At 47.7% G+C, this 57,671-nt stretch carries 49 protein-coding genes, 9 tRNA genes, 2 rRNA genes and 1 other RNA gene (2 of these 61 only partly in view); 6 read left to right on the forward strand and 55 right to left on the reverse strand.

The window, feature by feature from the left end; genetic code table 11:
* The 5 genes from gpmI to ABXS70_RS25260 form a co-directional block, all read right to left on the reverse strand.
* On the reverse strand, window positions 1-563 hold the start of the coding sequence (gene gpmI, locus ABXS70_RS25240; RefSeq protein WP_311281926.1) for a 2,3-bisphosphoglycerate-independent phosphoglycerate mutase. 982 nt of this gene lie to the left of the window's left edge; 563 of the gene's 1,545 nt are visible here — the first part of the coding sequence; the start codon lies at window positions 561-563; its stop codon lies beyond the left edge, outside the window.
* Between the two features lies 1 nt (window position 564).
* Window positions 565-1,317 (reverse strand): triose-phosphate isomerase, encoded by a 753-nt coding sequence (gene tpiA, locus ABXS70_RS25245; RefSeq protein ID WP_342553705.1) that lies wholly within the window; start codon window positions 1,315-1,317, stop codon window positions 565-567.
* A 33-nt stretch (window positions 1,318-1,350) separates the two neighbouring features.
* Window positions 1,351-2,532, reverse strand: coding sequence for a phosphoglycerate kinase (locus ABXS70_RS25250; protein ID WP_366291841.1), 1,182 nt, complete (start codon window positions 2,530-2,532; stop codon window positions 1,351-1,353).
* Between the two features lie 149 nt (window positions 2,533-2,681).
* On the reverse strand, window positions 2,682-3,689 hold the full coding sequence (gene gap, locus ABXS70_RS25255; protein WP_154959906.1) for a type I glyceraldehyde-3-phosphate dehydrogenase: 1,008 nt from the start codon (window positions 3,687-3,689) through the stop codon (window positions 2,682-2,684).
* Window positions 3,690-3,811: 122 nt separating this feature from the next.
* On the reverse strand, window positions 3,812-4,837 hold the full coding sequence (locus ABXS70_RS25260; RefSeq protein WP_366291844.1) for a sugar-binding domain-containing protein: 1,026 nt from the start codon (window positions 4,835-4,837) through the stop codon (window positions 3,812-3,814).
* A gap of 494 nt (window positions 4,838-5,331) precedes the next feature.
* Here ABXS70_RS25260 and ABXS70_RS25265 point away from each other — a divergent pair.
* Window positions 5,332-5,406, forward strand: a tRNA-Arg gene (locus ABXS70_RS25265).
* A gap of 180 nt (window positions 5,407-5,586) precedes the next feature.
* Window positions 5,587-6,183 (forward strand): ATP-dependent Clp endopeptidase proteolytic subunit ClpP, encoded by a 597-nt coding sequence (gene clpP / locus ABXS70_RS25270; RefSeq protein WP_090924795.1) that lies wholly within the window; start codon window positions 5,587-5,589, stop codon window positions 6,181-6,183.
* Window positions 6,184-6,432: 249 nt separating this feature from the next.
* Here clpP and ABXS70_RS25275 read toward each other — a convergent pair whose 3' ends face one another.
* The 7 genes from ABXS70_RS25275 to ABXS70_RS25305 all read right to left on the reverse strand — a co-directional run bounded on the left by ABXS70_RS25275 (window position 6,433) and on the right by ABXS70_RS25305 (window position 13,098).
* Entirely contained in the window at window positions 6,433-7,530 is a 1,098-nt protein-coding gene (locus ABXS70_RS25275) for a stalk domain-containing protein (RefSeq protein WP_366291847.1), read from the reverse strand.
* 371 nt (window positions 7,531-7,901) lie between these two features.
* Window positions 7,902-8,657, reverse strand: coding sequence for an SIMPL domain-containing protein (locus ABXS70_RS25280; RefSeq protein WP_342553701.1), 756 nt, complete (start codon window positions 8,655-8,657; stop codon window positions 7,902-7,904).
* Between the two features lie 173 nt (window positions 8,658-8,830).
* The gene (locus ABXS70_RS25285; protein ID WP_342553700.1) at window positions 8,831-9,100 is read right to left on the reverse strand and encodes an HPr family phosphocarrier protein; all 270 of its coding nucleotides are present in this window, start codon (window positions 9,098-9,100) and stop codon (window positions 8,831-8,833) included.
* 151 nt (window positions 9,101-9,251) lie between these two features.
* Window positions 9,252-10,190, reverse strand: a complete 939-nt coding sequence (gene whiA, locus ABXS70_RS25290) for a DNA-binding protein WhiA (protein WP_342553699.1) — start codon at window positions 10,188-10,190, stop codon at window positions 9,252-9,254.
* A 6-nt stretch (window positions 10,191-10,196) separates the two neighbouring features.
* Entirely contained in the window at window positions 10,197-11,183 is a 987-nt protein-coding gene (locus tag ABXS70_RS25295) for a YvcK family protein (RefSeq protein WP_342553698.1), read from the reverse strand.
* 13 nt (window positions 11,184-11,196) lie between these two features.
* Window positions 11,197-12,096, reverse strand: coding sequence for an RNase adapter RapZ (gene rapZ / locus ABXS70_RS25300; RefSeq protein ID WP_342553697.1), 900 nt, complete (start codon window positions 12,094-12,096; stop codon window positions 11,197-11,199).
* Window positions 12,097-12,147: 51 nt separating this feature from the next.
* Window positions 12,148-13,098: an ROK family glucokinase gene (locus ABXS70_RS25305; RefSeq protein ID WP_123066169.1), complete on the reverse strand. Its 951-nt coding sequence runs from the start codon at window positions 13,096-13,098 to the stop codon at window positions 12,148-12,150.
* Between the two features lie 365 nt (window positions 13,099-13,463).
* Between ABXS70_RS25305 and ABXS70_RS25310 the strand changes: the two genes are divergently transcribed.
* Genes ABXS70_RS25310 through ABXS70_RS25325 form a run of 4 tightly spaced genes read left to right on the forward strand, consistent with a single transcriptional unit; the run spans window position 13,464 to window position 16,866 of the window.
* A complete protein-coding gene (locus ABXS70_RS25310; RefSeq protein ID WP_366291854.1) occupies window positions 13,464-14,378 on the forward strand; it encodes an ABC transporter ATP-binding protein in 915 nt (304 codons plus the stop codon).
* A gap of 1 nt (window position 14,379) precedes the next feature.
* Window positions 14,380-15,117, forward strand: coding sequence for an ABC transporter permease (locus ABXS70_RS25315; RefSeq protein WP_342553695.1), 738 nt, complete (start codon window positions 14,380-14,382; stop codon window positions 15,115-15,117).
* A 10-nt stretch (window positions 15,118-15,127) separates the two neighbouring features.
* Window positions 15,128-16,267, forward strand: a complete 1,140-nt coding sequence (locus tag ABXS70_RS25320) for a sensor histidine kinase (RefSeq protein WP_366291859.1) — start codon at window positions 15,128-15,130, stop codon at window positions 16,265-16,267.
* Entirely contained in the window at window positions 16,264-16,866 is a 603-nt protein-coding gene (locus tag ABXS70_RS25325) for a response regulator transcription factor (RefSeq protein ID WP_366291862.1), read from the forward strand. The genes ABXS70_RS25320 and ABXS70_RS25325 overlap by 4 nt, the downstream gene beginning before the upstream one ends.
* A 112-nt stretch (window positions 16,867-16,978) precedes the next feature.
* Here the strand turns inward: ABXS70_RS25325 and ABXS70_RS25330 are convergent, their stop codons facing one another.
* The 43 genes from ABXS70_RS25330 to ABXS70_RS25540 all read right to left on the reverse strand — a co-directional run.
* Window positions 16,979-18,010, reverse strand: coding sequence for an AI-2E family transporter (locus tag ABXS70_RS25330; RefSeq protein ID WP_342553692.1), 1,032 nt, complete (start codon window positions 18,008-18,010; stop codon window positions 16,979-16,981).
* A gap of 165 nt (window positions 18,011-18,175) precedes the next feature.
* Window positions 18,176-19,135 (reverse strand): thioredoxin-disulfide reductase, encoded by a 960-nt coding sequence (trxB, locus tag ABXS70_RS25335; protein ID WP_342553691.1) that lies wholly within the window; start codon window positions 19,133-19,135, stop codon window positions 18,176-18,178.
* Window positions 19,136-19,326: 191 nt separating this feature from the next.
* Window positions 19,327-21,069: a tetratricopeptide repeat protein gene (locus ABXS70_RS25340; RefSeq protein WP_366291865.1), complete on the reverse strand. Its 1,743-nt coding sequence runs from the start codon at window positions 21,067-21,069 to the stop codon at window positions 19,327-19,329.
* A 201-nt stretch (window positions 21,070-21,270) separates the two neighbouring features.
* The gene (locus ABXS70_RS25345) at window positions 21,271-23,025 is read right to left on the reverse strand and encodes a hypothetical protein (RefSeq protein WP_366291868.1); all 1,755 of its coding nucleotides are present in this window, start codon (window positions 23,023-23,025) and stop codon (window positions 21,271-21,273) included.
* Between the two features lie 142 nt (window positions 23,026-23,167).
* Complete coding sequence (locus ABXS70_RS25350) at window positions 23,168-24,121, reverse strand: TIM barrel protein (RefSeq protein ID WP_366291871.1); 954 nt, start codon at window positions 24,119-24,121, stop codon at window positions 23,168-23,170.
* Between the two features lie 54 nt (window positions 24,122-24,175).
* Window positions 24,176-25,048, reverse strand: a complete 873-nt coding sequence (locus tag ABXS70_RS25355; RefSeq protein ID WP_342553687.1) for a carbohydrate ABC transporter permease — start codon at window positions 25,046-25,048, stop codon at window positions 24,176-24,178.
* Between the two features lie 75 nt (window positions 25,049-25,123).
* A complete protein-coding gene (locus ABXS70_RS25360) occupies window positions 25,124-26,020 on the reverse strand; it encodes an ABC transporter permease subunit (protein WP_145335912.1) in 897 nt (298 codons plus the stop codon).
* Window positions 26,021-26,122: 102 nt separating this feature from the next.
* Window positions 26,123-27,709 (reverse strand): extracellular solute-binding protein, encoded by a 1,587-nt coding sequence (locus ABXS70_RS25365; protein ID WP_366291875.1) that lies wholly within the window; start codon window positions 27,707-27,709, stop codon window positions 26,123-26,125.
* A 496-nt stretch (window positions 27,710-28,205) separates the two neighbouring features.
* The gene (locus tag ABXS70_RS25370; RefSeq protein WP_342553685.1) at window positions 28,206-30,467 is read right to left on the reverse strand and encodes a helix-turn-helix domain-containing protein; all 2,262 of its coding nucleotides are present in this window, start codon (window positions 30,465-30,467) and stop codon (window positions 28,206-28,208) included.
* Window positions 30,468-30,743: 276 nt separating this feature from the next.
* Window positions 30,744-31,691 (reverse strand): ribose-phosphate pyrophosphokinase, encoded by a 948-nt coding sequence (locus tag ABXS70_RS25375; RefSeq protein WP_342553684.1) that lies wholly within the window; start codon window positions 31,689-31,691, stop codon window positions 30,744-30,746.
* Window positions 31,692-31,778: 87 nt separating this feature from the next.
* The gene (gene hisJ / locus ABXS70_RS25380) at window positions 31,779-32,618 is read right to left on the reverse strand and encodes a histidinol-phosphatase HisJ (RefSeq protein ID WP_342553683.1); all 840 of its coding nucleotides are present in this window, start codon (window positions 32,616-32,618) and stop codon (window positions 31,779-31,781) included.
* A 14-nt stretch (window positions 32,619-32,632) separates the two neighbouring features.
* Window positions 32,633-33,379 carry a bifunctional phosphoribosyl-AMP cyclohydrolase/phosphoribosyl-ATP diphosphatase HisIE gene (hisIE, locus tag ABXS70_RS25385; RefSeq protein ID WP_342553682.1) on the reverse strand — a complete coding sequence of 249 codons (747 nt, stop codon included), beginning with the start codon at window positions 33,377-33,379 and terminating at the stop codon, window positions 32,633-32,635.
* Entirely contained in the window at window positions 33,372-34,133 is a 762-nt protein-coding gene (gene hisF, locus ABXS70_RS25390) for an imidazole glycerol phosphate synthase subunit HisF (RefSeq protein ID WP_366291880.1), read from the reverse strand. Before hisF ends, hisIE begins: the two co-directional genes overlap by 8 nt.
* 30 nt (window positions 34,134-34,163) lie before the next feature.
* Window positions 34,164-34,898, reverse strand: coding sequence for a 1-(5-phosphoribosyl)-5-[(5-phosphoribosylamino)methylideneamino]imidazole-4-carboxamide isomerase (hisA, locus tag ABXS70_RS25395; RefSeq protein WP_342553680.1), 735 nt, complete (start codon window positions 34,896-34,898; stop codon window positions 34,164-34,166).
* A gap of 145 nt (window positions 34,899-35,043) precedes the next feature.
* On the reverse strand, window positions 35,044-35,670 hold the full coding sequence (gene hisH / locus ABXS70_RS25400) for an imidazole glycerol phosphate synthase subunit HisH (RefSeq protein ID WP_366291883.1): 627 nt from the start codon (window positions 35,668-35,670) through the stop codon (window positions 35,044-35,046).
* Window positions 35,671-35,673: 3 nt separating this feature from the next.
* The gene (hisB, locus tag ABXS70_RS25405) at window positions 35,674-36,315 is read right to left on the reverse strand and encodes an imidazoleglycerol-phosphate dehydratase HisB (RefSeq protein ID WP_342553678.1); all 642 of its coding nucleotides are present in this window, start codon (window positions 36,313-36,315) and stop codon (window positions 35,674-35,676) included.
* Window positions 36,308-37,612, reverse strand: coding sequence for a histidinol dehydrogenase (gene hisD / locus ABXS70_RS25410; RefSeq protein ID WP_366291886.1), 1,305 nt, complete (start codon window positions 37,610-37,612; stop codon window positions 36,308-36,310). The genes hisB and hisD overlap by 8 nt, the downstream gene beginning before the upstream one ends.
* A 134-nt stretch (window positions 37,613-37,746) precedes the next feature.
* Window positions 37,747-38,406 (reverse strand): ATP phosphoribosyltransferase, encoded by a 660-nt coding sequence (hisG, locus tag ABXS70_RS25415; RefSeq protein ID WP_342553676.1) that lies wholly within the window; start codon window positions 38,404-38,406, stop codon window positions 37,747-37,749.
* A gap of 1 nt (window position 38,407) precedes the next feature.
* Entirely contained in the window at window positions 38,408-39,601 is a 1,194-nt protein-coding gene (locus tag ABXS70_RS25420) for an ATP phosphoribosyltransferase regulatory subunit (RefSeq protein ID WP_366291889.1), read from the reverse strand.
* 580 nt (window positions 39,602-40,181) lie between these two features.
* A complete protein-coding gene (locus ABXS70_RS25425) occupies window positions 40,182-40,724 on the reverse strand; it encodes a DapH/DapD/GlmU-related protein (RefSeq protein WP_342553674.1) in 543 nt (180 codons plus the stop codon).
* A complete protein-coding gene (ppaX, locus tag ABXS70_RS25430) occupies window positions 40,721-41,377 on the reverse strand; it encodes a pyrophosphatase PpaX (protein WP_366291892.1) in 657 nt (218 codons plus the stop codon). Before ppaX ends, ABXS70_RS25425 begins: the two co-directional genes overlap by 4 nt.
* A gap of 6 nt (window positions 41,378-41,383) precedes the next feature.
* Complete coding sequence (gene lgt / locus ABXS70_RS25435; protein ID WP_366291895.1) at window positions 41,384-42,418, reverse strand: prolipoprotein diacylglyceryl transferase; 1,035 nt, start codon at window positions 42,416-42,418, stop codon at window positions 41,384-41,386.
* Window positions 42,419-42,594: 176 nt separating this feature from the next.
* Window positions 42,595-43,533, reverse strand: coding sequence for an HPr(Ser) kinase/phosphatase (gene hprK / locus ABXS70_RS25440; protein ID WP_342553671.1), 939 nt, complete (start codon window positions 43,531-43,533; stop codon window positions 42,595-42,597).
* Between the two features lie 335 nt (window positions 43,534-43,868).
* Window positions 43,869-44,993, reverse strand: a complete 1,125-nt coding sequence (gene ugpC, locus ABXS70_RS25445; protein WP_110898810.1) for a sn-glycerol-3-phosphate ABC transporter ATP-binding protein UgpC — start codon at window positions 44,991-44,993, stop codon at window positions 43,869-43,871.
* 103 nt (window positions 44,994-45,096) lie between these two features.
* Window positions 45,097-46,296, reverse strand: a complete 1,200-nt coding sequence (locus ABXS70_RS25450; protein WP_366291899.1) for a helix-turn-helix domain-containing protein — start codon at window positions 46,294-46,296, stop codon at window positions 45,097-45,099.
* Window positions 46,297-46,451: 155 nt separating this feature from the next.
* A tRNA-Lys gene (locus tag ABXS70_RS25455) sits at window positions 46,452-46,524 on the reverse strand.
* Window positions 46,525-46,531: 7 nt separating this feature from the next.
* Window positions 46,532-46,617 (reverse strand) — tRNA-Tyr (locus tag ABXS70_RS25460).
* Window positions 46,618-46,628: 11 nt separating this feature from the next.
* A tRNA-Phe gene (locus ABXS70_RS25465) sits at window positions 46,629-46,701 on the reverse strand.
* A 20-nt stretch (window positions 46,702-46,721) separates the two neighbouring features.
* Window positions 46,722-46,799, reverse strand: a tRNA-Asp gene (locus ABXS70_RS25470).
* 9 nt (window positions 46,800-46,808) lie between these two features.
* Window positions 46,809-46,884: transfer RNA gene (locus tag ABXS70_RS25475), tRNA-Thr, on the reverse strand.
* Between the two features lie 5 nt (window positions 46,885-46,889).
* Window positions 46,890-46,965: transfer RNA gene (locus ABXS70_RS25480), tRNA-Val, on the reverse strand.
* A gap of 9 nt (window positions 46,966-46,974) precedes the next feature.
* Window positions 46,975-47,051 (reverse strand) — tRNA-Met (locus ABXS70_RS25485).
* A 43-nt stretch (window positions 47,052-47,094) separates the two neighbouring features.
* Window positions 47,095-47,186 (reverse strand) — tRNA-Ser (locus ABXS70_RS25490).
* A gap of 80 nt (window positions 47,187-47,266) precedes the next feature.
* Window positions 47,267-50,193, reverse strand: a 23S ribosomal RNA gene (locus ABXS70_RS25495).
* Window positions 50,194-50,531: 338 nt separating this feature from the next.
* Window positions 50,532-52,086, reverse strand: a 16S ribosomal RNA gene (locus ABXS70_RS25500).
* The 16S and 23S rRNA genes sit together here with 8 tRNA genes alongside, the layout of an rRNA operon.
* A gap of 348 nt (window positions 52,087-52,434) precedes the next feature.
* A complete protein-coding gene (locus ABXS70_RS25505) occupies window positions 52,435-52,704 on the reverse strand; it encodes a pro-sigmaK processing inhibitor BofA family protein (RefSeq protein WP_366291902.1) in 270 nt (89 codons plus the stop codon).
* Window positions 52,705-52,750: 46 nt separating this feature from the next.
* Window positions 52,751-53,026 (reverse strand): DUF2508 family protein, encoded by a 276-nt coding sequence (locus ABXS70_RS25510; RefSeq protein ID WP_366291905.1) that lies wholly within the window; start codon window positions 53,024-53,026, stop codon window positions 52,751-52,753.
* A gap of 194 nt (window positions 53,027-53,220) precedes the next feature.
* On the reverse strand, window positions 53,221-53,820 hold the full coding sequence (recR, locus tag ABXS70_RS25515; protein ID WP_366291908.1) for a recombination mediator RecR: 600 nt from the start codon (window positions 53,818-53,820) through the stop codon (window positions 53,221-53,223).
* Window positions 53,821-53,855: 35 nt separating this feature from the next.
* A complete protein-coding gene (locus ABXS70_RS25520; protein ID WP_366291911.1) occupies window positions 53,856-54,167 on the reverse strand; it encodes a YbaB/EbfC family nucleoid-associated protein in 312 nt (103 codons plus the stop codon).
* A 57-nt stretch (window positions 54,168-54,224) separates the two neighbouring features.
* A complete protein-coding gene (gene dnaX, locus ABXS70_RS25525; protein WP_366291914.1) occupies window positions 54,225-55,970 on the reverse strand; it encodes a DNA polymerase III subunit gamma/tau in 1,746 nt (581 codons plus the stop codon).
* A gap of 175 nt (window positions 55,971-56,145) precedes the next feature.
* Window positions 56,146-56,413, reverse strand: an RNA gene (gene ffs, locus ABXS70_RS25530) — signal recognition particle sRNA large type.
* Window positions 56,414-56,567: 154 nt separating this feature from the next.
* Complete coding sequence (gene rpmE, locus ABXS70_RS25535) at window positions 56,568-56,765, reverse strand: 50S ribosomal protein L31 (protein WP_056698168.1); 198 nt, start codon at window positions 56,763-56,765, stop codon at window positions 56,568-56,570.
* Between the two features lie 103 nt (window positions 56,766-56,868).
* Window positions 56,869-57,671: the 3' portion of a radical SAM protein gene (locus ABXS70_RS25540; protein ID WP_342553664.1), read on the reverse strand. Its footprint extends 472 nt past the window's final position; the window shows 803 of its 1,275 coding nt (coding positions 473-1,275); the start codon falls outside the window, past its right edge — the gene reads right to left on this strand; it ends in the stop codon at window positions 56,869-56,871.

The following is a 57,671-nucleotide window of genomic DNA, read 5'->3' on the forward strand; positions in this document are numbered from 1 at the left end:
TAATAGCGGCCTTGAACCGTTGCGATTTTACCTACACCCACTTCATCAATCTTGGCGATCAGCTTCTGCATGAAGTCTTTACCGCTATCCGGCATAACGTCACGGCCATCAAGGAAGGCATGAATATATACTTCATTCATTTCTTCTTTTTTAGCCAAATCCAGCATAGCGAACAAGTGGTCGATGTGACTATGTACGCCACCATCGGACAACAAGCCATAGAGATGAAGCTTTTTACCGTTCTGTTTCGCCTCGCGTACCGCTTTGACAAGTGTTTCATTGTCATAAAACTCGCCGTCACGAATGGATTTGGAGATACGGGTCAAATCCTGATATACGATCCGGCCGGCACCAATGTTCAGGTGACCTACCTCGGAGTTCCCCATTTGGCCTTCCGGCAAACCTACAGCCTCACCGCAAGCAGTCAAAGTTGTATGTGGAAACTGGCTCATAAAACGGTCATAGTTCGGTTTTTTGGCTTGCGCTACCGCATTGCCTTCCACCGTGTTACGCAGACCGAAGCCATCCATAATGATCAGTGCTACAGGTTTTGGAGCTGTCATCTTACTTCGCCCCCTCAACAAGCGCGATGAACGAAGCCGGCTGCAAGCTGGCACCGCCAACAAGTGCGCCGTCGATGTCGCTTTGTCCGAGGTATTCTGTTACGTTTTCCGGTTTCACACTGCCGCCGTATTGAATACGAACTGCATCTGCAACCTGCTCGTTGTACAGATCCTTCACCAATGTACGGATGTAAGCAATAACTTCATTCGCATCTTGGGATGTAGAGGATTTACCTGTACCAATCGCCCAGATAGGCTCATAAGCGATTACAACTTGCGCTGCTTGCTCAGCAGTCAAACCAGCCAGAGCTGCTTCCGTTTGTACCTTGCATACGTCTTTTGTTTGGTTCGCTTCGCGTTCTTCAAGCGTTTCACCAAGGCAGAAGATTGGAGTCAATCCATGACGGAATGCTGCATGCAGTTTTTTATTGACAGTCTCATCGGTTTCCGCAAAATATTGACGGCGCTCCGAGTGACCGATAATGACGTAATCAACACCCAGTTCTTTCAGCATGATACCGCTGATTTCACCAGTGAATGCACCGTTGTCTTCGAAGTGAAGATTTTGTGCACCGATTTTGATGTTAGTGCCTTTCACAGCTTCTACCAGGGATGGCAGGTTTGTAAAAGGTGCGCAGATTACTGTTTCTACGCCTGCGACTTCCGCTTTTCCTTTAACTTCCTGAATGAAGTCATTGGATTCGGAAACCGTTTTGAACATTTTCCAGTTACCCGCGATAATTGGTGTTCTCATTGGTTTCAACTCCTTCATGCTATAGCTTAAAGCTTACTTGTCGTTCAATGCAACTACGCCTGGAAGCACTTTGCCTTCCATGAACTCGAGCGATGCACCGCCACCTGTGGAGATGTGGTCCATTTTGTCAGCCAGTTTGAACTTCTCAGCTGCTGCTGCAGAGTCGCCTCCGCCGATTACGGTGTATGCGGATGTTGTAGCGCAAGCTTCTGCCACTGCACGAGTACCGTGGGAGAATGGCTCAATTTCAAATACGCCCATTGGTCCGTTCCATACAACCAGTTTGGAGTTTTTAACTACGTCAGCATAGATCTCACGTGTTTTAGGACCGATGTCGATACCTTCCCAATCTGCAGGAATGTCGCCAACTTCAACGATTTTCGTGTTTGCGTTCGCACTGAAATCGTCAGAGATTACGATATCCACTGGCAGGTAGAAGTTTTTGCCCAATTTTTTTGCTTTTTCAATAAAGCCCAGAGCTACATCCAGTTTGGATTCATCCAGTAGGGATTGACCCACTTCGTGGCCTTGAGCCTTCATGAATGTGTAAGACAAACCGCCACCGATGATTACGTTGTCTGCAATGTTGAGCAGGTTGTCGATCACATCGATTTTGTCTTTTACTTTGGAACCGCCGATGATTGCCGTGAAAGGACGCTCAGGGTTGGAGATTGCTTTACCCAACACTTCAAGCTCTTTTTCCATCAACAAACCGGACACTGCCGGAAGCAGGTGAGCGATACCTTCTGTAGAAGCATGTGCTCTGTGAGCCGCACCAAACGCGTCATTAACAAACACGTCAGCCAGTTCGGCGAACTGTTTAGCCAGTTCTGGATCATTCTTCTCTTCGCCTGCGTGGAAACGAACGTTCTCAAGCAGCAATACGTCGCCATCTTTCAATGCCGCGACTTGAGCTTTAACTGCTTCACCAACGGAATCATCCGCTTTGGTAACCGGCTTGCCCAACAATTCAGACAAACGCTCAGCCGCTGGCGTCAAACGCATGGATTCTACAACTTCGCCTTTTGGACGACCCATGTGGCTTGCCAAGATGATTTTAGCACCTTTTTCAATCAGATAATTGATTGTAGGCAGTGTCGCACGAATACGTTTGTCATCTGTAATTTTACCATCTTCAAGCGGCACATTGAAATCTACACGGACGAATACCCGTTTTCCATTCAATTCGATATCACGTACACTTTTTTTGTTCATCTCTATTTCCTCCGCACCCATGTATTTGGTGAACCTTTCAAGAGCTTAATGCCTTGTCAGTCCTGGTGTTCATGAGAAATTTGCAAAAGTTCCATATATAAAGAGCGGAAACAATAACAATCTGTTTCCGCTCTATGTTATTACAGATATTACTTGATCATTTTTGCAAAGTGCTCCAATGTGCGAACCAATTGAGCTGTGTAGGACATTTCGTTGTCATACCAAGCTACAGTTTTAACCAATTGTTGGTCGCCCACTGTCAGAACTTTAGTTTGAGTCGCATCGAACAGGGAACCGTAAGTGATACCCACGATGTCGGAAGATACGATTTCGTCTTCAGTGTATCCGAAAGTTTGTGGATCGGAAGCTTCTTTCATTGCTGCGTTAACTTCTTCAGCTGTTACTTTTTTGCCCAGTACAGTTACCAGCTCAGTCAGGGAACCTGTTGGTGTTGGTACGCGTTGTGCTGCACCATCCAATTTACCTTGCAGTTCAGGGATAACCAGACCGATCGCTTTAGCAGCACCAGTTGTGTTAGGAATGATGTTTTCAGCTGCTGCGCGAGCACGACGGAAGTCACCTTTAGGGTGTGGAGCATCCAATGTGTTTTGGTCGCCAGTGTAAGCGTGAATTGTAGTCATCAAACCTTGAACGATTCCGAATTTGTCCTGCAGTGTTTTTGCCATAGGAGCCAGGCAGTTCGTTGTGCAAGATGCGCCGGAGATTACTGTTTCAGTACCATCAAGGATGTCATGGTTTACGTTGTAAACGATCGTTTTCATATCGCCAGTAGCTGGTGCGGAGATAACAACTTTCTTAGCTCCACCTTTCAAGTGTTTCTCAGCTGCTTCTTTCGTTGTGAAGAAACCAGTACATTCCAGAACGATATCTACACCCAGGTCTCCCCAAGGCAGTTCTTCAGGATTGCGGTTAGCCAGTACTTTAACTTCTTTGCCGTTCACTTTGAAGAAGCCGTCGTGTACTTCAACATCGCCATCGAAGCGACCTTGAGTTGTATCATATTTGAGCAAATGAGCCAGCATTTTAGCGTCAGTCAAGTCGTTGATTGCTACAACTTCAATGCCCTCTACATTTTGAATACGGCGGAATGCCAAGCGACCAATACGTCCAAAACCGTTAATACCTACTTTAATCATGAGTAAGTTCCTCCCAAGTTTTGATTTAATTTTTTGATAAAACTATATATTCAAGACAGACGGTGAAGTCCGTCAAGACAACAAAATTTGTGTGAAGAAAAAGGTCATCTCTGATGATCAACCTATTCCATTTCAGCGACGATGATTTCGGCCGCAGCCTCATCTATAATCAGAATATCTTCCTGACCGAAACGCAGTACGGAATGAATGGCAGCCGCCTTGCTCTTGCCGCCCGCAATGCCGATCACCACATCAGTGCGTTCGATATCCTGAAGCCGCATACCCAGTGTAAGCATGGTATGTACCACCTCACCCTGACCATTAAAGTAATACCCGAAGGACTCCGATACAGCACCCTGTTCCTGAAGTTCATCGATGATCTCCGGTGCAAGCTTGCGTCTCTTCGCCATCTCCACAGCATCACCAATACCATGGATCACAATGCGTGATTGCCTGATCAGCTGTAAAATCTCCTGAACACCCGGGTCCTGGATCAGTGATTCATAGGCATGGTCACTAAGCAAATCCGGTACATGCAGGAGTTTATACTGGGCTCCTGCCCGCTTTGCCATCGTGGATGCGATCGTATTGGCCTGAATTTCCAGGCTTTCTCCCAGTCCGCCGCGCGCTGGTACAAACCAGACACCCTTAAGCGAAGTAGGTGGTGTGAGTTGTTCAGCGACTTCAGCCGTTGTCGATCCACCCGTAACGGCGACAACGTCGTTGTCACTCATAATACTGCCGAGAGCCTTTGCTCCGGCTCTTCCAAGTTCCCTCTTGGCGTAAGGAGATACGTCCGAATCACCAGGAACGACAACTACCTTTTGCAGACCGTAGGCTTGCTTGATTCGCTCTTCCAGCTCGGATAATCCAAACAGCTCTTTCGCGACAGGTTCTAACTGCTGCAGCAGATTGGAACCCGCCTCACTGATCTTCATACCGGCGCTGTCAATTTCGATAAGTCCCTGAGCCTTTAACAGATCGGTCTCAGCTCTCAGAACCCGCTCGGTCATCTGCATGGAATTGGCTAACGTTCTCCGCCCAATCACATCCGATAACATGATCTGGTGCAGAATTGTATACCTTTTTTTCAAGACATCCATGAGATCAGGCAGAAGCTGCTTTTGCACTTCTAAAATCGTTCGCATGCTTTCCACTCCCGCAAGCTTCTCGCTCCAAGCTTCTTTCATGGCCCTAAAATGTCCCGGGTTAACTTTTTAAGTCCCACGTTCATTCTACCTAAAACTGACGCGATATGCAAGTGTTTCGAATGCTTATTTCGACACGTTCATAGGCTTCTGTACGCGCCTATTTTCACAACCTCTGCTCATGAAGATAAAATACGAGTTTTCACACCATATATAGAAGAAGGACATCGATCTCATCTATATCTTGCATCCTTTATATTTCATATGGCATGTCCAAAACCTCTTATAGCATGTACCTAAACCCAAGCTTTATCCATTCTTAATTATCATGATCATATCCGAAGCAATTCAAACCACCTGCAAAACAGCTTATAGCCCGTATAGAAGAATGATCATTTTATCGACTGCCAAGAAATCTTGCGCCCTTTACTAAAAGCAGCAGCTTGCAATTCACCACTTCATAAGCTATAATCATTATTGCTGTCACATTATTTGCGCCCGTGGTCCAATGGATATGACGTAGGCCTCCGAAGCCTGAGATCCAAGTTCGATTCTTGGCGGGCGCGCCATCAAGTTTTTAACAGCTCATAATGCAATTAACCAACGAAACCGGAAAGGTTTCTTTTTTTTCAAAGTTAGTTTGACTTTCTTTGACTTTTTGTTTGAGATTGTTTATGATGTGGTTAATACGGTAACAGTTTAAGTATAAACACCAATTTAACTTTTACATTTCCGAGGAGGTTTTTCACGTGAGTTATATTCCAATGGTCGTTGAACAGAGCAACCGGGGTGAGCGCGCCTATGATATTTATTCCAGATTGCTGAAGGATCGTATCATTTTTCTTGGCAGCGACGTGAATGACGTTGTGGCGAATGCCATCATGGCACAGATGTTGTTCCTGGCAGCCGAAGATCCGGAGAAAGACATTCACTTATACATCAACAGCCCAGGCGGATCGATCACAGCGGGTATGGCAATCTACGATACAATGCAGTTCATTAAACCGGATGTATCTACAATTTGCGTAGGTATGGCGGCATCCATGGGTGCATTCCTGCTGAATGCCGGTGCAAAAGGCAAACGTTTCGCGCTGCCGAACAGTGAAATTATGATCCACCAACCTCTTGGTGGTGCACAAGGTCAAGCATCGGATATCGAAATCCGTGCACGCCGCATCCTGAAAATGCGCGATACGCTCAACCGCATCATCTCCGAACGTACTGGGCAGCCACTGGAACGCATCGAAAAAGATACAGATCGTGACTACTTCATGAGCGCTGCTGAAGCAGCCGATTACGGTATCATTGATAAAGTAATCCAAAATGTAGGCTCCCAAGGCATCTAATTCGCGGCCTGTAGGCTTGCAGTGTTATCCCGGGGCGGGCTTCACCAATATATGGTGAGCCCGCCCCGCGTTTATGTCTGGCAGTGAGACAGCATCACCACTCGCCACTGGAGTGTGCTGTCTGTACAAATAAGAAGCCCCTTTCACAATATAGTGAGAGGGGCTTCTTATTTATATATTTTGCGAGAAGAAAGAATAAGTGCTGTTAATTGAGCATAGCTTAGACGATTTTACAGCCCACTTACTTACTTACTTGTCGGATGCGGCACTGCCAAATGGTTCAGTACCCTTAGGCAGAATTTCCTTATAAGTGAATTTCATCTCAGGGAAACCTTCGGCGTATGCTGTGTACTCATACAGCTGGAAGAACACCACTACACCAGATGGTGTCACATAGAAGTCCTGATCTTTGTTGAGACCTTTGTAGCCGCTCAAATATCCCGTGTTCGCTTTCAGCTGCTCGCCAACTTTTTTGCTGATGGTTTCACGCATGGATTTGCTGTTTCCAATCACGTCATCCAGCGTCAATTCCTTACCTGTATCGAGTGCAAATGTGTGCCCTGTGCGATACGTCATACCGTGCGCTCCTGCATAGTCCTCGTAACGCTGCGTAATTAGACCCAGCACGCCGTTCTCATTATAAGTCACCACATACGACGTTTCGAATGCATATGGGCGTTTCGCCGTAGCTCCGCCGAATTCAGACGTCTGTTTTTTGAAAGCAGCCGCTGCCTTATCCACCTCATCTTTGAGCACTTTGTTGATTGCCGCTTCAGCCTCTTTGCTCGCCAGTCCGCTCACCTGCGGATACTGAACATCCACCTCCGCGTTTTTAACCGTCATATTTGCTTTTGTTGATTTCACCTTCACGTTGTTCTGCTTCACTTTGCTCAGGGTCAATGTTTTCGTTTTGGCATCCCAGCTGCCCTGCACGCCCAAATAATCTCTCATGGCAGAGAAGGGAATATACAACCGGCCCTGGATCAACTTCGCTTCCACCTGAGGATAAAAACCGTTAATATACACGTTTGGCTGCCCATCCATCAGACTAACGGTCATGGCGTTATTCGCCACGGTAACCGTGTATGACTTCGTTTTGGCATCATATTTCAATGTACCACCCGCCACATCCTTAACCGCTGTCAGTGACACCCAGGTCGAACCACCTTGGAGCAGGCCTTTTTGCGTCAGCGTTTTACCACCTGATTTTAACGTCACCTCAGCTGGTGTAGTTACTTTGGAAGATACGGATGCCGCTTGAACAGATTGGTCCACCCATGCGGTGCTTCCTCCCATAATTACACCTGCTGCCAATAATGCACTCGTCCACTTTTTCCATGTTTTCATCTATAAAAACTCCTCTCTGATATTCCAATAGGTTTATTGCGCATGTAGAAATATAGATTAGATTGCATAGGCCATACGCTTACCTCTTTATTATAATTAACCCTTTTTCGGAAAGGTTTACATCTCCAGTTACAATGTTGATGAAAATCATGCTGAAAAAAATGCAGAAAATGAACATTTTGTCACGAACAAATAGACAAAAACGACACGATTTTCCCCATCATTCTGTTGGCTTTCCGTACGAAGCGCTCGCTCACTTCCTCAAAGTGTGCATGTGCAACAAAAAAGCACTGCCTGAACGGCAGTACTTTTGTCATTATTTTAAAATCTTGATATTTAATCATTTCAAGTCTGCGATGGAGCAGATTTCATTATTTCATCTCATAAGTGATATTCAGAACGGTGCTCACTTTGACCTGACCGGCTTCGATCTGCGTACCTGCGTTAGAATCACTTTCTGATTTGGACATCAAAGCTTCGTTCGCATAGAGCACGGGGACATTAGCGTCTGGCTGACTTACCGAAAGTACTGTGCCGAGCTCGCGTTTAACCGCTTTGGCAATAGCTCCTGCTTTTACATCTGCATTGGCTACAGCCTTGGCAATTACCTCGGATTCGTATCTCTCCGGATTCTCTACCGTGAAGCGTACGTTCTCAATATTGTTAGCTCCCGCCTGGGATGCTGCATCCAGCAGTTCGCCAATCTTGTCCATATCGCGGTATGTCACCGTCAATGTATGATGCGCTGTGTATCCTTTGACTTTTTGTCCATCTTTCTCATTGTACGTGTAGTTCGGCTGCACGTAGAATTGGCTTGTTTGAATATCATCTGCATTGATCTTCCAAGTGTTTTTCAGCAGATTGGTCACTTTTTGAATTTTAGCGGCATTCGCTTTTTGAGCTGATGCTGCAGTCTCGGCTGCGCTGTTCACACCGATCGAGAGATAAGCAATATCCGGCTTCACCTGAATCTCACCTTTACCTACAACATTAATGACATTCTGCTGTACTCCCTGAACTTCTGCTGCATACGCATAGTTTCCAGGAGCAACATACGCTGTCCCTCCGACCAGCAGCGAACTGGCCACAAGCACTGCACCAAACGGTTTCATCCATTGTTTAGCCATTATGATTAGCCTCCTTATTATGTTAACTTCTCAAACTTGAAGCGATTTGATACCTTAACAGACGGGACAAAATCCATAATGTTGCACTTGACGGTGCCGATTATATACAATTTTATGTAAAACGCAAAAAAGCCCCTTGCGGGACTTCTTCATTCGCTCATTCATGTTAACTCTTATTGGTTTTCAAGCTCTTCCTTGCTTACCAGACTAACTAAAGCGTTTACAGCCTGATCGGCATCCGCGCCTTCTGCACTGATCTGGATTTCCGTACCTGTACTGATCGCAAGGCTCATGATTCCCATGATGCTTTTTGCATTCACTTTTTTATCGTCCTTCTCGACGAACACTTCAGATGAGTACTTATTCGCCTCTTGCACGAACAGTGCCGCAGGTCTGGCATGGAGACCCGTTTTCAAACGGACAACTACCGGGTGCTTTGTCATAGAAACTTACCCCCTATTATAAAATCTGGACATTAAATACACAATTATATTTATACAACATTATACCATTAACCGGTGCAGGACACTAGAAGAAAAAACGCAGCCTGCTTCTGCGGGCAGAAAGCAGCTGTCACATTCTCTTCACAAACGGTTAACTGTATCGTTCTGCACGCACTTTCTCAGCCAATTCATCAATTTTCCGCAGTCGATGGTTCACTCCTGATTTGCTCACCGTACCCTTCAGCAATTCGCCAACTTCCTTCAGATTGATATCTGGATGAGCAAGCCTGACCTCTGCTACTTCACGCAGCTTATCCGGCAGCGACTCCAAACCTACTTCCTTCTGCAGTAAACGGATATTGTCAATCTGTCTGACCGCTGCCCCGATCGTCTTGTTCAGATTGGCTGTCTCACAGTTAACGATCCGATTCACCGAATTACGCATGTCCCGCATAATTCGCACATCCTCAAATTTAAACAGGGCCTGGTGAGCTCCAATGATGCTGAGCAGCTCAATGATTTTCTCACCTTCCTTAATGTATAGGATGAATCCTTTTTTCCTTTCTATACACCGGGCATTGAGATGAAATTCATTGGCCAGATCCACTAGGGCCTGGCAGTGCTCCTCATACATCGAGGCGATCTCCAGATGATATGACGAACCTTCCGGGTTATTTACCGATCCTCCTGCCAGAAAGGCACCGCGAAGATATGCCCGTTTACAGCAGTTTTTCTTCAACATCTCTTCGTTAATGCCTGGCGTAAACAGGAACCCTTCGGAAACAATTCGCAGCTCCTTTAAAATCTCCTGAACCATCGTCGGAACACGAACAATATATACATTGTTCTTTTTCAGCCGCATTTTCTTGCGAACCAGCAATTCCGTATGCACTTGAAAATGCTTTTTAAGCAGAGAGTATGCCCTTCTTGCGATCGCAGCATTCTCTGTCGAAATATCCAAGATGACTTTTTTATTCGATAACTGCACCGCACCTAGCATACGGATGAGGGCTGAAAGTTCCGCCTGTTCGCAGCACGCTTCACTCTCGATCATCGTTAATTCTTTTTTGGTTTGTGCTGCAAATGACATGGGACTTCACCTCTTCCGTAACATCCAATTTTGAACCAGCTGATAAATATGATGACTGAGCTTATCAGCATCATGGCGCAGATAGGTTTTGAACAGAACCAGCGTGTCTGCAACAACCTGATACCCTGAGCTTTTAAGTACATTCATATCAAGTACAACCGGTTTTGCACCTTTTTCCGCATATTTATTCTGCACCTGCAGCGGAATATCCCCATTGTTCACGATCACGTAGTCAAAAAGCTGATGCCCAATGTGCTCGTGAACAGCCTTAAGATGATCACTTACCGTATAATTATCGGTTTCACCTGGCTGTGTCATTACGTTGCAGATAAACATCTTCACTGCATCTGCCTCCACAACTGCTTCTGCCAGTTTGGGCACAAGCAAATTCGGAAGGATACTTGTATAGAGACTGCCTGGGCCAATCAGAATCGCATCAGCCTGGCGTATTGCCTCTACAGCCTCTGGCAACGGCTCCACGTGATCCGGTTCAAGGAAAACGCGTTTAATGCGTCCGCCGGCTTCCGGGATTTTGGACTCGCCTGTAACAATCGATCCATCCTCCATCTCGGCATGCAGCACAACAGCCTGACCTGCTGCAGGAAGTACCTGACCCCTAACGGCAAACACGCGGCTAAGCTCCCGCACAGCGGTTACAAAGTCGCCTGATATATCCGTCATTGCAGCCAGTATTAAATTCCCCAGGCTGTGGCCTGCAAGCCCCGCGCCTGTGTTGAAACGATATTTTAACATGTCCGAAAGCAGTGGTTCAACATCTGCCAGCGCGGTAAGCACGTTACGAATGTCGCCTGGAGGCGGCATTTGCAACTCACTGCGCAGGATGCCTGAACTCCCACCGTCATCTGCAACCGTAACAATGGCCGTGATATCCATCGGTTTTTCCTTCAAACCGCGCAGCATCACGGATAACCCGGTTCCACCGCCCATTACAACGATTCTCGGACGTTCTCTACGTGGTCCGGCCTCTTTCATACCTTCACCCTCTTCAATGACGGTCCCGGTCAGCGTCGCGATGGCTTACGGTAACAGCTTCAGTCTCACTGCTTCCGAGCATTTTGCCCAAATATTCCGATATTGCTACCGAACGATGCTTGCCTCCGGTACAGCCGATTCCAATAATAACCTGGCTTTTGCCTTCCTTCCGGTATTGCGGAATCAGAAAATGCAGCATATCCAGCAGCTTGGTCAGAAACGCCTGTGTTTCAGGCCATTTCATGACGTATTCATATACTTCACTATTCTGCCCCGTATTTGGCCGCAAATGATCAATATAATGCGGGTTCGGCAAAAAACGAACATCAAATACGAGATCTGCATCAATCGGGATACCGTATTTGAACCCGAAAGACGTTATATTCACCGACAGCATCCGGCTCTCCAGGTGTGAGAAACGCGAAATGATACGCTCCTTCAATTGAGCTGGCTTCATCGTGCTGGTATTCAGCACCTGTGTTGCTGAATTTTTGAGCTCCTCCAGCATTTTGCGCTCCAGCTTGATCCCGTCCAGCGGCATGCCTTCGGGTGCCAGAGGATGTCTGCGTCTGCTCTCTTTATAACGCTGCACCAGCACAGAATCCGTTGCATCCAGAAATAAAATTTCGCAATGAATTGTAAAATGGTCCTTGATATAATTCAAAGACTCGGACAATGCCGTGAAAAATTCCCGTCCCCGCAAATCGATAACAAGTGCTACTTTGCCGATCTTGCCATTGGACTGTTCAATCAGTTCCGCGAATTTGGGAATCAAAACAGGCGGTAAATTATCCACACAGAAAAAACCCAGATCCTCCAGACTCTGCACAGCTATCGTTTTACCCGCTCCGGACATACCCGTAATGATAATGAGCGTGGCGCCTGTGCCTGGTGAGCCTTCACCGTCAAGCATAAATGTCCCCTCCTTATCATATTGCTGTCGGATTATCGTGCTGCGAGGTTACTACGAACGCAAGAGGAGACCTGCCGCACCTACGATACCTGCATCATTCCCCAGTGTAGCTTCCAAAATCTGAACACCCTGCTGCAGCGGCTCCGGCGTCAATTGAGCGAACACGGTGCGGATCTCATCAAACAGGAAATCCCCTGCCTTGGATACACCACCGCCAACAATGAACAATTCCGGATTCAGTACAGCTGCTACTGTTGCCATGGATTTACCTAAATAGTATGCCGCACGGTTTACGATCCGCAGGGCTACTTCATCACCCGCTTTGGCCGCATCAAATACTTCCTTGGCAGCGATTTTGTCTACCAAAGCAAGTGACGTATGGTCGCCACGCTCTACGGCATCCTTCGCCATTCGAATGATTCCCGTTGCAGACGATACCGTCTCCACACATCCCATTTTGCCACAGCCGCACTTGATCGCTTCCAGATCAGGCACCACACTGATGTGTCCCAGTTCCCCTGCCATACCGGAAAAACCTTGATAGATCTTACCATTCAGGATGAGACCCCCGCCAACGCCTGTACCGAGTGTGAAGCATACACAATTGTCTACACCCTTGCCAGCTCCAGCCCAAGCTTCACCGAGAGCAGCAACGTTCGCATCATTATCTATTTTGACAGGCTTGCCCAGACGTTCTTCCAGAACCGAACGAATGGCTACATTCCGAAATCCAATGTTAGGAGCATGAACAATAATCCCCTCGCGTACATTTGTGAAACCGGCAACTCCTGCACCGACACCTTCAAGCTGTTCCCAGCTGTATGGCGATTCGGCTACAATATGACGGACATACTTCTCGATGTTGGCGATAACCGTGTCAACGCCCTGATCCACTTCAGTCGGTCCTTCATACGTATGCATAAGCTGACCTTGATCATCACATATACCGACCTTGATTGCTGTTCCGCCGAGATCGACCCCAACGTAGATTTTCTCAGACATGCTGCAAGCCACCTTTATCTATCTAAAATAGTTTAAGTCCTACGTACCAACTATAATTGAAGGATACGCCGGGGTCAAGACGAGAAGACCTCACGCACATCATGCTTTGGCAGGGTTGTGAACGACATCACCCTCCCTTTTTGAATACGTATACATTCTTCCTGTACTCTATTAAAATGCCTCGCTTCCTCCCTCCCTATTAGAAAAGGAATCCTCTCAACTCATGATATTTCATCGTCACGCGTTCCATTCATACAAAATGACAATTGTCATCTGATATTCATGACAATGTTTACTAAACCCTTCACGTCCTCACAAGTAAGATAAATGTATAACATTTAACCAGACGAAGGACGTGATGATACATGAATTCACCTAAGACTGTGATACAGCTGGATAATGTCAGCAAGCAGTTCGGAAATAAACAAGCTGTCCACCAAGTTTCACTCAAAATAAACCAAGGATCAATCACCGCTATTCTTGGACCCAACGGTGCAGGCAAAACGACCACCATCAAGATGATGCTAGGTCTTACCAGCCCTTCTGCAGGCGAAATTACCATTCTTGGCATGCCCCCGGGTCACAAGCAGGTGCTGCAGCGAATTGGCGTCATGATGCAGGATGTCAGTGTGATGGACTTCCTTACCGTACGCGAGATTATTCGCATGGTACGAAGTTACTATCCGGCTCCGCTTGATACTGCATCACTTGAGAAATTAACCGGGCTTGCCCCGGCTGATCTGAACCGAAGAGCAGAGAAGCTGTCCGGGGGACAGAAGCGCAGTCTGAATTTTGCTCTGGCTATGACCGGCAACCCCGACATTCTTTTTTTCGACGAGCCTACTGTTGGCCTGGATTCAGAGACCCGCAGAGCATTCTGGGCCAAGATTCGAACCCTTGCACAGCAGGGCAAGACCGTAGTCTTCACCACGCATTATTTGCAGGAAGCCGATGAAGCGGCTAATCGGATTATTCTGTTTAATGAAGGGGCTATTGCCGCAGACGGAACGCCTGAGCAGATCAAAAGCGGTATGACCAAGCGAATGTTGTCCTTCACCTATGCTCCTTTTCTTGAAAATCAAACCTGGATCGAAAAACTGTCCGGCGTAGATCGCGTGCAGTATCACCAGAATCGGTGCATTCTTCATAGTAAAGACACCGACGCGCTGATTCGCCAGATTATAACGATGCAGCTTCCCGTTCAGGATATCCGCATTGAAGCCGGACAGTTGGACGATGCCTATGCATCGATGATTAATAAAGCGAAGGAGGAGCAGTAACATGTCCATGCTGATTGCCCAATCCCGTGCGGAGATGGTTCGAATGATCCGCAACGTCTACTTTGTATTCTGGTCCTTGCTGATACCGGTTCTGTTTTACATTCTATATACACGTATATTTACAACAGACGCTGTAGATGCCGAGGCCTGGAATGCACATTATCTCATGTCCATGACCTGCTTCAGTGTGATGGGCTCGTCCATTATGACTCTAGGCATTCGCCTCGTGCAGGAAAGAGCCCATGGCTGGGTTACCTACCTGAGGGTTACGCCGCTCCCGAATTCCATTTATTTTGGAGGCAAAATGATCGGCCAGACCTTCATCCACATATGCTCGATTATAGTCATCTTCACATCAGGTTACTTGATTAACGGTGTCTCTCTCACCTTCTCCCAGTGGGTCGGTTCTGCACTCTGGATTCTTGCAGGCTCTCTGCCTTTTCTTGCCCTAGGCACATGCATTGGCACGCTGCGCCGAGTAGATACGGCAAGTGGATTAAGCAACGCCATATATCTCTCCCTCGCCCTGCTCGGAGGGATGTGGATGCCGCTTGACGTGATGCCAGAATGGCTTGCACAGATTGGCCGCTGGCTCCCTTCTTATAGTTTTGGCAATGGTGCATGGGTCATTATCAGTGGTGATATGCCGCAATTGCGGGACATCCTTCTTTTAGGAGGCTATCTAGCGGTATTTATGTTACTATCCACATATATCCGCAGCAGACAGAAGGAGGCGTAAACTCGGCACTATGCTTCAAGGATTTGAGCTTTTTCCCAAACGATTCGGAATTTATCCGTACATCTGGATGATCTACTTAGTGATGCCGGTTTATTACCTGGCGAACGCTCATGGATATGAGCAATACATCGGAATTACTGCTTTTATTGTGTTTGTTCTAACCTATCGCCAGCTGTATATGACAGCAGGAAAACTTCTTTTTTCCTACTGGCTTGTGCTGCAGATGTTATGTGTTCTGATTCTAACTCTGGTCGTTGATCTGAACATGTTTTTTCTAGCATTCTTTACTGCCAATTTCATCGGGTGGTATACCGAGAAGCGGCTCTTCCGATTGTTTTTGTTGGTTTTCGCCATCATTCAGACGATTCCGATCTCTATCGCTACAGTTCAGAACCAGCTCAGCACCGGACAGCTGTTATTTTTCGCTCCCTTTTATATCATTATGCTGGTCTCTCCCTACGGCATTCGAACCATGCTGGATCGACAGCAGCTTGAAGCCAAGCTTGATGAAGCGCAGCAGCATATTAAGGAATTGATTAAACGTGAGGAACGCATGCGCATTGCCAGAGACCTGCATGATACGATGGGACATACACTCTCGTTGATTACGTTGAAAAGTGAGCTGGTGACCAAGCTAATCGCCAAAAACCCGGAACGAGCGATCCAGGAAGCCCGCGAGATTGAACGCACGTCCAGGGCCGCACTGCGTGAAGTGCGGCAGCTTGTCTCCGATATGCGAGCAATTAGTATTGCAGAAGCATTAGCTGATGCCAGAGAGATGCTGCGAAGCGCAGATATCGAGATGCGGCTGTCTGCTCAGCAGGAAAACTATAGCGATGTACCGGATTTGACGCAGAATATGGTCAGCTTGTGCCTGCTTGAGGCCGTGACGAATATTGTGAAGCACAGCCAGGCAACCTGGAGCCGGATTTTACTGAAGCGAGAAACGGATGGGATATATATTACAATTCAAGATAACGGAACAGGCATATCCATGGACCAGCAGCAGGGTAATGGCCTGAAAGGCATGTCGGAACGGCTTCATCTGATTGATGGCTCCCTCCGGATCGACTCTGATACCAAAGGCACCCGGCTGGCACTTTTCTTCCCTATCGTTGTAAACAAACCGCAAGGAGGTGTGTCCGTATGATTCGTATTTTGATCGCGGAGGATCAGCGTATGCTTCGAGGGGCTTTAGCCTCCCTGCTTGATCTTGAGGATGATTTCGAGGTCATTGGTGAGGCCGGAAACGGGGAGGAAGCCCTGCAGCGTATCATTTCACTACAGCCCGACCTGTGTCTGATGGATATTGAGATGCCTGTCATGAGCGGATTAGATGTTGCTGAACGGATGCAGCAGCTTGGGTTGACCTGCCGCATCATCATTCTCACAACCTTTGCGCGCCCCGGATTTCTGGAGCGAGCCGTACAGGCAGGCGTGCAGGGCTATCTGCTCAAAGACGAACCCAGTGACCGTCTGGCCGAAGCTATCCGCCGTGTCATGAATGGAGGCCGTGAAGTATCGCCAGAGCTTGTTTTTGGTGCAGCCAAATCAGTCAACCCGCTAACGGAGCGGGAAAAGGAAGTCCTGAAACTGGCGGCAACCGGCATGAACGCCAATCATATCGCCGCTTCACTGCACCTTTCTTATGGAACCGTACGCAATTATTTGTCAGAGGCCTTTGCCAAACTGGACGCCAAGAACCGGATGGAAGCTGTTGCTGTAGCGGAGGAAAAGGGCTGGCTGTGAGCACAGGCAATTTGCAGCAGGAAACAAGAACTTCTCTTCGTTCGGCAGCCAAAAAACGCCTTCCAGCAAAACACTGGAGGCGTTTTTTGGTTACCATTCAGTTAAACATGAATTACAGCTTCGTCTCTACACGTACAGGCTCATCGGTTTTCTCCATCTTGTTTACATCCAAAATATCCAGCATGAAGACAAAGATTGGAATACCAATAATCAAGCCCCAGATTCCGAGGAAATGCTGCGACAGAATCAGGACGATAAAGGTGTAAAACATCGGCAGTTTGGTTTTGTGCGCCATGAGCTTTGGATTCAGGAAATACGTTTCCAGTGCGTGAATGATGATGATCATAATAATCACGATGATACCCATCTGCAGACCGCCCATCTGATACCCGATCAGACAGAGCGGTACAAGGGAGATCATAACCCCCGCCACAGGCACCAGACTAAGCAGGAAAACCATAATGGTCAATGCGAACAGATAAGGGTAGCCTAAAATCCACAATCCGAGCATCGTCAGCACCGTATTAAATACAGCAATAAGCAGCTGTGCTTCAATGACTTTACCAAAAGAAGATACAAATTTGTCGCCCAGGTACGCTACTTCATTATAGAACCAGCCAATTTTGCTCGTTTTAAACTTGGACGTAAATTTATAGATTTCTTTTTTCTGCAGCAGGAAGAACAGGCTCAAAATAATAACCAGCAGGATGAATTCCAGCCATTTGCTCAAGGCAAAAATGTATTTCAACGCTTCATTGGTATAATTTTTGATATCAAAGGACTGCAGATAACCAGCGATCTTGGAGGCAACATTATCACCATCCGCTGTGTCAAGAAACTTCATAATTTCATTTGTCAGCTGCACAACCTGATCCACAATCCGTGGTGAATATCTCGATATACCCAGCACGATCCCGGCAATCACGATCATATACAGCAGAATGACCACGACTTTATAATTAACCGGAAAAAAGCGATTCAACCCTCTTGTAATGAGATGCTGCAGCCTGTTCATGACGTAAGTCACCAGGAACAACAGCAGAATCATATGAAGCATACTCCCCATACTGAACAAAATTAAACAGAACAACAGCAGGATCAAAAACCGCCTAACTGTCGCGTTCTGCAGCCAATCTTTTATCATTTCCCCCAATATCTTCACCTCACAGCTAATATACCCCTTATGTATACGAATCCATGCCCGCCATCGTTTCAAAAAAAGAGAAGCCCGCCGGCTTCTCTCACTTCATGAGACTTCCCGTTGTCTCTTATAGCTAACTTATTCCAAACCATAAGGCTGTAATACTTGTTACTTATCCAGCGTTTCACTCCAATCGTGAACGATGCTTCCCTCCAGGAACTTCTCACAATCCATCGCCGCCATACATCCTGAACCCGCCGCCGTAATCGCTTGACGATATTTCGTATCCTGCACATCTCCACAAGCAAACACACCTGGAATATTGGTCTCGGTTGTACCAGGCTTAACCACGACATAACCATGCTCATCCAGCGTGATGGCATTACCTAAGAATCCGGTGTTTGGTGTGTGCCCGATCGCAACAAATACACCATCTGCTTCGATCAGCTCTTCTTGGCCCGTCTCATTGTTGCGCACTTTCAAACCTTTGACCCCCATCGCTTCAGGCACAACTTCAAGCGGCGTACGGTTTAACGCCCACTTTACCTTCTCGTTGCTTCGGGCCCGGTCCTGCATAATCTTGGATGCACGGAGTTCATCCCGGCGGTGAACCAATGTAACGTCTGTAGCAAAACGAGTCAGGAAGCTCGCTTCTTCCATCGCCGAATCACCGCCGCCCACCACAACAATCTTTTTACCGCGGAAGAAAAATCCGTCGCAGGTTGCACATGTACTTACTCCACGTCCTACGTTCTCCTGCTCTCCCGGAATGCCGAGATAACGGGCTGAAGCACCTGTGGAGATGATGATGGAGTCTGCCTCTAATTCACCGATTCCGCCAACGCTGACTTTGAAAGGCTGCTTGCTGAAATCGACCTCTTCCACCCAGCCGTTCTTGAACTCCGCACCAAAACGCTCCGCTTGTTTTCGCATGTTGTCCATTAGTTCAGGCCCCATGATGCCTTGAGGGAAGCCCGGAAAATTCTCAACTTCTGTCGTCGTGGTTAACTGCCCACCTGGCTGAAGACCTTCAATCACCAGCGGATTCAGATTCGCACGAGCTAGATATATCGCTGCTGTCAGACCCGCGGGTCCGGTTCCGATCACAATCGTTCTGTATTTAGACATATAGATACAGCCTCCTTCATCAGGTTGAGAGTGTGTAATGGTCGCGAATAACTTGCCAAGATAATATCCTACAGGCATTTTGAGACCTATTCGTTAAGTTTACCCGTTTTCCCGGTTAATGTATCCTTCTCCTCCGGAGAACCATGCTTATGAACTAAACCTCGCCTCGTCTTTACAGTTAATCGCTGGACTTACCCTTTTGGCGGGGTCATGCCGCATATCTGATTAAGCTGTCTCGCATACTTGCTGACGGTTGCTGCAGATATGCCGTAACGTTCGGCAATGCTTTGATACGTAACAGGCCGGCTGTGATTTTTCGAAGCCAGATACTCCAGTCCTGCGGCCCATCCTTCGATCTGTTTTGACCCGGACAACTCCAGATGAACTCTCGAGACATAGTCTGCCCAGAGCCGTTCCATTTCCTGCTGCAGTTCGGCTTTGGCCTCAGACATCTGAAGCGCCCGGTCAACGACAACCTGCCAGTGGGGCGAGGCTCCCGTTTTTGACTGACTCCCTGAACGATCTGCTTTTTTCACTGTACTTATAGAGTGAAGAGTTTCACCGGAAAAAGGTCTGGACACTTTAGCTTCCTGTCCATGAGGCTCCGCCATTCGCAGATTACTTAAGACATCCTCTGCAGCCTTAACAAGGGCTGGCTCTTCATCAGGCTCTTCAATAAATGACTGCAGTGCCTGCTGCACCTCGTAATCTCCGATCATTCCAAGCGCATGTATAACCTGCAGTTTGGTTGCCTGATCCCCGTGCCGCAGCGCCCAGAAAAACGACGAACGAATCAACGGATCATTTTTCATCTCTTCCGGAATACCGCTGCCGTAGTCCTCCCACTGCTTGAACTGCTCATCAAAAGGCAGATGATAGTGATAACTCAGCATATTTGGCTCCTGTGAGCCTTGAAGCACCGCCTCGAGACCATTCAGATAATAACGAGACACCTCTGAGCCAGGGTCAAGTTTGTTTACATGATGCCACAGCCGCTTCGCAATGTCATAACGTTCTGTATTGTACGCCGCCACTGCAGCATAATGCGCAAGGGCCGGATCAGCCGCCGTTTCTTCATTCTTGAGAAGCCTGCGGAAATGAACATATGCCGCGTCATGCTGGCCCAGAATCCCCATCGTCGTAGCCAGCTTGTATACCTGTTCATGCTGATACGGCACGATCACACGCAATTTTTTGATCAGCAGCAGTACCTGATCTGTCCGATTCTCATTCTGATAGAAGATGGCCAGATTACAGAGTGCATGCAGATTGCCTGGTTCCTGTTCAAGTACTTCGGCGATGGTTTCTTTTGCTTTGGAGAACAGCCCCATATAATAATAAGCAAGAGCCAGATTGTTACGGGCGGCAAAATAATCAGGATAATCGGGTGACATGCCTTCAAGCAGCTCTGCAGCCTGGGCAAACTTGCCCTCTTCGAGCAGTTCACGTGCCTGATCATGCTCCACGACACCTTTGCGTGACTTGATTCGATTTATTTTAGCCGGGCGATCCAGCTCATAATATAGAAGTTCCATCATTTCTTCGGCTTCAGTCATAAACTGGCCCTGCGTATCTTCCTCCAGGTAAGTCACCAGCGCACGCTCAGCTTCCTCAAAACGATCCATATTGGCGTAGTTGTTTGCCATATAGAAATAACATTCGGTCATGGACGGGTCGACCACATCCAGCACGTTGGCCAAAATAGCGTTGGAGGCCTCGTAGTCCCCCTTCTCTGATAATATACCCGCCATATTACAATGATTCACCGGATTGTCCGGCTCGTATTCAACAGCTTTGCGAAAATATTTCAATGCCTTGTCGACATGATTACGGTCCAGCGAGCGGACAGCTCTTTCAAAAAAGAAAGAAGCATCCAAGTGAATCGGTATAATATTGGCAAGGTGACCCTCGGTCCGCACTAGCTTGCCCTTCATCTTGCAAGGCACCTCCTCTTTGCTTTCATTCATACTCTTCAGTATACCACATCTTTAGGCCCTCTTCGCTATATGTAGTTTCATGTCGTTTATGAAAAAAATACAAATAAATAAAGACAGCATCTCATCCGTTCCATGAATGAAATGCCGTCTATATTTCAGATGCTCTGTCAATCGATTATATCTTCAAGAAGTTGAAATTTAATCTTTTTTCTCCAGTGAAGGAGATAGCGTTATATTTAATGTTTTATCGAACGGAGTCATGAAGTTAACCAGCACAACTTTGCACTTCTCCGGCATTTTGGCTTCACGGACCGATGCTGACAGATGCCCCATTTCGCCTCCGTCCATCTCAAGCCAGTCTTCTCCGCAGCTGTAACGAAGCTTGCCGCCTCTCCACAAAATGCTTCCATCACTTGCTTCTATACCATCCTCGCAGCTGAGTTCGCCTTCGCTTCCAAACACAAAGGATAACTGCATCATGATGTCCTGCGGCTCTTCTCCGGTGAGATGCATTGTCCAGCCGCCGCTTTCTGTCTGCACTACCTCGGCACCAACGCGGAATGTCTGCTCATGTGTAAGTGCACGGCTCTGATGAGGGAGCAAATACCACGGACTGATGGCTGAGGAAGCCGATGCCGGTAAATCTCCCGTAGGAACAGGGCCGTAATACCCTTTCTTTTGTTCACCGGTCAACTGATATCCTTGAGGAACACGGGTCATCCTCTGCATCGGTATATAACCCGGGTTGAAGTAAGAAGCCAGCTGCACCGCGAGCAGACGTACCCTGCCGTGACGAAGTGCAAAAAATGGCGGAACCTCTGTCATAACGGTTACACTAGTCTCCTCATCACGGATTCGGGCAACCGGGGCACCGAAATCTGTGTGCATACGGCTGTGCGATATCTGCCCATGATGACCGACATTCTCCATCTGGCTCACATAATTCTCCCGCACAAAGTGCTCATTGAGCAGCACTTCATATTGAACCGGAAGCGCATCCGTTGATCCATCGATCTGTTGGAGCTCGGGTTCCAGCAGCAGTCGAACGAGAGCATTCACCGAACATACACCCGGATCTGTAAGCGTACTGTCTGCCCAAGCTGCCATACCTGCAAAAATCGGGTCCTCGTCCAACCGTGCCAAGATGGCATAAGGCAGGTAATAGGATGACAAATCATGGATGCTGCCCAGATCCTGACGACCTGAATAATCCGTCACAATCTCACCCGCCGGGTGTACCAGATATACCATCATCCGAAGGTTCAGCCGTACCGGCTCCAGCAGTTCAGGACGGTCCAGCAGACGGGCTGCATGGATCAGCATAATATCACTCACCGCATTGTAGATACCGTTACTGCGTTCCGTCCATTCGCCGTCTGGCGTAATATCAATGCCTTCCGCCAGCCACTGCTCTGCACGCTGCACGGCTGCTTCTATACCAAAGATTTCATGCAGGAAACCAAGCGCGGCGCACAGCACCCAGCGGTGGTTTGGTGTATGACAGCCCCCTGTTAACATCACCGGAATTGTCCGTTCCAGGAACAGGCGCATATTATCCAGAACAGGCTTCAATGGAGCCCAACCCTGCTGGTCCAGAAGCTGGTACAGCTGCGAATACCCTACAACGACAAACGCAGTGTCGGGCGGGGAATGATAGTTGGTCCAGCCAGGTGAGATGGAGCCGTCATGATGCTGCTGACGCAGTACAAATTCACTCGCCAATCTCAGTCTTTCTAACAAAGCCTCATCCCGGTAATACTTCGAATCAGGATTAGAAAGAGCGGCACCCCAGAAGCACATATCTGTCGGTGTTCCTGTCGTATGATTCACCCAGGCCACGCCTGTAGAAGGATCAATCGTTCCGCCATAGTAACGATTCTCCGCATCAAGCATCTGCCGGTTCATCCCTCGTTCTGCCGCTCTGTCATTGCTTTCTACCAGTTGTCTGTACATCTGCGTTCCCTCCATTCAAGGCCCTTCCATGCATAAAAACTAAAAGCTTTTTCATTTATGCAATCCGTCCCTATTCAAAAGATAAGATCAGAAGGCTGTGCGCTCTAACAGCCCAAGCCAACCGATCTTATCGCTTACTTACCTATGCTTCTAATGCATCGAGCTTCTGCATCAGCAGATGATGACTTTCGTGAATGGCATCCGGCTCACATGCTGATTTCAATTCATATACCTTCACCTGTGCCTTGCGGATCATCGGAAGGTATGCATCATAGAAGTGCATATCCTTACTGTGAACATACGGGCACCAGTGATCGGATAATCCCAGCGTTTCATGAATATGAACACCAACGATATCATCCATTAACCCCTGCATCTCACCCACACTGTCATACAGCCCTAATCGATCCATCATGATTGCATGACCTGTATCATACCAGATGCCAACTGGAGCACCTTTGAGAGCCTGAATGATTGTTTTCGCTTCGGCCAGAGTAGGGATTTGCTGGGGTCTTGAGCGGGTCTCAATTCCGAAACGGACGTTTAATCCTTTGGATACTGACCGATTACAGACCTCATCCAGACTGACGATTATTTTCTCGATATATCCTGCACTCAAGGCTTCGCGCCGTTCCATCAATTCCGCCCATTTGCTGCGATATTGCGGCGAATCTGTCCCTTCTTCCCTGTACAGCTTCTCCAGGTCCTTGCTGATGTCATGAGGGAAAGGCACCTCACCAGGGTGCACCACGACAGCTTCCCCTCCATAACGATGTGCATATTCTGCCGATCCAACCAGCAGATCAATGGCTCGCTTACGCTTCACTTCATCCTCGAAACCGAGCAGCACGGAATCCGTTCCATAGTCAGGATCAGGATCATGAGGGAAGGTATTGTGTACACTGGACACCCCAATCTCTCCTCGCTCGATCATCGGCTCAATGGTAGTGAGCATCTCCTTCGTTACATTATAGTTAAGTTCCACCCGGTGAAATCCGAGATCTTTGATCTCTCGAATCATGTTCTCACCAACAGGATGCCTCCTGATATTCCAGCATGTCGAGAATGAGTATTCTCCCTTGTCAATTCCCTGCATAATACATTCCTTCTCCTTCCCCGATTGTGATGTTTGTGTGTAAGGGGATGCGAATTAACCTTTAACTGCTCCCTGCATTGCGCCGCTAACAAAATACTTTTGCAGCCATGGATACACGAGCAGGATCGGTACTGTTGCGAAAACAACCGTAGCCGCCTTGAGGCTCTCTGGTGTTAACCTTGTACGACTTGCACCCTCCATCAATGTGAGCTCACTTACCATGTTGTTCTGCACCATCTGATACAGCTTCAGCTGCAGAGGATATAATTTCGGATCGGTAATGTACATCAATGAATCCTGGAAGCCATTCCAGCGTCCAACCGCATAAAACAGAGCCAAGGTAGCAAGGACAGGCAAGGACAGTGGCAAAATAATTTTAAAGAGTGTATGCACATGAGAACTTCCGTCAATCTCGGCAGACTCTTCCAGACTATCCGGTATTCCGCGGAAGAAAGAGATCAGGATGATCAGGTTAAACGGACTCACCAGCCCGGGTAGAATCAACGCCCATACCGAGTTCAGCAAATGAAGGTCACGAATCAACAAATACTCAGGAATGATACCACCACTGAAGAACATCGTGATGATAATGATGTACATAAACAGCTTGCGGCCTTTTAATTTTTTCTTTGTCAACGGGTATGCTGCAGCAATGGTAAACAACATACAGCAGAAAGTGGTTATAATTGTAAGGATCGTTGTAAATCCTAGGGAATAAATCATGGAACTATCTGAAAATACTTGACCATATGCATCCCAGGTGAACTCTTTTGGAAAGATCGTTACTTCACCTGATGTAATGGCCCGGTTCGAACTCATCGATATGGCAATGGTGTGCAGAAACGGAGCAAGACAGAATATAACAAACAAAGTAATAAAGGTGATATTAATAATATCGAAAATCCGGTTCGAGGTGCGGTCACTCATCTGCGCACAACTCCTTTACTAATGGTGTACATATACAACAAGCCGAAGGACTTACATCTTATTGCTCTTTTGAGGTTAAAGGATACCTTCTCCTGTCGTTTTCTTCGAGATATAGTTGGAACCGAGGACAAAGATCAATCCAACAACCGCCTGGAATAAGCCTACAACCGTTGCAAGTGTATACTGTCCGGATTGTATACCCATTCTATATACGAAGGTACTAAGTACATCGGAATATTCGCGAACAGCCGTATTACCAATAACGAAAGGCCGGTCAAAACCGATGCTGACCATATTTCCAAGGTTAAGAATAAGCAGTGTTACAATGGTTGGTTTAATACTTGGCAGTGTAATATGCCAAATTCTCTTCAGCCGCGTTGCACCATCAATCTCTGCTGCTTCGAACAATTCCTTGTTCACACCCGTTAATGCAGCCAGATAAAGAATGGTTCCCCACCCAGCACTTTGCCACACACCTGTGAACAGGTAGGTAACAAGCCAAGGGTTCTTTTCAGTCAAAAATGGAATTGAATTCAGGCCCATGCTCTCCAGTATACCGTTGACCATACCGGATTGATTTCCAAATAGTTGGTATACAATCCCCCCGATGATAACCCAGGAGATAAAGTGAGGAATGTACAGAATAGTTTGTGAAATTTTCTTAAACCATTTGAACCTTACCTCATAGAGCATAATAGCCAGAATAATTGGAGCAGGGAATGAAACGATCAGATCAAGAAAATTCAGCATAAACGTATTGCGTAATGTAGTGTAGAAATCCGGCATTGCGAATACCTCGCGAAAAGCATCGAAACCGATCCACTCACTACCGTTAATCCCTTGAAACAAGTTGAAGTCTTTAAACGCGATCTGCACACCATACATCGGTCCATAACGGAAAATGATAAAGTAAATCAGAGGCAATGAAATTAACGCATACAGCTGCCAGTATCTCTTCAAGTATGTGGTCATGTCTCTCTCTCCTCCTCACAAACGAAGAAACGTTATGCCGCCGCCTGAGCGGCGGCACAAGCCTCCTCGAAACACTTCAATTTACAGACATTTCATTTCTGCTTATTGTTCAGCAGCTTCCAGTTCTTTCTTCAGCTCTGATCCGCCCAAGGACATGTAGTCAGCCATTTCTTTTTCGTATACGGCATCAAATTCTTCAGGTTTTGCCATTGCTGTTTTTACGATAATAACGTCCAATTTGTCTGTCAGTGCTGTGCTGTACTTCATCTCTGCTTGAATCGGCTTGCTGAAGACAATTGGTCCAACCGTATCTGTATTTGCGACTTCAAGAGCTTTTTTCAAAATTTCCTGGTTCGCTGGCGGGAATCCCATGATCCATGCTTTTTCGTTCATTGCTTGATCACCAAGGTTTTTACCATTGGAAATAATCGCTGTATCCCCTGCATTGAACAGACGATCTTTTGCTTCTTGAGTAGCGTCTGCTTTAGCTACTGGAATACCATCTACCAGATCATAGTTCTCGCCTTCTACACCATCGTAGATGTCAGTGAGGTTTTTGTCAGATGCCATCCAATCCAGATATTTAATCGCTTCTGCTGCACGTTCACTGCTCTTCGGAATCATGATGTACATCCCATTTGATCCATAACGGGATTTGATGTGTTTTCCATCCGCATTAGCATTGGTGTATGCATCCAGTGGAGCCAAGTTGCTGTCCGGTTTGTTCTTTTTCAACAATTCATAAGATCCATCCGGCCAGAAAATGGAGTCAACATCTTCAGAGAAGAAACCAACATTTCCATTTGCAATGTCTTTATTTAACTGGGTTTTATCTTTATCCAAGCTGAAATCCTTGCTGATCAGACCTTCGTTGTACAGCTTGTTCAGGAATTGCATGGACTCTTTGAATCCTTCATGCAGAGGCAGCTCATAGCGTTGAGCATATGTCTTGTCTCCAGCAATTGGCTTAATGAAAGAATAAATCAACGGCTCATAAGAAGCTGGAGCCAGTCCCATACCCATAGGGATGTTTTGGCTTCCCATTTGGCCAGGATCTTTTTCTTTGAATGCTTTCAGTGTCGCATACAACTCATCTGTTGTTTTAGGTGCTGGCATTCCCAGTTTATCCAACCAATCTTGACGAATGAAGGAACTGTAACGAGCGGTAATCGCACGTTTACCCGGAATAGCAAACTGCTGTCCTTCCACTTGACCGAACTTTAATGTATCTTCGCCCAAAAACTTTTTCAGATTCGGTCCATACTGATTAATCAGATCACCTACATCTGTCAAGCCGCCCTGCTGTGCATAGCGGTAGAACACGCTGGAGTCATAAACGAAGACAATATCCGGAACGTCCGAAGCACTAGCCATAAGAACGTTCAGCTTGGTTACTTCCTCAGAACGTTGAACAGGTACGAATTGTACGTCAATGTTGTTCGGGTCACCAAAGTTCTTTTGAATCATTTGAGAGATAAAGTTGTTGGAGATCGTGTACTGAGAAGGTGTTTTACCACGGTCGAAAAGCTCCACCTTTAATGTGACGCGTTTTCCATCACCAGCTGCTCCGCCTTCTGCTGATTTGTTCTCTGAAGATCCGCACCCCGCAAGTAGTGAGACACCCATTACTGCTGTAAGTGCCAAACCCATTAACTTCTTTAGACTCCCTTTTCTTGTCATTCTGTTCATCCCCTTTGGCTTTACGTGAATGTTTTAAAGCTTGCCCTGAGTATTCCATACTAATGTGCAGCCTGACAACAAACTAAATTCGGGTAGAGCGCTAAACGTGTTATGGTTTGCATGATGGCCTATTTTCGCAGACTGCTGAAATTCCAGAAAACCGCATGGCATCAGGCTTTACTGGCACTATATACCCTTATTCCGAACAGATGGCGACAAACCATTTTCCCACACTGCCTAAATTCGTATCCATCAAAAGGCAATCCTTATGACACATCTCCTGACATAACCATGAAAGTTATGTGTTTGTTTCGCAATTTTTCAAGCGCTTTCATTTTTGCGGAGCTAAAATAAAACAAACAGGGTAAATCAAAACGTATGATATCTCTCCTGCTTATGGAGATTCACGTTTCAATTCACCCTGCTTTTTTTGAAACTTGGATTCATCATGTTCGAATTAATGACATACGTCTATTTCATTTTACCGCAGCGCAGCACAGATCAATTACTCCTCTGCTGCTTTTTGATCTCTTTTCATCCGGCGATAGTCTCCGGGTGTAATGCCTGTCACCCGTTTGAATACCCGTCCTAATGTGATGCCATTCGCATAGCCCACCTTCAGTGCTATATCCTGCAAGGAATGATCTGTATTGAGGAGAAGCTTCTCCGTTTCTTTCATCCTCAGTTCAGTCACAAAGTCAACAAACTTCATGTTGAATTCAGTCTTGAACAGATAACTGGCATGTTTACCGGAAATTTGAAAACGGTCACTCAGATGTTTTAGCGACAGATCCGGGTTCATGAACTGCTCCTCAATATAATTTTTCATTTCATTAACCATTGCTTTGTAGCTCTTCGTTTCAGTAACCGCCACGTATGTGCGGAAGAGATCCGTCAGACTGTCAAACAACAGCACCTTCACATCTTCTAAAGACTCTGCTTCTTCCATGGCATGCAGCCAATTATTGATGTTTTCCTCTGACAGTTCTTTTTGCAATCCTTCCGACATCATGGAAACTTCCCGGCTGAGCATCTGGAGCATGGCTTGAATCAGGGATCGAATTTCATCATCCGGCAGTTTGTTTCGCTCGAATTCTTTGAAGATATCCTCCAGCTGCTCTCTCCACTGTCCGCTCGACATCCTGAAACGCTTAACAAAGTCCGCAATCATCTGCAAATAGGTGTAGGTCTCCAGCAGAGGATGCTGCATCTCGCTTGCCTCTGCTTCACCCACATCACCGTTCATCAGCAATTTACGCTGCATCACCGCTTCAGCCGCGGTAAACGATTGATGAATTGCTCCAATCCCTTCAGCAACAGGTCCAATACCAAAGCTGAGGGAAATTCGGAGATTCTGCTCTACCCAGGATTTACATTCCTCAGCGACAAGCCGAATTTGCTTGGACAAGTCCTGGCCCTGCTGCCCATCTTCTTTTGAAAAGAACAGAATAGCAATACGATCAGCACTGATCCACTCCGTCCAGCACTGTACCTCCGTATCCCGGGACAGCTCCTGTAATACATTCATCAGAGCGAATTTCAGTGTATTTTGCTCACCTCTGGTGAATTTCTCCTGAAATCCTTTTTCATAACGGTTAATATCCCCGACAACCACGATAAAACGAGAAGCTTCATGAGCCCCATCAAATGGGGACACCTCATACAGCTGCCCAGCAGCATTGTCTACGTGCTCACCATGCAGCAGCGCGCTAAATAGTTTACTTCGCTGCATCAGCACGTTTTCCCGGCTCTTTTTATCATAATCCATCATATGATTAATCAGGTTTTCAAGCACGCCATCGATCATCTTCATCTCATCCATACGTGCACCGGATTGCTCAAATGCGCGAATTTGTTGAGATTCAATCCGGTTCATAATGATCTGGATCGGCTTGTAGTTACGCCGGGTCACATACACGATATAGATGATTGCGCAAATCACGGTCAAGACCGCAATGAACACCCACACATACGAAACGACAGATACCCAGCCAAACAGATTCCCAGCTTTGATCCCACTGCTCAGAGTCCAACCAAATCTCTCCAAAGTTAATTCATTTAACTTGGTACCTTCGGCAGCACTCTCCCGATCCGAATGGGCATCATAGATGACCCTGCCCTCCTGATCGGTTATCGTCAGGAAAGAGAGTTTCCCATTGACCATGCTGTCCACACTCTGCTTGATACTGCTCATCTTGATATTGATGACCAATACACCCTCTGAGCCAAAAGGCAGTGGCATTTCTTTATTTACCGTCAACACCTGCACAGGTGTCCTCTGCACATCATCCCATTCAATCTCCCGAACAGGCTGCCAGCCCTGACCTGTAGAACCACTTAGAATCCGATCAATCCATGCCTTATCTCCAAAACTCTCCACTTCTCTGGAGCCGCTTACCGTTATAACACGCTCGTTCTGCTTGTCATAGAGATATATGGACTGAATCCAGGAAGAAGAGTTAATCATCTCACGCAAATTTTGTGCAATAGTATAAACCGTGTCCGAATTATTCGGATTGTTATTGTTAAAATACAGCCTGTACGCCGGCTCGTACTGTACTTTTTCTGTCACAGCCAGTTCAATGTCACGTATTGTATGATCCAGCGTAGTGGCAAGATAACTGGAAGATATCCGATCAGCCTTCCGGGTTTCTTCCCTGGAGATATCATTAATAAAAACAAAAGCAATAAAAATGAGTATGGTCATTGTAAAGAAAAATATAGGGAAGTACGAAAAGAGCAGCCGATAATACCAGGTGCGCGACAATAGACCCCACTCCTCACTCCACGATGCCAATGTCCATCAGCCGTGGTTCTACTGTTTATTATCCGTAACAATTCATTTCCAGATCCATGTATATAAAACGCTATCATTTCTTGGTTTTATGTTATTATATCACAAGCTCTCGAACAGCAAAGCACGGAATTGGATTCGTGGATTTTTAAGGGGTCAAAACAAAAATACCGTGCTGAGCAGGATGAACTCAGACACGGTATTTGAGACAGGATCGGGCCGTAGAATACCCGGGTATATTTGATGGAATTAGATACCTGAATCCTTAAACAGTGTAGCCATAGAGCCGCCGTCGACTATGATGCGTATGGCTCGTGACAGCATTGGTGCAACAGGCAGTACTTTAAAACATTCCGGGTGATCCTCTGGCAGTGCAATCGAATCTGTCACCACAACCTCAGTAATCGATGGATGATTCAGTTTGCTGACCGCCCCATCCGAGAACAAGCCGTGAGTTGCGCAAACATACGCGTTCTCTGCACCTCGCTCTTTCAGACCTTCAACTACATTCACAATGGTTGACCCGGTATCAATCAGATCCTCGATAATAATCGGTGTTCGCCCCTCAACATCACCGATCACATGCGTAATGATGGATTCATTATGACTTGGGCGTTTTTTAATCATGATTGCAAAAGGTGAATCCAGACGGTTCGCCAGCTTCTCCGCCATCGATGCTCGTCCTGCATCAGGAGAAACCACGACTGGATTTTGGATTCCTTTGCTGAGCAGGTATTCACTGATCAAGTCTAGTGATGTCATATGATCTACCGGAATGTTAAAGAAGCCCTGGATAGCTGCAGCATGCAGATCAATCGTAACCACCCGGCTTGCTCCAGCTGTCGTTAATACATCTGCCACCATCTTGGCCGAGATTGGCTCACGCGGAGCAGATTTCCGCTCCTGACGAGCATACCCGTAATACGGGACAATAATGTTCACCGTGCGTGCCGATGCTCTTTTTGCCGCATCAATCATGACAAGCAGCTCAACAAACAGCTCATTAATGGGATGAGACAACGACTGTATTAGAAACACATCACAATTGCGGATCGTTTCTTCGTAATGGACGTATATTTCTCCGCTCTTGAACCGGGACAGTTTAATCTTGCCCAGTTGTACGCCCAGCTTGTCGCATACCTGCTCTGCAAGCTTAGGGTTAGATGAACCGGAAAAAATACGTAACGAATGCTGCATAATGCCCTCCCGAGGGGTATCCCCTATCATATTCCCTTATAGTTAAGTTGAAGAATCCAACCTGTATAAAAGGTTCATTTTCCCCTATTATACTCCACTGTTGGCTGCATTTAAAGGAATGAACGAACGCTGGCGGCTTTCAAAAACAGCAACTTGCTCACATCCAAGTTCATGTAAAAGTTTCTCCGCTTCAGGCAGATTATCGCCCAGCTTCATTGGGTCATGTGCATCCGATCCCATCGTAAGAGGAACACCCAATCGAATTGCTTCGGTCAGCATTCTCCGGCTTGGGAACATCTCCGCACATGGCTTGGACAAGCCTGAGGCATTCAGTTCCATAGCACAGCCGCTTTTGGCCACAGCTTGCAGAGCCGCATCCTCCAGTGCAATGCGTTCCTCGGTCTGCTCAAGCGGCGGTACATAACCAAACCTTTTGATGACATCCGAATGTCCTATAATATCATACAGACCAGAAGCAGCCGATTTGCTCACAGCATCATAATATTGTCGGTATACCTCAAGGATATCTTTGCCTTCCCAATGGTGAGTCTGACGGAAATCGGTAATATCCCATTCACCCAGAAAATGAACGGAGCCAATGACATAATCCCATGGATAACGTTCAATGATCGAACGAATCTCTGATTCAAAGCCTTCGATATAATCACCTTCAAGACCAACACGGACATCAATCTGCCCACGGTATCGTTCCTTCAGAGAGAAACACTCCTCAACATATCGCGGCAGCTCATCCATAGGCATAGCCATCTCGGGATAGTATTCAGCCGGATCCACATGCAGGAGCGGCATATGATCAGACAATCCAATCTGGGACAGACCGATAGCGATTCCGCGCTGCACGTATTCTTCCAGCTTGCCCACCGCATGTCCGCAGCGTTCATGATGAGTATGGTAGTCTATGCGCATTAAAGATTCGCCTCCTAGTCGCGGCGCGGCCGTTCGTGTCGGCGGCTCAGCTCAGACATGATGTCATCCAGAGGCAGCTTGCGCTCCTGCAGCAGCACGAGCAGGTGATACATCAGGTCACTGACCTCGAGACGAAGCTCGTCATTATCTTTGTTTTTGGCAGCAATAATCGTTTCGGAAGCTTCCTCACCGATCTTTTTCAGGATTTTATCGACACCTTTATCAAACAGATACGTGGTATATGCACCTTCCGGACGTTCGCGCTCACGCTCAGCAATGACAGATTCCAGTTCTGCCAATACCTCAAAGCGTCGCTCAGCAGCAGTTGAAGAGGCCTTGTTGGAGTTTGCCGAGCTCCCCGCTTCTTCTTTGTTATCTTGGTCTGACTCACTTTCTGGTAAACCGATAATTTCATTATGGAAACAAGTTAATGCACCTGTATGGCAGGCCGGTCCCTTCGGTTTAACCTCAACCAGCAGCGTATCGCCGTCACAGTCATATTTCAAGGAAACGATCTTCTGGACATTGCCAGAGGTTGCTCCTTTATTCCATAGCTCTTGGCGCGAACGCGACCAGAACCAGGTTTCTCCAGACTCCAGCGACAGCTTCAGCGATTCACGATTCATATAAGCCATCATTAATACTCTGCGGGTATCCACATCCTGCACAATGGCAGGAACCAATCCTTCATCCCAACGGATGTGTTCCACAACCTGCTCCAAGGAGAGCTGTTCCTTGATCTCATCACTTACTTTAGTCACGGATTTCCACTCCTTGTTCTCTTAATTGTTGTTTTAATGCCGGTACGCCAATTTCTTTGTAGTGAAAGATGGTTGCGGCCAGACCTGCGTCCGCTTTGCCTGTTGTGAAAACATCATAGAAGTGAGACTCCTTGCCTGCACCACCTGACGCAATGACTGGAATACGTACCGATTCCGAAACAGCAGCGGTCAGCTTCAAATCAAAACCGTCCTTCGTACCATCTGCGTCCATGCTGGTTAACAGAATTTCTCCCGCACCCAGCTCCTCGACTTGTTTAACCCACTCCAAAGCTTTAATGCCGGATGGTTTCCGCCCGCCATGGGTATAGACTTCCCACTCGCCCCAAGCTTCGTTATACTTGGCATCAATGGCAACGACGATACATTGCGAGCCAAAACGGCGTGCACCATCCGCAATGATCTGAGGATTAAGGACCGCCGCAGTATTTACTGCAATTTTATCCGCACCTGCACGCAAAATACGCTTCATGTCCTCTACTTTGGAGATCCCGCCTCCTACCGTAAAAGGAATCGCGATCTCACCTGCCGTCTGTCTTACAACTTCCTCCATCGTTTCACGGCCCTCCACCGATGCGGAGATATCGAGAAATACAAGTTCGTCCGCTCCCTCGCGGTCATACAGTGCCGCCAGCTCTACCGGATCACCCGCATCGCGGAGATTGACAAAGTTCACGCCTTTAACGACCCGGCCGTCCTTCACGTCCAGACAGGGAATGATTCTTTTTGCCAGCATGCTCCCTCTTCCTCTCTACCCGATTATCCGTTACTTGTTCACCAAACGCACTGCTTCAGCCAGATCAATACTGCCTGTATACAGGGCTTTGCCTACAATGGCTCCGCCAACACCATCAGATGCATGTTGACTCAAACGAAGCAAATCATCCATCACACTGACACCGCCAGAAGCAATAACTGTCCGTCCGCTTGCTTTGGCAAGGGACACAATCGCCTCAACATTAGGCCCCTGCATCATACCGTCACGGGAAATGTCCGTAAAGATAAATGTTTCCGCTCCATACGCAGCGAGTTCCTTCGCCAGCACTTCAGCCTGTACCTCGGAAGTTTCAAGCCATCCACGAGTGGCAACATAACCATTACGCGCATCAATACCAATGGCCACTTTATCTCCGTAACGTCCTAATACTTCTTCTGTAAAAGCACGATCCTCAATAGCAGCTGTCCCGATAATCAATCGGCTTACGCCTAGCCCCAGCAAACGTTCAACGTCAGTAATTGTACGAAGTCCGCCGCCAACCTGCACAGGTACATTCACAGCAGATGCAATACGTCCAATCAGCTCGTCATTAACCGGGTGTCCCGCCTTTGCTCCATCCAGATCCACCAGATGAACATATGTACCACCCTGCTTCTCCCAGTTAAGGGCAACCTGAACCGGGTCATCGTTATATACGGTTTCCTGATTATAATCTCCCTGCACCAATCTTACACATTTGCCGTCCCGGATATCGATTGCCGGGTATAAGATAAAAGATGACATACAAGGCCTCCTAAGTGTAGATTCGATTGAATTTCGATTAAACTTTCATGTAACTTCAAGTTGAATACATTTAAAAACAGGATTCAATTCTAATGAAATTCGATCATAAGATAATACAAATCTTGTTTAGATAGACAATTATAAATTAGGCTGTTCCCGATGCCCCCGTCAAAGACAGGAAATTGCTGAGCAGTTTCATGCCAAGTTCACCGCTCTTCTCAGGGTGGAACTGCATACCGAAGTTTGATCCTCGGCCTACGATCGCAGTAACCGGATGTCCGTAATCCGTAACGGCCAGCAGATCGTCCTTGTTCTCGGTAATTGCATGATACGAGTGTACAAAATAAACATGCCCGGCATCCAAACCCGCGAAGAGCGGATTTTCAGGATGTAAAAATTCCAAACGGTTCCATCCCATATGAGGAACCTTCAGTTCACTTGGTGCGAAGCGCACTACTTTTCCCGGCAAAATGTCCAGTCCCTCATGCTCGCCGTGTTCCTCACCCGTACTGAACAGCAGCTGCATGCCCAGACAGATGCCAAGCAGCGGTTTCAGTCCGGCAGCCGCTTCTTTTACGACTCCATCCAGACCTGTTTCTCGCAAATGCACCATTGCATCACCAAAGGCACCTACCCCCGGCAAAATAACGCCATCAGCGGCAAGAATAGCTTCCCGCTCACCTGTGACCAGCGCTTCATAGCCAAGACGTTCGACCGCTTTGCCGACGCTGTGCAGGTTCCCCATACCGTAATCGACAATTGCAATCGCCATTGTCTACAGCACTCCCTTCGTGGAAGGCACGCCGGTTACTCGTGGATCGATCATCGTCGCTTCATCCAGCGCACGTCCGAGAGCCTTGAAGACCGCTTCAATCATGTGATGTGTGTTCTGACCGTAGTGCACAATGACATGCAGCGTAATCCGCGCTTCGAGCGCCAGTTTCCAAAGAAATTCATGCACCAGCTCTGTAGAAAAGCTGCCTACCTGCTGCGACGGGTACTCGGCCCGGTATTCAAAGTGCGGACGGTTGCTCACATCAATGATAACCTGAGCAAGCGCTTCGTCCATCGGTACAAACACACTGGCATAACGTTTAATTCCGCGTTTATCGCCCAGCGCTTGATACAGCGTCTGTCCCAGACAGATGCCAATGTCTTCAACCGTATGGTGATCATCAATATCGATATCTCCCCGAGCCTGTACGTTAAGATCGAATTGTCCATGCTTTGTGAACAGATCGAGCATATGATTCAGAAACGGTACATCCGTCTCAATATTGGATTGTCCCGTGCCATCTACGTTGAATGACAGCTGGATATTCGTCTCGTTTGTTTTGCGATCTACCTCTGCCTGACGCACTGTCCCTTGATTTTGAAGCTGCACTCCGTTTTCTGCACTCTTATTCTGATTATCCATTGTCCGATTCCGCCTTTCCTTCCTGTTGTAAGCGTACAGCAATTGCGCGAGCATGTCCTTCAAGCCCCTCATGTCGGGCTAATTCGATGATAGCTGCACCGTTCTGCAGCAGTGCCTCTTTACTATAATAAATCAGACTCGATTTTTTGATAAAATCATCCACGTCTACCGGTGAACTGAACCGGGCAGTTCCATTGGTCGGAATAATATGATTCGGTCCGGCAAAGTAATCGCCCACCGGTTCGGAGCTGTACGGCCCGAGAAAGATTGCACCGGCATTCTCGATTCGGCCGGCGTAAGCCATCGGCTCCTGCACCATAATCTCCAGATGCTCGGGTGCAAGCCGGTTCACAACATCGATTCCCTCATCGATCGAATCGACGACGATAATCGCCCCATGCTGCTCCACGGAAGCAGCAGCAATATCGCGCCGCGGCAGCACTTCCAGCTGCCGCTGCACCTCGGCCTGCACAGCTTCCGCCAGCACGGCCGAATTCGTGACGAGAATGGCCGATGCCATCTCGTCATGCTCCGCCTGCGACAGCAGGTCCGCAGCGACATAAACAGGGTTCGCCGTATCATCGGCGAGCACCACAATCTCACTAGGCCCAGCGATACTGTCAATATCGACGGCCCCATACACCTCGCGCTTCGCGAGCGCCACGTAGATGTTACCCGGTCCACAGATCTTGTCGACCGGGGCAATACTCTCCGTGCCGTAAGCAAGAGCGGCGATCGCCTGCGCGCCGCCTACCCGGTACATCTCGTTCACACCTGCTTCCGCGGCAGCCACGAGAATGTACGGGTCAATGCCTTCTCCACCGTTCGTCGCCGGCGGTGTGACAAGCACAATCTCCGGCACGCCTGCAACCTGTGCCGGAATGACATTCATCAGCACCGACGATGGATACGCTGCTTTCCCTCCAGGGACATACACGCCGACTCGTTTCAGCGGCCGAATAATCTGGCCGAGCAGACTGCCGTCCGGCTGCCAGTCCATCCACGAATTGCGTTTCTGCTTCTCATGAAACGCACGAATATTGGCGGCGGCTTGGCGAATCGCCGTCACAAACGATGGCTCCACGGCTTCATACGCCGCCTGGAGCTCCTCCTGCGGCACGCGCAGTCCCGCAGCCGTCAGCTGTGTGCGATCCAGCTGCTCTGTATAACGCAGCAGCGCTGCATCCCCTTCACGGCGAATGTCTGCGACAATGCGCCGTACCGCTTCATTTTGCTCCGGCGTACCGTACTCTACTTCCCGCTTCAGATCAAATTGCCGTGCTGGTACAATCTTCATTCGTACAACCTCCTTACGTTATCTATTTCCTATATAAATAGTACCGTTCACATATCTATGTGCTGTTGACTCTATTCCTATCTGCTATCCTTGTTTACCTGACTTGTGCGCATCATTCTTTACTTATCTGCTCATTATCTTCTCGCACTTCCCGTAGAAACTTCATTACCGCTCGGAATCACCATTTGAAGTGCATCACACAGGGACTGAATTCGGGCATTTTTCATGCGATAACTGACGCGATTTGCAATGAGACGGCTGGTAATATTCAGAATCTCCGTCATCTCCACAAGCCCATTCTCACGCAGCGTCTGTCCTGTCTCGACCAGATCGACGATTCGGTCAGCCAGACCGATCAGGGGAGCAAGCTCGATGGAACCATTCAATTTAATAACCTCAACCTGCTGTCCCTGCTCACGGAAGTACTGGGAAGCGATGTTCGGATATTTCGTAGCAACCCGCTGCTGGATACCCGCCTTCCAGTCCGGAAGCCCAATCACAGACATACGGCACTGCGCAATCCCCAGATTTAAAAGCTCATACACATCCCGATCTTCCTCAAGCAGCACGTCTTTCCCGACAATGCCAATATCGGCAACACCGTACTCCACATACGTTGGTACATCGACAGGTTTGGCCATAATGAACTCCATCCCGGCTTCAGGTACTTCGATAACCAGTTTACGGGTATCATCTACATCCTCAGGAATATCAAGTCCTGCTTCACGAAACAGCTTGGAGGCCTTTTTATAGATACGGCCTTTGGGCATAGCCACCTTGAGAATATCCGACATCTTATTGTCCTCCTTGTTTTGATCCATAGATAATGACCTGTTCAGCCTGTTTCGCATCTGTCCCACTTGCCACTGCTTTTGGCCTTTTATCATCAAGAAGAGATGTGACTACATTCTGACCCAAACTGCGCAGTCTTGCTGCTTCGGCTAAGGCTTCCGCTCGCCGCTCCGGGCTGTATTCGATACGAACCGGCTTCTTTTCCTCAATACTAATGCCGTGAACACCATCAATAATACGATTCGTTTTCAACGCAAAGCCGGTAGCCGGAAGAGCACGCCCGAACTGCTGCAGTAGATTGTCATATCGCCCACCGCTGCATACCGGAGATCCCAGCTCTGCTGCGTACCCTTCAAATGTCATGCCTGTATAATAGGAGAAATCCCCGATCATCGTCAGATCGATCAGCACATGTTCCGAGACCCCATACGCCTCCAGCACCTCAAATACGGCGCACAAATGTGCAATGGACTCGGCCGCTTCAACACTTGAGCTGAGCTCGCCTGCATGGGTGCAGATTTCTTTCCCGCCGCGCAGACGCAGTATTGCTTCAAGCTGTTGTTTTTGCTTTGACTCCAGATGTAATGCTTCGATGGATTGGCGATACCCGACATAATCTCGTCCCAGCAGCCCTTCCTTCAACTGCTCCTGCTCAGCCGTCTGACCTGGAATTACTTCCTCCAGCAATCCGTTCAGAAAGCCCATGTGTCCCATTGCTATCTTGAAAGAAGATACACCCGCTGCCTGTAGTGAAGCAATTGCAAGTGCGACCACTTCCGCGTCGGCCTCCGGGGAATCGTCCCCTACAAGCTCCACACCTGTCTGGAAAAATTCAGCCTCACGTCCGGCTTCCTCTTCTATGGAGCGAAAAACATTCGCATGATAGGATAAACGCAGCGGAAGTGCCTCATCCTTGAGCATCGATGATACCACCCGCGCTATCGGAGCAGTCAGATCAGATCGCAGTACCAGTGTCGTTCCCCGGCTGTTCAGCAATTTAAACAGTTTGCGGTCCGATGTCGAACTGGCTACCCCTACTGTGTCGTAGTATTCAATTGTTGGTGTTATAATCTGGCGGTATCCCCAGCGTTCCATGCATTCCAGTACATTTCGTTCAACCATTCGCAGTTTGGATACTACATGTGGTGTATAATCACGGAAGCCGGTTGGTTTTTCAAAGCCTTTTGGTTTGGACATTGGTATGATTCACCCCGAGTCATGGATTTGAATAATGGATTAGAATTATTACATAAATTGATCTATAGATACTTGTACCTACACCTCGATGAACGAATAATCTTTTAACCGCAGATTGTGTTCGTCATTATTTATATCGCTCTATCTCCACAGGATTTATGTATGACAAATCCCCATTCTATGTTAGTTACCCTGATTCACAGTAAAGCCTCATACATCTCTTAACTTAACAGAGGCCTTAACGTTCACACATTTTATACGTTAGTCCGGTCTTCACTATTACTTGTTAATCACTAACCACATATACTTTCATATGGTAAAGTGCTAACAAACTAAAGGATATGGGATATGATAACATGAATGCCGCTCGATCGTCAACAAAACTACCTTTCACACATGATCATCCAGCCCAAGCTTGTCCAGTCCGATGTTCTTTCAATTTGCTCCTGGTTCATTGGTTATATGTGAAGTTTTGTATACGAAAAAAGCTGCCCTCAGCAGCTCTTCCCTTCATCCTTTGCATCATGTATCTTTTTATGCAGCATTGTCTATGGTTAATATGGTTTGACGATCTCCAAACTTAATGAACCTTTCGCTGCGAAGGTTCATCCGTTTTGAACACCATTTCTTCCGGCAAGTCTGCCGGACGTGATAAATCACGCAAAGGATTACCTCCAACAAAAGCACCTGGAGCCACGTTCTTATGCACGACAGCCCCGGCAGCAACTACCGCTCCGTCTCCGATCGTTATCCCTGGAAGGATGGTTGTATTCGCCCCGATCAGTACATTATCTCCGATAATGACTTCACCGAGTCTGTACTCCTTAATGAGATACTCGTGAGCCAGAATCGTGGTATTGTAACCAATGACTGAGTTTTCACCAATCGTTATTTTCTCCGGGAAAAATACATCCACCATCACCATCAGACCAAAAGCCGTATGGTCCCCCACCTTCATACCAAGCATTCGCCGATATATCCAGTTCTTAAGGGGCAGCACAGGGCAGTACCGCGACAGCTGAATCCAGATAAAATTACGCACGCCCTTCCACGGGCTCACGGTTTTGTAGATATGCCAAAGTGCATTCTGACTTTCTACCGGATAGCGGGTTACTTTTCTCATGAACGGCCCGTTTCTGTGAGAACTATGTCCAGCAAATCTCTCATATCATGCAAAATGTAATCCGGTTTATATCCGTTCAGTACCTGCTCTCCTTTAAGTGACCAAGCCACACCGGCGGAGAGTGCACCCGCATTTTGTGCCGATTGAATATCAACAGGGCTATCACCCACCATCAGGGTGTGGGCGGGGTTGGAACCCAATTCTGCCATCGCTTTTTGAACGGGTTCCGCATGCGGTTTGGGATGGGTTACATCCGTCACTGTGACAATGGACTTCATATATTTAAGCAGATCAAAGCGCTCCAGCACCTTTAATGTGGAAGGACGAATCTTGGTAGTTACCACACCCATTATGATGCCTGCTTGATCCAGAGCCTCTACAACCTCGATTACATGGGGAAAAGGTCGAACCATCGCTTCATGGTGAATATCATTATAGGCTCGATATCCTTTAACGTATTCTGACACCTCTTCCTGACCTGAAAAGGTTCGCATTTGCTGCTCCAATGTGCCTCCCATATGCGGAATGATCTGTTCCCTTGTCCATGGGGAAGCATGATTCCAGCCTTCCATAACATGCAGGAATGAGTTGATAATCAGCTCATTGGTATCAATAATTGTTCCGTCCAGATCAAACAGTACCGTGTTAATCACACTGCATTACTCCTTTTTATCTTCAACTTGCTTTGAATCATCTTCAGCAGGGCTTGGCGTTATTGTTCCCTTTTCCCCTACGCCAGCCGCCTTACCTGTGTGCTCTAAATCATCAGCAGGAACTTTCGACGAAACAATCGGATCACTGTAACGGGCATTTGCTTTCCCTGTCACTCTTCTTACCACAATAAACACAATAGCGGCAGCAATAATACCCAGAGACAGCAGCTGCGAGATTCTGACGTTACCATATGCCGGGTCCAGATATCCTTGCTCAAACCCCAATGCAGTCATTGGGGACCACAGTCCGTTCACAAATGAAGCGATCCAGTCCGGAGCTTGGAATGCGAGACTGTCCGTACGCAGTGCTTCAATAAAGAATCGGCCGACCGAATACCAGATGAAATAGGACATGAACAGCTCGCCTGAGCGCATAAACTTCTGACGGCGAAGCACAAACAGCAGAATTAATCCGACAAAACACCATACCGACTCATACAAGAAGGCCGGATGACGGAATACACCCTCCACATTCATTTGATTGACAATAAAGTCCGGCAGGTGAAGCTTGTCTCTTAAAAAGGACTCTTCAACAGGACCGCCATATGCCTCCTGATTGACATAGTTCCCCCAACGTCCGATCATCTGTCCAACAAGCAGCCCAGGTGCACAGATGTCCGCCATACGCCAGAAGTTATATCCTTTATGACGGAAGAAAATGAATCCACATATAACGGCACCAATGAGGGCACCGTAGATTGCAATACCACCGTTCCATATTTTAAATACATCCCAGAAGTTATCTTTATAATCCTCCCATTTAAATGCCACGAAGTAGATGCGGGCGGCAATAATGGCAGACGGCACACCCCACAAAACCATATCCATGAATACTTCTTGGGGAATGTTATATCGCTTGCCCTCCCGAATAAGCAGCAGCAGACCCAAAAGTGCCGCAGTACCCAAGATAAGTCCATACCAGTGAACCTTTAATGCGCCTATAGAAAACGCAATCGGGTTCAACAGTAATAATGTATCCATTCATTCACACTCCTATCAATTCACATCTTTAAGCATGACCTTGTGCAGCCTGACCCCATCCTCCTGTTTGAAAGAGTTCAGACTGCCATGTGTCATGCTTCCTAATGACATTGCAGCTTGATATGTTCTATCTTTCTATTGCAGCTGATCATGTGCAGTACTTCACTTCATCCTTCTTAATCCATATCTTCCATATCTTCTGAAATGGTTGCTGTCAGCTTGTTTGTGAACTGGAGTGCAGCGTTAAGTCCCATCTGTTTCAGGCGGTAATTCATACCTGCTACTTCAATGATTACAGCCAGATTTCGTCCCGGACGAACGGGAATCGTAACCAGTGGTACATCGGTATCAATAATACGTGTTGTCTCTTCATCCAGTCCCAGACGGTCATACTGTTTATCCTGCTGCCATGCTTCCAGGCGCACAACTAATGTGATCCGTTTGTTGTTTCGTACAGCCCCTGCACCAAACAACGTCATTACATTGATAATACCTACACCCCTGATCTCCAGCAGGTGACGGATCAACTCTGGTGCGGTACCGTGCAGCTGAAAGTCCGACGTTTGGCGGATCTCCACCGCATCATCGGCAATCAAGCGGTGACCCCGTTTTACAAGTTCAAGAGCCGTTTCACTCTTACCAATACCGCTGCTGCCTGTGATCAGCATACCTACGCCATATACATCACACAGTACACCGTGAATCGTCGCGGTAGGTGCCAGCTTACCTTCGAGAAAACCAGTGATCCGGCTCGAAAGAATGGTCGTAGCCATGTTGCTCCGAAGTACGGCCAGATTCTGTTCTTCACTGATATCTATCAGTTCCTGTGGAACTTCCAATCCGCGTGTAACGACAATACAAGGTGTCTCCTCGGTACACAGACGCTGCATACGTTCACGACGCTCATGTTCAGGCAGCATGGCAAAAAAGGCCAGCTCTGTTCTTCCCAGCAGTTGTACCCGCTCTTTGGGATGATATTCAAAGTAACCTGCCATCTCCAGACCAGGACGGTTAAGGTCATCTACCGTAATATATCTTTTTAATCCCTGAGAACCCGAAACAACTTCCATCTGAAACTGCTGTACCAATTCGGATACTTTCACTTTTTTCGCCATTTGTCTCTTCCTTTCAGCATTCGCTGTGCCTCTATGTACCTCAATTCGTGTATCATTTCTTTCCATTATTAGCGCATTCACAACATGATTCACAGACAAGTCATTTTGTCCTTGAAATGGCACTCTTGTATACACCAGCGTGCGGCATTTATAGGACAGACCTTCAAATAATCTTAAATGAATTTTGGATCGATTGCAATCGCCGAAGTCCCGTATTCCTGCTCTTCAAGCTCTTTATAAAAAAGCCCCTTCCAGCATAAACGGAAGGGGCTCGATTTACATTATATAATTGCGTTACTTCCAGATTTCGTCGTTTCCGAGAATCTTCAGTAAAATTAGTCTTGAAGAAGTACGTTTACTTCAGTCTCTTTGTCAAAGATATGAACTTTGTTCATGTCGATGGCCATTTTAACTGTAGAACCATCACGAGTATTGGAACGTCCGTCTACACGTGCGATTGTAGTGTCATTACCTACACCGCTCAAGTAGAGGAGCATTTCGTGACCCAGGTTCTCTGTTACATCTACGTGAGTAGAGAATACAGAGTTCGGGGAAGCTTCCAGGAATACCGGCTCTTCGTGAATGTCTTCTGGACGAACGCCCATGATCACTTCTTTAGCAGCATATCCTTTGGATTTCAACACTTGTGCTTTACCTTGTGGAATCTCAACGTCCACACCAGGAGCTACAAAGTGCAGGCTTGATCCTTGCTCAGCCAGTTTACCCGAGATGAAGTTCATTGTCGGGGAACCGATGAAACCAGCTACGAACAGGTTCGCCGGGTGATTGTACAGCTCTTCAGGAGAAGCTGCTTGTTGGATGATACCATCCTTCATAACGACAATCCGATCACCCATCGTCATTGCTTCGATCTGGTCATGCGTTACGTAAATAACGGTTGTTTCCAAACGTTTAGCAAGCTTAGTGATTTCCGCACGCATCTGTCCACGGAGTTTAGCATCCAAGTTGGAAAGCGGCTCATCCATCAAGAAGACTTGTGGGTCACGGACAATCGCACGTCCCAAAGCGACACGCTGACGTTGACCACCGGACAATGCTTTAGGTTTACGCTCAAGCAAGTGCTCGATATCGAGGATCTTAGCTGCTTCACGTACACGTTTGTCGATCTCGTCTTTTTTGACCTTACGCAATTTCAAACCAAATGCCATGTTTTGATATACGCTCATATGCGGATACAAGGCGTAGGATTGGAATACCATCGCGATATCACGGTCTTTAGGTGCAACATCATTCACGACACGGTCACCGATATAGAGTTTACCTTCAGAAATTTCCTCAAGGCCTGCGATCATACGCAGTGTTGTTGATTTACCACAACCGGACGGACCTACCAGTACCAGAAACTCTTTGTCTTTAATGTCCAGGTTAATGTCAACTACAGTTGCTTTATCAGAACCCGGGTATTTTTTGAAAATATGCTCTAAACGTACTCCTGCCATGATTGTTGCCTCCTCAGAGATCATTTTGTAATCGAATACAATTTGTAGTTTTATAATACCCTATCGCTTGGTTATCTGACTATTCGCAAACTGCACAAAAATATCAGCTCTTTTTCGTCACTTTGTACATCAGCAGTAAAAGCTGCACAATCATCGCACTTTTGAAGTGTCTGACATCATAACCAATCTCCTGTTTAATCTTATCCAAACGGTACACGAGTGTATTGCGATGGATAAATAAGCGCTTAGCTGTCTCGCTAACGTTACAGTCCAAACCAAAGAATGTCTCCAGTGTGGCGATTGTCTCGCTATCATTAAAAATAAGTGTACCCTTGCCGGTTTCCTGAATAAAGCGTATCCGCTGCTGCTCTGATATACTTGCTACCAACTGCTCCAGCTGCAGATTCCAAGGAAGATGAATATGCTGCGTAACATGAAAGGAGCGACCAAGCTGCATACTCTCCTGCAGAAGAGAAGCTGTCTGTACCAAAACCTCTTTGGGAATACACGGCAGTGAAGCAGATAGATGAAACACACCTGCAAACTCACTCGCCACCAGCTCGTACAACCCCAAACAAAATGCATGGAGCGAATCTTTTCTCGCCTCTGCAGTGTCATCATCCGCTTCCCCAGTAACAATTTCTTCATTGCCCATGAAAAGCCATTCCTGCTCACCAAGGGGAATTAATGTAATATCTTCGCCAAAATAACTTTCTAACAGCTTGTTCAACACTTTCGAGTCTACACGCTGAGAATCAGGTGTTTCCCCCTGCAGCAGGAAAATAATTTTCTCTTCCTGAAAATCAGAAAAAGCAGCATATGGATCGGGCAGTGGCTTGTGACTGCCAGTTCGATAAGCTTTAATCTGCTCCTGAAGCCATACACCCAGTGATGATAACCGCTTGTCTGTGTCACTATGTTGGTTTATAACATTGATAGGGGTCAGCCGCTCATTACTGATAATCAGTAACTCGATCAGGCGTCGTGTCTCTATTGTTAGAGAGGCAGCGTTACAGCCCCAGCATACAACGGTATTCTCCTGCTCGTTTATACCAACTTTAAAAAAGATACGTTCACCATGGTGTAAACTAACCATATTTAAATCTGAGGATATATATGATTTTGCTGCGAAATCAAGTTCTCGTTCTCCAGGTTTGCTTCGAATAAAGCTCAGCTTGTTTTCGTCTAAGCCGCTCAAATTTTCAATAGACTGCATCCACTCGTACATCGTAATTTCATATTCATCCAATGTGGTGCCTATAACGCCTTCAATTTGCTGTTTTAGATCAGGTATGAGCTTCATGTATGAAATGTCACCACTCTGCGTGTTTTTTTATCATTATTTTATCATATCTTGATGTGCGCCGCTCTGTATCCGTCAGTCTGACATACTTTAGTCTAAATAGAGAAAAAGAGAGTGACCGATCAAATTAATGATCAATCACTCTCTAATTAAGATGAGTCATGAAGGATTCGAACCTTCGACACCCTGATTAAAAGTCAGGTGCTCTACCAACTGAGCTAATGACTCGTAAAACTGGTGGAGGATGATGGATTCGAACCACCGAACCCGTACGGGAGCAGATTTACAGTCTGATGCGTTTGGCCACTTCGCTAATCCTCCAGGATTAAAGGTGGCTCGGGACGGAATCGAACCGCCGACACGAGGATTTTCAGTCCTCTGCTCTACCGACTGAGCTACCGAGCCTTATTTAATTGTAAAATTAATGGCGGAACCGACGGGATTCGAACCCGCGATCTCCTGCGTGACAGGCAGGCATGTTAGGCCAACTACACCACGGTTCCAAGCATTAATGGTGCCGGCGAGAGGACTTGAACCCCCAACCTACTGATTACAAGTCAGTTGCTCTACCAGTTGAGCTACACCGGCGTATATGGTGGAGGCTGAGGGGATCGAACCCCCGACCCTCTGCTTGTAAGGCAGATGCTCTCCCAGCTGAGCTAAGCCTCCTGGGTAATATGGTAGCGGCGGAGGGGATCGAACCCCCGACCTTACGGGTATGAACCGTACGCTCTAGCCAGCTGAGCTACACCGCCATATTATGCATGTTTTGATTGCTTGTCCATCCTTAGGTAAAGATGGCGGAGAGAGAGGGATTCGAACCCTCGCACCGATTACTCAGCCTAACCCCTTAGCAGAGGGTCCCCTTATAGCCACTTGGGTATCTCTCCAAAGACAATCTCAACGTTGTTCAAGGATTGCTCCTTGAAAACTAGATTCGAAACGAAACTCACGCGACTCAAAACTTGCTATTGGATAAGCCCTCGACCGATTAGTACTGGTCAGCTCCATGCATTGCTGCACTTCCACCCCCAGCCTATCTACCTCGTCGTCTTCAAGGGGTCTTACATACTGGGAAATCTCATCTTGAGGGGGGCTTCACGCTTAGATGCTTTCAGCGCTTATCCCGTCCGTACATAGCTACCCAGCGGTGCTCCTGGCGGAACAACTGGTACACCAGCGGTACGTCCATCCCGGTCCTCTCGTACTAAGGACAGCTCCTCTCAAATTTCCTACGCCCACGACAGATAGGGACCGAACTGTCTCACGACGTTCTGAACCCAGCTCGCGTACCGCTTTAATGGGCGAACAGCCCAACCCTTGGGACCTACTTCAGCCCCAGGATGCGATGAGCCGACATCGAGGTGCCAAACCTCCCCGTCGATGTGGACTCTTGGGGGAGATAAGCCTGTTATCCCCAGGGTAGCTTTTATCCGTTGAGCGATGGCCCTTCCATGCGGTACCACCGGATCACTAAGCCCGACTTTCGTCCCTGCTCGACTTGTAGGTCTCGCAGTCAAGCTCCCTTATGCCTTTGCACTCTTCGAATGATTTCCAACCATTCTGAGGGAACCTTTGGGCGCCTCCGTTACTCTTTAGGAGGCGACCGCCCCAGTCAAACTGCCCACCTGACACTGTCCCCGTACCCGCTAAGGGCACCAGGTTAGAACCTAGATACGATCAGGGTGGTATCCCAACGGTGCCTCCACACAAGCTGGCGCTCATGCTTCAAAGGCTCCCACCTATCCTGTACAGATCGTACCCAAATTCAATATCAAGCTGCAGTAAAGCTCCATGGGGTCTTTCCGTCTTGTCGCGGGTAACCTGCATCTTCACAGGTATTAAAATTTCACCGGATCTCTCGTTGAGACAGCGCCCAAGTCGTTACGCCATTCGTGCGGGTCAGAATTTACCTGACAAGGAATTTCGCTACCTTAGGACCGTTATAGTTACGGCCGCCGTTTACTGGGGCTTCGGTTCACAGCTTCGGATTGCTCCTAACCACTCCCCTTAACCTTCCAGCACCGGGCAGGCGTCAGCCCGTATACTTCGCCTTACGGCTTCGCACAGACCTGTGTTTTTGCTAAACAGTCGCTTGGGCCTTTTCACTGCGGCCCCCTCGTGCTATTCACACTACCGGGGCACCCCTTCTCCCGAAGTTACGGGGTCATTTTGCCGAGTTCCTTAACGAGAGTTCTTCCGCGCGCCTTAGAATTCTCTTCTCGCCTACCTGTGTCGGTTTGCGGTACGGGCACCTTCATCTGGCTAGAGGCTTTTCTTGGCAGTGTGAGATCATGACCTTCGCTACTGTAATTTTCACTCCCCATCACAGCTCAGCCTTCCGATGTGCGGATTTGCCTACACATCAGCCTTACTGCTTGGACAGACATCCATCAGTCTGCGTCACTACCCTACTGCGTCCCCCCATCGCTCGTAACGATTTACGGTGGTACAGGAATTTCGACCTGTTGTCCTTCGACTACGCCTTTCGGCCTCGCCTTAGGTCCCGACTTACCCTGAGCGGACGAGCCTTCCTCAGGAACCCTTAGGCTTTCGGCGGATCAGATTCTCACTGATCTTTTCGTTACTCATACCGGCATTCTCACTTGTATGCTCTCCAGCGCTCCTTACGGTACACCTTCAACGTACATACAACGCTCCCCTACCCCTGATGCAAAGCATCAAGCCATAGCTTCGGTGGTGTGTTTAGCCCCGTTACATTTTCGGCGCAGAGTCACTCGACCAGTGAGCTATTACGCACTCTTTCAATGATGGCTGCTTCTAAGCCAACATCCTGGTTGTCTGTGCAACTCCACATCCTTTCCCACTTAACACACACTTGGGGACCTTAGCTGATGGTCTGGGCTGTTTCCCTTTTGACAATGGATCTTAGCACTCACTGTCTGACTCCCGGAAGTAAGTCTATGGCATTCGGAGTTTGACTGAGCTTGGTAACCCTTGCGGGCCCCGCACCCAATCAGTGCTCTACCTCCACGACTCTGTTTTCCGAGGCTAGCCCTAAAGCTATTTCGGGGAGAACCAGCTATCTCCGAGTTCGATTGGAATTTCTCCGCTACCCCCACCTCATCCCCGCACTTTTCAACGTGCGTGGGTTCGGGCCTCCAGTGCGTGTTACCGCACCTTCACCCTGGACAGGGGTAGATCACCCGGTTTCGGGTCTACGTCCACGTACTCAATCGCCCTATTCAGACTCGCTTTCGCTGCGGCTCCGGCTCTTCACCTTAACCTTGCACGGGAACGTAACTCGCCGGTTCATTCTACAAAAGGCACGCCATCACCCCTAAAACGGGCTCTGACTTTTTGTAAGCACACGGTTTCAGGTTCTATTTCACTCCCCTTCCGGGGTGCTTTTCACCTTTCCCTCACGGTACTGCTTCACTATCGGTCGCTAGGAAGTATTTAGCCTTGGCAGATGGTCCTGCCGGATTCATACGGGGTTTCACGTGCCCCGCACTACTCGGGATCCGTCTCGGAGAGAATCAACTTTCAATTACAGGGCTTTTACCTTCTTTGGCGGGCCTTTCCAGACCTCTTCGTTTAACTGACTCCTTTGTAACTCCATGTGAGACGTCCCACAACCCCAAAGAGCAAGCTCTTTGGTTTGGGCTTCTCCGCGTTCGCTCGCCGCTACTGACGGAATCACTATTGTTTTCTCTTCCTCAGGGTACTTAGATGTTTCAGTTCCCCTGGTATGCCTCTGCACAACCTATGTATTCAGTTGTGAGTAACTGGATATTACCCCAGCTGGGTTTCCCCATTCGGACATCCCCGGATCAAAGCTTGCTTACAGCTCCCCGAGGCAGTATCGTTGTTCGCCACGTCCTTCATCGGCTCCTAGCGCCTAGGCATCCTCCGTGTGCTCTTAGCGCTTAACCAGATTGCTCAGGTTTCGTTTGCTCGCTTCCCTTGTTTTGCTTACGCAAAGCCAAAAGTCGCTCCCATCCGATACCATCGCAATTGCATTTAACTACCGTTTTTATTGAAACTTGTTTAACACAAGTTCAGCTAAAAAGGAATGTTCTAATTCGCGTTTGTTTCGTTTCGATATCTAGTTTTCAAAGAACAAATCGGTTTGTTCAGCCCGCTCACCATCGGTGCGCTCTAACCAACGAGACGTTTGAGAGTTTGAGCTCTCAAAACTGAGCAACGAGTGAGTAGTTTGCAGCTGAGCTGCATATTTGAATGTCTTCATTGCAGAAGACGATTCTCCATAGAAAGGAGGTGATCCAGCCGCACCTTCCGATACGGCTACCTTGTTACGACTTCACCCCAATCATCTATCCCACCTTCGGCGGCTGGCTCCTTGCGGTTACCCCACCGACTTCGGGTGTTATAAACTCTCGTGGTGTGACGGGCGGTGTGTACAAGACCCGGGAACGTATTCACCGCGGCATGCTGATCCGCGATTACTAGCAATTCCGACTTCATGCAGGCGAGTTGCAGCCTGCAATCCGAACTGAGACCGGCTTTTTAGGATTGGTTCCACCTCGCGGCTTCACTGCCCGTTGTACCGGCCATTGTAGTACGTGTGTAGCCCAGGTCATAAGGGGCATGATGATTTGACGTCATCCCCACCTTCCTCCGGTTTGTCACCGGCAGTCACCTTAGAGTGCCCACCCGAAGTGCTGGCAACTAAGATCAAGGGTTGCGCTCGTTGCGGGACTTAACCCAACATCTCACGACACGAGCTGACGACAACCATGCACCACCTGTCTCAACTTTCCCCGAAGGGCACCTAACGCATCTCTGCCTCGTTAGTTGGATGTCAAGACCTGGTAAGGTTCTTCGCGTTGCTTCGAATTAAACCACATACTCCACTGCTTGTGCGGGTCCCCGTCAATTCCTTTGAGTTTCAGTCTTGCGACCGTACTCCCCAGGCGGAATGCTTAATGTGTTAACTTCGGCACCAAGGGTATCGAAACCCCTAACACCTAGCATTCATCGTTTACGGCGTGGACTACCAGGGTATCTAATCCTGTTTGCTCCCCACGCTTTCGCGCCTCAGCGTCAGTTACAGCCCAGAGAGTCGCCTTCGCCACTGGTGTTCCTCCACATCTCTACGCATTTCACCGCTACACGTGGAATTCCACTCTCCTCTTCTGCACTCAAGTCACGCAGTTTCCAGTGCGATCCGGGGTTGAGCCCCGGGATTAAACACCAGACTTACATGACCGCCTGCGCGCGCTTTACGCCCAATAATTCCGGACAACGCTTGCCCCCTACGTATTACCGCGGCTGCTGGCACGTAGTTAGCCGGGGCTTTCTTCTCAGGTACCGTCACCTTGAGAGCAGTTACTCTCCCAAGCGTTCTTCCCTGGCAACAGAGCTTTACGATCCGAAAACCTTCATCACTCACGCGGCATTGCTCCGTCAGGCTTTCGCCCATTGCGGAAGATTCCCTACTGCTGCCTCCCGTAGGAGTCTGGGCCGTGTCTCAGTCCCAGTGTGGCCGATCACCCTCTCAGGTCGGCTACGCATCGTCGCCTTGGTGAGCCGTTACCCCACCAACTAGCTAATGCGCCGCAGGCCCATCCCCAAGTGACAGATTGCTCCGTCTTTCCAGTTTCCTTCAGGCGAAGAAAACAAGTATTCGGTATTAGCTACCGTTTCCGGTAGTTGTCCCAAGCTTGAGGGCAGGTTGCCTACGTGTTACTCACCCGTCCGCCGCTAACCATCCGAGAAGCAAGCTTCTCTTCAAGTCCGCTCGACTTGCATGTATTAGGCATGCCGCCAGCGTTCGTCCTGAGCCAGGATCAAACTCTCCAATAAAGATGAATTTCGTCAGCGTGGTTAAACGCTGTGAAACTCATCGGGGTATTGAAAAGAGCGAATAGCTCATTTTGAATCTGACGAGATTAAAAATCTCATTTTGATCTTGCAAGCAAGATCGATACTCACTCGTTGTTCAGTTTTCAAAGATCAAACTTGTCTTTTTTTGTCACCATTTTGTCTCAGCGGCGACTTTTATAATATACCATACTTCATTTGTTTTGGTCAAGCTTTTTTTGAAATTATTTTTTGAAGTTCGCTGTGAACTTCATTTATTTCAAGCAAGTACGCAACCAATCAAGCAAAGCAACGAGATATAATGTACCATAGATATTCCCCAATAGTCAACTATCCAAACAAAGAAATTTTCAAACCCAATAACAGACCTAAACCAGGCAGACCCAAAACAGTAACAGTACCTATTGTAGCAGGGTTCAACGGGATATACATCCCGGTTATCCATCCAGAATAATTCACAACGTATATCCCCGCAGCCGCCAGCACTAAATGTATTCCAATCGACGTAAAAACCGATAATCCTATTCGTTTTCTAAACAAAGTTATGATAAGTGCTAACAGAGATACCGCTAATATACTCCCCAGAATAATACTCTTCATACGATCAGCTCCCCTAATAGAAATATGCTGCACATCCACCCTCTGTCTACATGCTGACCTCTTTATCAGTAACCGCTTCATTAACCTCAATTAATCTTTTAGCTCGCTTCAGATGGATCTGATATTTCCTCTCGGCTGCTTCAAGCACATAGATGGCATAGTCAATCTCATCCTCTCCCAGCGCATCCTCAAACTGTCTCATCGCACGCTCCCACTCATGTTTAGCCTTCTGCACATCTGAATAGATCTGTTCCGCTTCCAACTCCGCCAGTTCTCTCTTCCGTTTATCCCCCAACCTCTGTGTTCTTCGCCACATCAGCATAAAGACCCCTCCCTCATCGTCTGAACAGCACATTCTCATACATATCAAGGGAAGGACAAACTTAGAACTTGGACATATCTTTTTACACATAAAAAAAAGAAGAGGGCGACGGCCCTCTCCTGAAATCCTATAATCTTATAGCTATTTAATTTCATGATCAATACAGTCCCATCTTGCTGGGCAGCTCTTTTCCCTTAGCGCATTTCCCTGCGCCCTTCCAGCGCCTTCGAGAGGGTAACCTCATCCGCATACTCCAGATCTCCACCCACAGGCAGTCCATGAGCAATACGGGTCACACTAATCTCAAACGGACGCACCAAACGCGAGATGTACATTGCAGTAGCCTCGCCCTCAATGTTCGGATTCGTTGCCAAAATCAATTCTTTGACACGCTCATCAGACAATCTGGTCAACAGCTCTTTCAAACGTATGTCATCCGGACCAATTCCCTCCATTGGAGAAATCGCTCCCTGCAGCACATGATAGTATCCACCGTATTCTTTGGTGCGCTCCATAGCCACCAGATCTTTTGAATCCTGGACTACACAGATTACAGAACCATCTCTCGACTTATCCTGACATATCCGGCATGGGTCCGTATCCGTAATATTACAGCACACCGAGCAGTAATGAAGATTACGCTTCACACTGACGAGCGCTTTGGCAAAATCAATAACGTCATCTTCCTTCATGTTAAGCACATGAAAAGCTAAACGCGCTGCTGTCTTCGGACCTACACCCGGCAGACGGGTGAAGGCATCAATCAGCTTGGCTATCGGTTCAGGATAATACAATCAGTTGTGTCCCCTTTTGACAGGATCAGTTTAAATTAAAACAATCCCGGAATATTCATGCCGCCTGTGAATTTACCCATATCCTTATTAGCAATTTCGTCTGCTTTGGCCATAGCATCATTAACGGCAGTCATCACAAGATCTTGAAGCATTTCAACATCCTCAGGATCTACTGCTTCAGGCTTAATCGTAATGGAAAGCAGCTTTTTGTGTCCGTTAACCTCAGCAGTCACCACTCCACCGCCAGAAGTTCCTTGAACGGTTTTGTCCGCAAGCTCCTCCTGTGCCTTCAGCATCTGCTCCTGCATTTTCTTCACTTGCTTCATCATTTGATTCATGTTATTCATATCCGTCATCTCCTTTAGAATGGTTATCTCAAATTATACACTTTACATTCAAACGTACTACTCTTTAATGACTACAAGGTCTTCACCAAATAGCTGGATCGCTTCATCAATCCAAGGCTGTTTATCGCCTGAACCGCCGTCTTCATGCTCAGGTTCAAGCTTAAAATCCTCCTTTGGCTTCTCAGAAGCTCCTTCCATCGCACCTGTCCAATCCTTGAGCATCATCGTGACAAGTCTTGCCGGACGCCCAAGCTGTTCGGAAAGCACACGCTCAATGACATCACGATTCGCCTGTTTCTCTGTTGTCTCACGGTGGATGTTGTTCTTAAAAGCAACCAGCACATTATCTTCAAGCAGCGAAACCGGCTCTCCATCCATAAACCAGGCATGAACCGTGACCTTCTCCTCTTTGACACGCTGCAGGATTTGGCTCCACTTTTTGCTGATCTCCGCAAACTCCGGAGACCCTTTGCGCGCAACGTATTGGTCCAGATGGGCCGGCAGCTTTGCCGGCGCATTGGCTCTAGACATCGGCGCACGAGAGGCTGGCCGGGCAGGCGCATTTGAAGTAGATTCTCCACCCGACAAACCGCTTTTAAGCGCCCGATCAAGCTTTTTCTCGAGTTCGGCAAGCTGCTGTTTCAAGCGATTAATCTCTCCGGTATCAGCCGGCGCCGATGGGGATGGCGCCCCAACCTGAGCAGTTCCTCCGCCAGAGGCAGGGATACTGCACAGTTTAAGCAGCGCCACCTCAAATAATGTCTGCGGCTGAACGGCATATTTCATCTCGCTCTGATAACGATTCAGCGTGTCAATCATCTGGAATAGCTGTTCTTTAGTGAATGACTCCGCCATATCTCGAAACGATTCAGGATTCAGCACCCGATCCGTCAGTTTGTCCGCATCCGGCACCATCTTGATCATCAGCAAATCTCGGAAATAATAGAGCAGATTCTCCATACATTTGTCTGCACTCTTGCCTTCATGCATAAATCCTTCAATCATCTGCAGAATATGACCGACATCCCCTTTAAGCAAAGAGGCTGCGAGCTTGGCAAACTGCTCGGAAGCAATGCCGCCGGTCATGTCCATAACCTGCTGATACGTTACTCGTCCATCTGTAAATGAGGAGATCTGATCCAGCACGCTGAGCGCGTCCCTCATCCCTCCATCCGATAAACGCGCAATGTACTGCAGCGCATCGTGATCCGCCTCCATACCTTCCTGTTCACAGATCAAGGTCAGTCTGGCTGTCTGCTCGTCGAGAGATACCCGGCGAAAATCAAATCGCTGACAGCGCGATATAATGGTAGCCGGTAGTCGATGCGGTTCTGTCGTTGCCAAAATAAACATCACATGCGGCGGCGGTTCCTCCAATGTTTTGAGCAAAGCATTGAACGCTTCCGTCGTCAACATATGCACTTCATCGATAATATAAACTTTCTGCCGGACTTCGGTCGGGGCATATTTCACCTTTTCCCGAAGATCACGGATCTCCTCAACGCCCCGATTGGAGGCAGCATCAATCTCCTGCACATCCATCACAGCGCCACTCGTAATTCGGCGGCAAGCCTCACATTCGTTACAAGGCTCAGCTGCAGGTCCGCGTTCACAGTTTACAGCTTTGGCCAATATTTTGGCCGCACTTGTCTTCCCCGTCCCTCGGGGCCCGCTGAACAAATAGGCATGGGAAGTTCGCTGTTCACGAATCGCGTTCTGCAAAGTCTGAATAATATGCTGTTGTCCCACCATATCCTGGAACGACTGAGGACGCCACGCCCGGTATAACGCGATATGCTCCATGATGCGTTACCTTCCTTCCACTTCGCATTCGAGTCCGTTGTCGTCACCCCATTATACTATATTCCAGGGTGAATCCAAACTTTATCTGACTCATTTATAGGCGGTTTTTTAACATATCAAAAAAGACCCCTGCATCCATAACGCTGCAAAGGTCTCTACATTTTGAAAAATTAAGCCGTGCACCTGCTATCGATATTTGCGATCCAAGCGGCACCCCTGAACAATAGCTCGGGCTAGGCAACCCTCCGGCACAAGAGTGATCTCACTTATGGCTGCTTCCTTCCGGACCTGACCAGGTTCATGAGTACTCATTGCGGAGGACCCAACCGTCAACACCACGTTCAGGGACCAAACCTCACATCGACAAAACCTCTAACAGGAATTCAACCTCGCTATAGCGGATTGCGAGTTACAGGGCACCGCTACCTCCCCATCTAGCACGGTAAGAAATAGTATAACGTAAGGCAGTCCAAATTGCAACCAGCTGCAAACTGGAAACGAACGTGCATCACTGAAAATAAACAACTAAAAACCCCTGCCAGAACAGCAGGGGTGATTGGGATACAATAATTAGACAACTCACAGGGAATTGTACGATTAGATTCCGTATTTCTTTTTGAAACGATCCACACGGCCGCCAGCATCGATAAACTTCTGTTTACCTGTGAAGAACGGGTGGCACGCGGAGCAAATCTCTACACGAAGTCCGTCTTTAACCGAACCAGTCTCAAAAGTATTACCGCATGCGCAGGATACTTGACCAATCGTGTATTTAGGATGAATTGCTTCTTTCATTACCTTTCACCTCTTTCCGCCCTGAGCCTCAAGCGGACCCAGAGTAAATGGCACAACACAGCAGATTATAACATGGCCTAAATCCGGTTGCAATCTAAATAGTTCAGGAGGTGATCAGCTTTTTGGGACGAGCCATCCCTGCTGGTGGAACATGGGTATAAGACCCGATAACTACATCCGGCAGCTCTTCGGCGAAGATTTCCAGCATCTGCTTCATTCCAAGAATGTCACCCTGTGCTGGCGGAATTAACTCCAGATAACTCTCCGGGTCGATATTCAGATTACGCATTTGAATTAATCGCAGATTGGTTCGACGGGCAAACTCAATCATCGCTTCAATCTCTTCTTCACGATCCGTCACACCTGGAAAAATCAGATAGTTAATGGACGTGTATACACCTTGATCAGCAGCATACTTCATGGACTTCTCTACGTTAGCAAGTGTATATCCACGTGGTTTGTAGTACGCATTGTAATGATCATCCAGTGCACTGATCGTACTTACACGCATCAGATCAAGTCCGGCGTCTACAATTCCGCGAATATGATCATTCAAACCGGCATTGGTGTTGATGTTGATGTACCCCATATCTGTAATAGAGCGCACTTCCCGGATCGCTTCAATAATCAGCTTGGCCTGTGTGGAAGGCTCTCCTTCACATCCCTGTCCAAAGCTAATAATGGATTCCGGCGTTTTCAGATGCTCCAGCATGACTTCAACGATCTCATCGACACGCGGACGGAAGTTCATCCGCGTCTGCGGCGATACGAAGCCGCTGTCATCCGGCTGTTCCGAAATACAGCCGAAGCAGCCTGCGTTACAGGAATAGGATACCGGCACGCCGCCTTCCCACCGATTCAAGAAAGTATTGGAGGAAGTAAGACATTCGTAACCAAGCGCACAGT

It is taken from the genome of Paenibacillus sp. AN1007 (assembly GCF_040702995.1).
Taxonomy (GTDB): domain Bacteria; phylum Bacillota; class Bacilli; order Paenibacillales; family Paenibacillaceae; genus Paenibacillus.

Excerpts from the sequence above, each read along its gene's own strand:
- hisH (WP_366291883.1), bottom strand. The coding sequence starts at position 35,670 with ATGGCGATTGCAATTGTCGATTACGGTATGGGGAACCTGCACAGCGTC.
- ABXS70_RS25355 (WP_342553687.1), bottom strand. The coding sequence starts at position 25,048 with ATGAGTGACCGCACCTCGAACCGGATTTTCGATATTATTAATATCACC.
- ABXS70_RS25375 (WP_342553684.1), bottom strand. The coding sequence starts at position 31,691 with ATGCAGCATTCGTTACGTATTTTTTCCGGTTCATCTAACCCTAAGCTT.
- rpmE (WP_056698168.1), bottom strand. The coding sequence starts at position 56,765 with ATGAAAGAAGCAATTCATCCTAAATACACGATTGGTCAAGTATCCTGC.
- hprK (WP_342553671.1), bottom strand. The coding sequence starts at position 43,533 with ATGGCGAAAAAAGTGAAAGTATCCGAATTGGTACAGCAGTTTCAGATG.
- ABXS70_RS25320 (WP_366291859.1), top strand. The coding sequence starts at position 15,128 with ATGCTTCAAGGATTTGAGCTTTTTCCCAAACGATTCGGAATTTATCCG.
- ABXS70_RS25510 (WP_366291905.1), bottom strand. The coding sequence starts at position 53,026 with ATGCTGATGTGGCGAAGAACACAGAGGTTGGGGGATAAACGGAAGAGA.
- ABXS70_RS25330 (WP_342553692.1), bottom strand. The coding sequence starts at position 18,010 with ATGATAAAAGATTGGCTGCAGAACGCGACAGTTAGGCGGTTTTTGATC.
- ABXS70_RS25425 (WP_342553674.1), bottom strand. The coding sequence starts at position 40,724 with ATGAGAAAAGTAACCCGCTATCCGGTAGAAAGTCAGAATGCACTTTGG.
- ABXS70_RS25365 (WP_366291875.1), bottom strand. The coding sequence starts at position 27,709 with ATGAACAGAATGACAAGAAAAGGGAGTCTAAAGAAGTTAATGGGTTTG.
- ugpC (WP_110898810.1), bottom strand. The coding sequence starts at position 44,993 with ATGGCAGGAGTACGTTTAGAGCATATTTTCAAAAAATACCCGGGTTCT.
- hisF (WP_366291880.1), bottom strand. The coding sequence starts at position 34,133 with ATGCTGGCAAAAAGAATCATTCCCTGTCTGGACGTGAAGGACGGCCGG.
- hisD (WP_366291886.1), bottom strand. The coding sequence starts at position 37,612 with ATGAAGATTGTACCAGCACGGCAATTTGATCTGAAGCGGGAAGTAGAG.
- hisB (WP_342553678.1), bottom strand. The coding sequence starts at position 36,315 with ATGGATAATCAGAATAAGAGTGCAGAAAACGGAGTGCAGCTTCAAAAT.
- trxB (WP_342553691.1), bottom strand. The coding sequence starts at position 19,135 with ATGTCTAAATACAGAACGATTGTGATCGGAACCGGACCCGCGGGTCTG.
- ABXS70_RS25275 (WP_366291847.1), bottom strand. The coding sequence starts at position 7,530 with ATGAAAACATGGAAAAAGTGGACGAGTGCATTATTGGCAGCAGGTGTA.
- ABXS70_RS25280 (WP_342553701.1), bottom strand. The coding sequence starts at position 8,657 with ATGGCTAAACAATGGATGAAACCGTTTGGTGCAGTGCTTGTGGCCAGT.
- tpiA (WP_342553705.1), bottom strand. The coding sequence starts at position 1,317 with ATGAGAACACCAATTATCGCGGGTAACTGGAAAATGTTCAAAACGGTT.
- ABXS70_RS25260 (WP_366291844.1), bottom strand. The coding sequence starts at position 4,837 with ATGCGAACGATTTTAGAAGTGCAAAAGCAGCTTCTGCCTGATCTCATG.
- ABXS70_RS25250 (WP_366291841.1), bottom strand. The coding sequence starts at position 2,532 with ATGAACAAAAAAAGTGTACGTGATATCGAATTGAATGGAAAACGGGTA.
- whiA (WP_342553699.1), bottom strand. The coding sequence starts at position 10,190 with ATGTCATTTGCAGCACAAACCAAAAAAGAATTAACGATGATCGAGAGT.
- ABXS70_RS25310 (WP_366291854.1), top strand. The coding sequence starts at position 13,464 with ATGAATTCACCTAAGACTGTGATACAGCTGGATAATGTCAGCAAGCAG.
- ABXS70_RS25520 (WP_366291911.1), bottom strand. The coding sequence starts at position 54,167 with ATGAATAACATGAATCAAATGATGAAGCAAGTGAAGAAAATGCAGGAG.
- ABXS70_RS25325 (WP_366291862.1), top strand. The coding sequence starts at position 16,264 with ATGATTCGTATTTTGATCGCGGAGGATCAGCGTATGCTTCGAGGGGCT.
- dnaX (WP_366291914.1), bottom strand. The coding sequence starts at position 55,970 with ATGGAGCATATCGCGTTATACCGGGCGTGGCGTCCTCAGTCGTTCCAG.
- ABXS70_RS25315 (WP_342553695.1), top strand. The coding sequence starts at position 14,380 with ATGTCCATGCTGATTGCCCAATCCCGTGCGGAGATGGTTCGAATGATC.
- hisJ (WP_342553683.1), bottom strand. The coding sequence starts at position 32,618 with ATGCGCATAGACTACCATACTCATCATGAACGCTGCGGACATGCGGTG.
- ABXS70_RS25350 (WP_366291871.1), bottom strand. The coding sequence starts at position 24,121 with ATGCAGGGAATTGACAAGGGAGAATACTCATTCTCGACATGCTGGAAT.
- hisA (WP_342553680.1), bottom strand. The coding sequence starts at position 34,898 with ATGTCATCTTTTATCTTATACCCGGCAATCGATATCCGGGACGGCAAA.
- ABXS70_RS25450 (WP_366291899.1), bottom strand. The coding sequence starts at position 46,296 with ATGAAGCTCATACCTGATCTAAAACAGCAAATTGAAGGCGTTATAGGC.
- ABXS70_RS25345 (WP_366291868.1), bottom strand. The coding sequence starts at position 23,025 with ATGTACAGACAACTGGTAGAAAGCAATGACAGAGCGGCAGAACGAGGG.
- ABXS70_RS25340 (WP_366291865.1), bottom strand. The coding sequence starts at position 21,069 with ATGAAGGGCAAGCTAGTGCGGACCGAGGGTCACCTTGCCAATATTATA.
- rapZ (WP_342553697.1), bottom strand. The coding sequence starts at position 12,096 with ATGCTTGACGGTGAAGGCTCACCAGGCACAGGCGCCACGCTCATTATC.
- ABXS70_RS25505 (WP_366291902.1), bottom strand. The coding sequence starts at position 52,704 with ATGAAGAGTATTATTCTGGGGAGTATATTAGCGGTATCTCTGTTAGCA.
- ABXS70_RS25420 (WP_366291889.1), bottom strand. The coding sequence starts at position 39,601 with ATGTCCAAACCAAAAGGCTTTGAAAAACCAACCGGCTTCCGTGATTAT.
- lgt (WP_366291895.1), bottom strand. The coding sequence starts at position 42,418 with ATGGATACATTATTACTGTTGAACCCGATTGCGTTTTCTATAGGCGCA.
- gap (WP_154959906.1), bottom strand. The coding sequence starts at position 3,689 with ATGATTAAAGTAGGTATTAACGGTTTTGGACGTATTGGTCGCTTGGCA.
- ABXS70_RS25360 (WP_145335912.1), bottom strand. The coding sequence starts at position 26,020 with ATGACCACATACTTGAAGAGATACTGGCAGCTGTATGCGTTAATTTCA.
- ABXS70_RS25295 (WP_342553698.1), bottom strand. The coding sequence starts at position 11,183 with ATGAAAGAGGCCGGACCACGTAGAGAACGTCCGAGAATCGTTGTAATG.
- hisG (WP_342553676.1), bottom strand. The coding sequence starts at position 38,406 with ATGTCGGATATTCTCAAGGTGGCTATGCCCAAAGGCCGTATCTATAAA.
- ABXS70_RS25285 (WP_342553700.1), bottom strand. The coding sequence starts at position 9,100 with ATGACAAAGCACCCGGTAGTTGTCCGTTTGAAAACGGGTCTCCATGCC.
- ABXS70_RS25305 (WP_123066169.1), bottom strand. The coding sequence starts at position 13,098 with ATGTCTGAGAAAATCTACGTTGGGGTCGATCTCGGCGGAACAGCAATC.